The 45,837-nt window shown below is 74.6% G+C and carries 40 protein-coding genes; 19 read left to right on the top strand and 21 right to left on the bottom strand.

Features of this window, described 5'->3' with window-relative positions:
• Window positions 1-49: 49 nt before the first annotated feature.
• Both ACFRQN_RS13675 and ACFRQN_RS13670 read right to left on the bottom strand, forming a co-directional pair.
• A complete protein-coding gene (locus ACFRQN_RS13675; protein ID WP_380740381.1) occupies window positions 50-589 on the bottom strand; it encodes a hypothetical protein in 540 nt (179 codons plus the stop codon).
• A 160-nt stretch (window positions 590-749) separates the two neighbouring features.
• The gene (locus ACFRQN_RS13670) at window positions 750-1,112 is read right to left on the bottom strand and encodes a nuclear transport factor 2 family protein (protein WP_049657787.1); all 363 of its coding nucleotides are present in this window, start codon (window positions 1,110-1,112) and stop codon (window positions 750-752) included.
• Window positions 1,113-1,219: 107 nt separating this feature from the next.
• Between ACFRQN_RS13670 and ACFRQN_RS13665 the strand changes: the two genes are divergently transcribed.
• The gene (locus tag ACFRQN_RS13665) at window positions 1,220-2,095 is read left to right on the top strand and encodes a LysR family transcriptional regulator (protein ID WP_380740379.1); all 876 of its coding nucleotides are present in this window, start codon (window positions 1,220-1,222) and stop codon (window positions 2,093-2,095) included.
• Window positions 2,096-2,164: 69 nt separating this feature from the next.
• Here the strand turns inward: ACFRQN_RS13665 and ACFRQN_RS13660 are convergent, their stop codons facing one another.
• On the bottom strand, window positions 2,165-2,752 hold the full coding sequence (locus ACFRQN_RS13660) for a TIGR03086 family metal-binding protein (RefSeq protein WP_380740377.1): 588 nt from the start codon (window positions 2,750-2,752) through the stop codon (window positions 2,165-2,167).
• Window positions 2,753-2,817: 65 nt separating this feature from the next.
• Between ACFRQN_RS13660 and ACFRQN_RS13655 the strand changes: the two genes are divergently transcribed.
• A complete protein-coding gene (locus ACFRQN_RS13655) occupies window positions 2,818-3,693 on the top strand; it encodes a DUF6597 domain-containing transcriptional factor (protein WP_380740375.1) in 876 nt (291 codons plus the stop codon).
• On the opposite strand, the gene ACFRQN_RS13650 is transcribed toward ACFRQN_RS13655, so the two are convergent.
• The 4 genes from ACFRQN_RS13650 to ACFRQN_RS13635 all read right to left on the bottom strand — a co-directional run bounded on the left by ACFRQN_RS13650 (window position 3,654) and on the right by ACFRQN_RS13635 (window position 7,681).
• A complete protein-coding gene (locus ACFRQN_RS13650) occupies window positions 3,654-4,643 on the bottom strand; it encodes an ABC transporter substrate-binding protein (RefSeq protein WP_375876447.1) in 990 nt (329 codons plus the stop codon). The two genes, ACFRQN_RS13655 and ACFRQN_RS13650, sit on opposite strands and share 40 nt — an antisense overlap.
• An 85-nt stretch (window positions 4,644-4,728) precedes the next feature.
• Entirely contained in the window at window positions 4,729-5,547 is an 819-nt protein-coding gene (locus tag ACFRQN_RS13645) for an ABC transporter ATP-binding protein (RefSeq protein WP_074005463.1), read from the bottom strand.
• Entirely contained in the window at window positions 5,547-6,641 is a 1,095-nt protein-coding gene (locus ACFRQN_RS13640) for a FecCD family ABC transporter permease (RefSeq protein WP_380740372.1), read from the bottom strand. The genes ACFRQN_RS13645 and ACFRQN_RS13640 overlap by 1 nt, the downstream gene beginning before the upstream one ends.
• Window positions 6,638-7,681 (bottom strand): iron ABC transporter permease, encoded by a 1,044-nt coding sequence (locus tag ACFRQN_RS13635; RefSeq protein WP_049658474.1) that lies wholly within the window; start codon window positions 7,679-7,681, stop codon window positions 6,638-6,640. Before ACFRQN_RS13635 ends, ACFRQN_RS13640 begins: the two co-directional genes overlap by 4 nt.
• A gap of 99 nt (window positions 7,682-7,780) precedes the next feature.
• Between ACFRQN_RS13635 and ACFRQN_RS13630 the strand changes: the two genes are divergently transcribed.
• Window positions 7,781-8,410 carry an HAD family hydrolase gene (locus ACFRQN_RS13630; RefSeq protein ID WP_049658472.1) on the top strand — a complete coding sequence of 210 codons (630 nt, stop codon included), beginning with the start codon at window positions 7,781-7,783 and terminating at the stop codon, window positions 8,408-8,410.
• Between the two features lie 45 nt (window positions 8,411-8,455).
• Here the strand turns inward: ACFRQN_RS13630 and ACFRQN_RS13625 are convergent, their stop codons facing one another.
• Window positions 8,456-8,695: a hypothetical protein gene (locus ACFRQN_RS13625; protein WP_049658468.1), complete on the bottom strand. Its 240-nt coding sequence runs from the start codon at window positions 8,693-8,695 to the stop codon at window positions 8,456-8,458.
• A gap of 470 nt (window positions 8,696-9,165) precedes the next feature.
• Between ACFRQN_RS13625 and ACFRQN_RS13620 the strand changes: the two genes are divergently transcribed.
• A complete protein-coding gene (locus ACFRQN_RS13620; protein ID WP_049658465.1) occupies window positions 9,166-9,549 on the top strand; it encodes a cold-shock protein in 384 nt (127 codons plus the stop codon).
• 49 nt (window positions 9,550-9,598) lie between these two features.
• Here ACFRQN_RS13620 and ACFRQN_RS13615 read toward each other — a convergent pair whose 3' ends face one another.
• From ACFRQN_RS13615 to ACFRQN_RS13600, 4 genes are all read right to left on the bottom strand, one after another.
• Window positions 9,599-10,450 (bottom strand): 1,4-dihydroxy-6-naphthoate synthase, encoded by an 852-nt coding sequence (locus tag ACFRQN_RS13615; RefSeq protein ID WP_079272738.1) that lies wholly within the window; start codon window positions 10,448-10,450, stop codon window positions 9,599-9,601.
• An 11-nt stretch (window positions 10,451-10,461) separates the two neighbouring features.
• The gene (locus ACFRQN_RS13610; RefSeq protein ID WP_380740370.1) at window positions 10,462-11,211 is read right to left on the bottom strand and encodes a futalosine hydrolase; all 750 of its coding nucleotides are present in this window, start codon (window positions 11,209-11,211) and stop codon (window positions 10,462-10,464) included.
• Window positions 11,212-11,221: 10 nt separating this feature from the next.
• Window positions 11,222-11,752: a hypothetical protein gene (locus ACFRQN_RS13605; RefSeq protein WP_049659504.1), complete on the bottom strand. Its 531-nt coding sequence runs from the start codon at window positions 11,750-11,752 to the stop codon at window positions 11,222-11,224.
• A 73-nt stretch (window positions 11,753-11,825) separates the two neighbouring features.
• A complete protein-coding gene (locus tag ACFRQN_RS13600) occupies window positions 11,826-13,178 on the bottom strand; it encodes an MFS transporter (RefSeq protein WP_049659510.1) in 1,353 nt (450 codons plus the stop codon).
• A gap of 572 nt (window positions 13,179-13,750) precedes the next feature.
• Here ACFRQN_RS13600 and ACFRQN_RS13595 point away from each other — a divergent pair.
• A complete protein-coding gene (locus tag ACFRQN_RS13595; protein ID WP_049659506.1) occupies window positions 13,751-14,632 on the top strand; it encodes a DUF3027 domain-containing protein in 882 nt (293 codons plus the stop codon).
• Window positions 14,633-14,857: 225 nt separating this feature from the next.
• Window positions 14,858-18,154, top strand: coding sequence for a sacsin N-terminal ATP-binding-like domain-containing protein (locus tag ACFRQN_RS13590; RefSeq protein WP_380740368.1), 3,297 nt, complete (start codon window positions 14,858-14,860; stop codon window positions 18,152-18,154).
• Here the strand turns inward: ACFRQN_RS13590 and ACFRQN_RS13585 are convergent.
• The 3 genes from ACFRQN_RS13585 to ACFRQN_RS13575 form a co-directional block, all read right to left on the bottom strand.
• Complete coding sequence (locus ACFRQN_RS13585; RefSeq protein ID WP_049655012.1) at window positions 18,118-18,387, bottom strand: hypothetical protein; 270 nt, start codon at window positions 18,385-18,387, stop codon at window positions 18,118-18,120. The two genes, ACFRQN_RS13590 and ACFRQN_RS13585, sit on opposite strands and share 37 nt — an antisense overlap.
• A gap of 79 nt (window positions 18,388-18,466) precedes the next feature.
• Window positions 18,467-20,926: an HAD-IC family P-type ATPase gene (locus ACFRQN_RS13580; RefSeq protein WP_380740366.1), complete on the bottom strand. Its 2,460-nt coding sequence runs from the start codon at window positions 20,924-20,926 to the stop codon at window positions 18,467-18,469.
• A 52-nt stretch (window positions 20,927-20,978) separates the two neighbouring features.
• A complete protein-coding gene (locus ACFRQN_RS13575; RefSeq protein ID WP_074005466.1) occupies window positions 20,979-21,302 on the bottom strand; it encodes a DUF2530 domain-containing protein in 324 nt (107 codons plus the stop codon).
• Window positions 21,303-21,478: 176 nt separating this feature from the next.
• Here ACFRQN_RS13575 and ACFRQN_RS13570 point away from each other — a divergent pair, with 176 nt between their 5' ends.
• Window positions 21,479-22,939, top strand: a complete 1,461-nt coding sequence (locus tag ACFRQN_RS13570; RefSeq protein WP_049655021.1) for an NCS2 family permease — start codon at window positions 21,479-21,481, stop codon at window positions 22,937-22,939.
• Between the two features lie 195 nt (window positions 22,940-23,134).
• Window positions 23,135-23,593, top strand: coding sequence for a ricin-type beta-trefoil lectin domain protein (locus tag ACFRQN_RS13565; protein WP_375876451.1), 459 nt, complete (start codon window positions 23,135-23,137; stop codon window positions 23,591-23,593).
• A gap of 83 nt (window positions 23,594-23,676) precedes the next feature.
• Here the strand turns inward: ACFRQN_RS13565 and ACFRQN_RS13560 are convergent, their stop codons facing one another.
• Complete coding sequence (locus ACFRQN_RS13560) at window positions 23,677-24,126, bottom strand: VOC family protein (RefSeq protein ID WP_380740364.1); 450 nt, start codon at window positions 24,124-24,126, stop codon at window positions 23,677-23,679.
• Window positions 24,127-24,257: 131 nt separating this feature from the next.
• Here ACFRQN_RS13560 and ACFRQN_RS13555 point away from each other — a divergent pair, with 131 nt between their 5' ends.
• Together ACFRQN_RS13555 and ACFRQN_RS13550 are read left to right on the top strand one after the other, a co-directional pair.
• Window positions 24,258-25,181, top strand: coding sequence for a DUF4231 domain-containing protein (locus ACFRQN_RS13555; protein ID WP_049655027.1), 924 nt, complete (start codon window positions 24,258-24,260; stop codon window positions 25,179-25,181).
• Between the two features lie 203 nt (window positions 25,182-25,384).
• Entirely contained in the window at window positions 25,385-27,103 is a 1,719-nt protein-coding gene (locus tag ACFRQN_RS13550) for a hydrogenase maturation protein (protein ID WP_380740362.1), read from the top strand.
• Window positions 27,104-27,292: 189 nt separating this feature from the next.
• On the opposite strand, the gene ACFRQN_RS13545 is transcribed toward ACFRQN_RS13550, so the two are convergent.
• Window positions 27,293-28,141: an MHYT domain-containing protein gene (locus tag ACFRQN_RS13545; RefSeq protein ID WP_380740360.1), complete on the bottom strand. Its 849-nt coding sequence runs from the start codon at window positions 28,139-28,141 to the stop codon at window positions 27,293-27,295.
• Between the two features lie 283 nt (window positions 28,142-28,424).
• On the bottom strand, window positions 28,425-28,919 hold the full coding sequence (locus ACFRQN_RS13540; RefSeq protein ID WP_234348557.1) for a VOC family protein: 495 nt from the start codon (window positions 28,917-28,919) through the stop codon (window positions 28,425-28,427).
• 123 nt (window positions 28,920-29,042) lie between these two features.
• Here ACFRQN_RS13540 and ACFRQN_RS13535 point away from each other — a divergent pair, with 123 nt between their 5' ends.
• Together ACFRQN_RS13535 and ACFRQN_RS13530 are read left to right on the top strand one after the other, a co-directional pair.
• Window positions 29,043-29,477: a MarR family winged helix-turn-helix transcriptional regulator gene (locus ACFRQN_RS13535; RefSeq protein ID WP_030235202.1), complete on the top strand. Its 435-nt coding sequence runs from the start codon at window positions 29,043-29,045 to the stop codon at window positions 29,475-29,477.
• Between the two features lie 328 nt (window positions 29,478-29,805).
• Entirely contained in the window at window positions 29,806-31,323 is a 1,518-nt protein-coding gene (locus tag ACFRQN_RS13530) for an MFS transporter (protein WP_380740358.1), read from the top strand.
• A gap of 75 nt (window positions 31,324-31,398) precedes the next feature.
• Here ACFRQN_RS13530 and ACFRQN_RS13525 read toward each other — a convergent pair whose 3' ends face one another.
• Window positions 31,399-31,917: a GNAT family N-acetyltransferase gene (locus ACFRQN_RS13525; protein ID WP_082345996.1), complete on the bottom strand. Its 519-nt coding sequence runs from the start codon at window positions 31,915-31,917 to the stop codon at window positions 31,399-31,401.
• 46 nt (window positions 31,918-31,963) lie between these two features.
• Here ACFRQN_RS13525 and thpR point away from each other — a divergent pair, with 46 nt between their 5' ends.
• Complete coding sequence (thpR, locus tag ACFRQN_RS13520) at window positions 31,964-32,551, top strand: RNA 2',3'-cyclic phosphodiesterase (protein ID WP_380740355.1); 588 nt, start codon at window positions 31,964-31,966, stop codon at window positions 32,549-32,551.
• 340 nt (window positions 32,552-32,891) lie between these two features.
• Here the strand turns inward: thpR and serC are convergent, their stop codons facing one another.
• Complete coding sequence (gene serC, locus ACFRQN_RS13515) at window positions 32,892-34,019, bottom strand: phosphoserine transaminase (protein WP_049656082.1); 1,128 nt, start codon at window positions 34,017-34,019, stop codon at window positions 32,892-32,894.
• A 175-nt stretch (window positions 34,020-34,194) separates the two neighbouring features.
• Window positions 34,195-35,295: a citrate synthase 2 gene (locus tag ACFRQN_RS13510; protein WP_049656080.1), complete on the bottom strand. Its 1,101-nt coding sequence runs from the start codon at window positions 35,293-35,295 to the stop codon at window positions 34,195-34,197.
• 438 nt (window positions 35,296-35,733) lie between these two features.
• Between ACFRQN_RS13510 and pdxH the strand changes: the two genes are divergently transcribed.
• The 6 genes from pdxH (at window position 35,734) to ACFRQN_RS13480 (ending at window position 45,698) form a co-directional block, all read left to right on the top strand.
• Window positions 35,734-36,366: a pyridoxamine 5'-phosphate oxidase gene (pdxH, locus tag ACFRQN_RS13505; protein ID WP_049656088.1), complete on the top strand. Its 633-nt coding sequence runs from the start codon at window positions 35,734-35,736 to the stop codon at window positions 36,364-36,366.
• Window positions 36,367-36,494: 128 nt separating this feature from the next.
• Window positions 36,495-37,856, top strand: coding sequence for a TIR-like protein FxsC (locus ACFRQN_RS13500; RefSeq protein ID WP_380740353.1), 1,362 nt, complete (start codon window positions 36,495-36,497; stop codon window positions 37,854-37,856).
• A complete protein-coding gene (gene fxsT / locus ACFRQN_RS13495) occupies window positions 37,856-41,749 on the top strand; it encodes an FxSxx-COOH system tetratricopeptide repeat protein (protein ID WP_380740351.1) in 3,894 nt (1,297 codons plus the stop codon). The genes ACFRQN_RS13500 and fxsT overlap by 1 nt, the downstream gene beginning before the upstream one ends.
• Before the next feature lie 391 nt (window positions 41,750-42,140).
• Window positions 42,141-42,326: a hypothetical protein gene (locus ACFRQN_RS13490; protein WP_049660424.1), complete on the top strand. Its 186-nt coding sequence runs from the start codon at window positions 42,141-42,143 to the stop codon at window positions 42,324-42,326.
• 70 nt (window positions 42,327-42,396) lie between these two features.
• Entirely contained in the window at window positions 42,397-44,823 is a 2,427-nt protein-coding gene (locus ACFRQN_RS13485; protein ID WP_380740349.1) for an FxsB family cyclophane-forming radical SAM/SPASM peptide maturase, read from the top strand.
• A 161-nt stretch (window positions 44,824-44,984) separates the two neighbouring features.
• Window positions 44,985-45,698 carry an aminoglycoside N(3)-acetyltransferase gene (locus ACFRQN_RS13480; protein WP_241853148.1) on the top strand — a complete coding sequence of 238 codons (714 nt, stop codon included), beginning with the start codon at window positions 44,985-44,987 and terminating at the stop codon, window positions 45,696-45,698.
• Window positions 45,699-45,837 lie beyond the last annotated feature (139 nt).

The raw sequence follows: 45,837 nt of genomic DNA, 5'->3' as shown, positions 1-45,837 counted from the left end.
GTGAGGGTCGGTGACCCCCGGCGGCGGACGCCGTCCGTCGCGACCTCCGTCACAACTGGAGTTCCCGGCAGCACGAGGTGTTCGAGCCGAGGCAGCACCAGTTGTCGTCGAACTCCCGGAACCCCTCCACCGGGATGTCGGACCACCACGGTTCCGGCGGGGCGGCGCGCTCCGGTGGACGGACCGGATAGCCGAGGGCGGCGTGGGCGGCCCACAGGTCGCCGTGGTACTGCCGCAGGGTGTCGTTGAGCCGGTCCCGGGTGACCTCCCCGGGGGCGGGCGCGTGCCGTGACGGCGTGAGCAGGGTCAGGAAGGCCGCCGCGGCGCGGACGTCGTCGGTGGCGAAGGCGGCCAGGCTGATGCCGGCCACGCGCAGGGCCTCGGTGCCGTCGCCCGGGTCGGGGGCGACGGTGATGCGGACGGCGAGGCTCTGCCACGGGTCGCCGACCGTGCGCGGCGGATCGGGCACCAGGAGAGTGCGGGGGCCGAGGAGGATGCCGTGGGCGAGGGCCGGACCAGCCTTCCCGTCCGACTCGACGTGGTGCACGGTGGCACCGACGGTGGGCACGGGGATCGTCGATTCGCTCATGGTGGGGCTCCCGGAGGGGAGTGGGGGCTTTCACCCAGTGGTAGCGCGCCCCGTCCCGCGTCGCCTGCGGGGGATGACTGCTCGGGTGAGTGACCGAGCGGGGTCGGTCGCGGCCCCCCGCGGCCCCCCGCAGGCGTCCCGCGGGCGGCCGCGAGGCCCCTCAGCCGCCGAAGCCGGCCAGCAGCCCGCGCGGGTCGAAGGTCACCCGGATCCGGGTGATCCGCCCGTCCTCGACGTGCATCCAGTTCGCCGTCGGCGCCGGCGGGGCGATGCTGGTGCGCAGCTCGAACCAGGTGATCACCTCGTCGCCCTCGGCCACCCGGACCTTCACGTCGATCTTCTCCAGCACCTGCCCGAGCCCCTTCAGCCCGGCCAGCGCCTCCTCCACCCCGGAGGCCGTCCCCAGCGCGCCGACGAAGTCGACGTCGTCGGCCAGCAGGCCCCGGACGGTCTCGAAGTCGCCCGCCTCCCAGGCGGTGAAGTAGGTCTCGGCAAGCTCACGCGCGGTCTTCGTCGTCGTCATGCCACCATCCTCCCGAGCACCTCGCCCATCCGTCCAACAGATGGATCGGATGGATTCCATCTCTTCTGGTTATGCCGTAGGGGTCCGGTCGCCTATCGTCGTCGCCCATGGAGATGCACCAGCTGCGCTACTTCGCCGCCGTGGTCGACGAGGGCACCTTCACCGCCGCGGCCGCCCGGCTGCACGTGAGCCAGTCCGGCGTCAGCACCCAAGTGGCCAAGCTGGAGCGCGAACTGGGCCAGCAGCTGCTCGACCGGACCGGCCGGCAGGTGCGCCTCACCCCGGTCGGCGAGGCGGTCCTCCCGCTGGCGAGGAACGCCCTGGCCACCCTCGACGCCATCCAGCACACCGCCGCCGAGTTCGCCGACGCCGTCCGCGGCCGGGTCCGGCTCGGCATGATCATGGGCTGCTCGATCCCGCCCTTCCTGGACACCGTCGCCGACCTCGGCCGCAGCCACCCCGGCATCGAACTCAGCCTGCACGAGGGGCACTCCGAGGACCTCCAGGCACAGGTCCTGGCCGGCTCCCTCGACGTGGCCCTGATCGGCTACACCGGCGAGGCCGCCCCGGGGCTGGAGGACACCGTCGTCGTCGACGAGCCGATCGCCGCCGTCGTCCCCGCCGGGCACCCCCTCGACCGGGCGCGGCTCCGCCTCGCCGACCTGCGCGGCGAGAAGGTCCTCTGCCTCCCCCCGGGCACCGGCCTGCGCGCCGCCTACCAGGACTCCTGCCGCCGGCTCGGCCTCGATCCGCGGGTCGACATCGAGGCCAGCTCCCCGGCCGCCCTGCTCCGGCTCGCCGAGCGCGGCGCGGGCGTGGCCGTCCTCAGCGCCTCCTCCGCCACGGGCGCCGGGCTGCGGGCCGTCCCGCTGGCCGACGCCGCCACCTGCGCCCGGCTCGGGCTGGTCGTCCGCCGCGACCAGCAGTCCCCGGCGGTACGGCTGTTGCGCGCGAAGCTCGCCGCGGCGATGCGCCCGGCCTGAGCGCCGCCCGCCGCCCGCGCCGTCCCCCCGTACCGGCGCGGGCGGGCCGGCGGGCCCGTCGACCGGAGCTCAGGCCTTCCAGCGCGGATCGCGCCCCGAGGCGGCCAGCGCGCGGTCCCACGCGGAGGCGTCCTCCGGCAGCGCCACCGACTCGGCGAAGCCCGCGTACCGGCGGTACAGCTCGGCGTTCTCCGCCACGATCTCCCCGGCCAGCAGGGCGAGTTCCTCGTCGACCCCGATGCGCCCGCCGGTCGCCCGGGCCACGTCCCAGCCGTGCAGCAGCAGCTCCAGGACCAGCATCCGGGCGATCCCGACCGCCGGTACCGGGGCGCCGCCGAGGTCGACGTCCCCCTCCCAGGCGGCCGGGTCCGCCCAGGCCGCGACCGCGCGCTCCAGCTGGGCCGCGTAGCCGGAGCGCCAGTCGGCGTCGGCGGTGAAGTCCCGCGTGCCGAGCTCCTCGGGCAGTTCGACCCGCCGGGCCCGGTGCTCCAGGCCGTGCGAGGTGTAGAGCACCCAGTGGTTGATCAGCGCACGGGTGTCGAACTCCGTGCAGGGCGTCGGCGCGTCCAGGGGCTGGTCGGCCGGGACGGCGGTGGCGACAGCGGCGGCGGCGGAGGCGGCGCGGGCCAGGAGCGGGTGCATCGGGTGGGCGGTCATGGCGCCGATTCTGCGCGGGGCCGTACCGGCCGGTCTTGAAGAAACGCGACGGCTAGCCTGGCGGCATGGGCACGGACCCGCTGGACCCCCTGGACCCCCTGGACCCCTTGGAACCCCCGGACGCTCCCGGCCTCGGCCGCGGCGTGCTCCACCCCGCCCGGGCGGCGGAGCTGATCACCGTGGACCGGCTCGTCCCCGACCCGGCCGTGGCCCGGTTCGTCGAGTACTACTGGCTGGTCCGCTGGGACCTGCGCGGCCTGCCGCCGTACGAGCAGAAGGTGCTCGCCCACCCCAACGTCCACCTGGTCTTCGAGGCCCCGCGGGCGCGCGTGTACGGGGTGGACCGCTCGCTCTTCGTCCGCCGCCTGGAGGGCGCGGGGCACGTGCTGGGCGCGCGGTTCCGGGCCGGCGCCTTCCGCGCCCTCGCCGGGCACCCGGTGAGCGGGCTGGCCGACCGGTCAGTGCCCGCCGCCGAGTACTTCGGGCCCGGGGCCGACCGGTTCAACGCGGAGGTCCTCGGGGCGTCCGGTGACCCCGCGGCCCTCGCCGACGCCTTCCTCCGCCCCCGGCTGCCCGAGCCCGACCCGGTCGCCGCCGAGGTCGCCGCGATGGTGGACCGGATCACCGGCAGGCCGGACCTGTGCCGGGTGGACGCGCTGGCCGCCGAGCTGGGTCTGACGGTCCGCCGCCTCCAGCGCCTGTTCGCCGAGTACGTCGGCGCTTCCCCGAAGTGGGTGCTGCGCCGTGCCCGCCTCCACGAGGCCGCCGAACGCGCCGGGACGGACGGCGGGTTGGACCTGGCCGCGCTCGCCGCCGAGCTGGGGTACGCGGACCAGGCGCACCTCACCCGGGACTTCGCCGCCGCCGTCGGCGTGCCCCCGGCCCGCTACGCGGGGGCGGGTCAGGCTCCGAGGAAGCGCTGCAGCTCGTCCAGGACGTAGTTGGCCCCGGTGTACCCGATCCCCTGGAACCACAGCTGGTCGTCGACCGGGAACGCCCGGTGCCCCTTGACCGCCCCCAGCGCCTGCCAACCCGGGCTCGCCAGGGCGGCGTTGGCCCCGGACAGCTCCGGATCGCCGTACGTCGCGTAGAGCAGCAGGTCGCCGTCGGCCTTGGCGAGCTGGTCCGGCGGGATCTCGGTGTCGGACTGGTCGACGTTCTGCGCGTCCGGTCGGCCGACCTGGGCGTCGGCGAGCACCGTGCCGGGGAAGCTCTGCCGGCCGAACAGCCGGATGCCGCCGCCCTCCACGAACCGCACCAGGCTCACCTTGCGCCCGGACAGTTTCGCCGCCGCCAGCGCCTGGGCCACCTGCCCGGCGTGCTTCTGGTACGCGCCTGCGAAGGCCGCCGCGGCCGCCTCCCGGTTGAGCGCCTGGGCGTGCAGCTGGAAGTCGGCCTTCCACGGCGCCCCGGCGGTCTGGGTGAGCACGGTCGGGGCGATCTCGCGGAGCTGCTCGTAGCGGTCGCCGTCGCGGGTCTGGTTGGAGAGGATCAGGTCCGGCCGCAGCGCCCGTACGGTCGGCAGGTCGGGTGAGCCGGCCGGGCCGACCAGCCGGATCCCGGCCGTCCGGGAGGTCGGCCAGTACTCGGGGTAGCGGGTGTCGCGGGCCGGGAGCGCGGCGCCGACCGGGGTGATGCCGAGGGTCAGCGCGGAGTCGAGCACGTCGGTGTCCAGCACGACCACCCGCATCGGCGCGCCCGGCACCACGACGGGGCCGGTGGCGGCGTTCACCGTCACCGGCGGCACCGGGGTCGGGGACGGCGAGGCGCCGCCGGCGGGGCCGTCCGCGGTCGCCGGGGCCGGCCGCCGGGCGGCGGTGCAGCCGGTGGCCGCCGCGAGCGCGCCCGCGCCGAGGCCGGTGAGGAGGGTGCGGCGGGAGATCCGGGGCATCGGCGGTCCTCTGGCGGCGCGGTGGGGTCGGGGCGCCGTCGATTATGTCCGAAATGGCACCTAAAGTGCCGTTAAGCGCGGGCCGTCAGGCGCGAGTGGCGTCCGGGGCGAGCGCCGCCCACGGGGCGCCCGGCACGACCAGCGGCGTGCCGGTCACCGGGTCCGGCACCACCACCGAGTCCAGGCCGAACACCTCCCGCACCAGCTCGGCCGTCACCACGTCCCCGGGCGCGCCCTGCGCCACCACCCGGCCGTCCCGCATCGCCACCAGGTGGTCGGCGTACCGGGCGGCCTGGTTGAGGTCGTGCAGCACCGCGACGACGGTCCGGCCGCGCTCGACGTTCAGCCGGCGGACCAGGTCCAGCACCTCCACCTGGTGCGCGATGTCCAGGTAGGTGGTCGGCTCGTCCAGCAGCAGGATGTCGGTGCCCTGGGCGAGCGCCATCGCGATCCAGGCGCGCTGGCGCTGGCCGCCGGACAGCTCGTCCATGCTCCGCTCGGCCAGCTCGGCGGTGGAGGTGCGCTCCAGCGCCTCCGCGACCGCCGCCTCGTCCTCCGGCGACCACTGCTGCCACCAGCTCTGGTGCGGCTGGCGGCCGCGCGCGACCAGGTCCGCCACCGAGATGCCCTCGGGGGCGGACGGCGACTGCGGCAGCAGGCCGAGCCGCTGGGCGATCCGCTTGGTCGGGATCCGCGCCAGCTCCTCGCCGTCCAGCAGCACCGCGCCCCGGACCGGCTTCAGCAGCCGGCCGAGGGCCCGCAGCAGGGTCGACTTGCCGCACGCGTTCGGGCCGACGATCACCGTCACCCGCCCGTCCGGGACGGCCACGTCCAGGTCCTCGACGACCGTGCGCGCCTCGTAGGCCAGGGTGAGGCCCCGGGCCTCCAGGCGGTGTTCGGACATCAGGAACCTCCACGGCGGGATCGGATCAGCAGCCACATCAGGTACGGCGCGCCGACCAGGCCGGTCACCACGCCCACCGGCAGCTCCGTCGGAGCCAGCAGCCGTCGGGCGACCAGGTCGGCGAGGACCACCACCAGCGCGCCGGTCAGCGCCGAGCAGAACAGCGGGACCTGCGCCGAGCGGGCCAGCCGCAGCGCGATCTGCGGGGCCATCAGCGCGACGAAGTCCACCGGCCCGGCGGCCCCGGCCGCGCACGAGGCCAGCACGATGCCGAGCAGCGCCATGCCGAGGCGGATCCGGTCCAGGCGCAGGCCGAGGCCGACGGCGGTGGCGTCGTCGAAGGAGATCGACCGCTGGGCGCGGGCGGCCCACAGCGCGACCGGCACGGCGGCGAGCAGCACCCAGGCGAGCCAGTCGGCCTGGTCGTAGCCGGCGCCGTTCAGGCTGCCGGTCATCCAGACCTTGGCGGCCTGGGCCTGGAAGCCGTCGCCCTTGGTGAGGAAGACGGAGGTGAGCGAGGACAGCGCGACGCTGATGCCGATGCCGATCAGCACGAAGCGCTGCGCGTGCAGGCCGCGCCGCCAGGCCAGCGCGTACACCAGCAGCCCGGCCACCAGGCCGCCGGCCACCGCCGCGTACGGGGCCTGGCCGGTCGAGCCGACCACGCCGTACGCCATCAGACCGACCACGGTCGCGGTCGCGCCCCAGGTCACGCCCACCACGTCGGGGCTGGCCAGCGGATTGCGGGCGACGGTCTGGATCAGCGCCCCGGCCAGCCCGAGCGCCAGGCCGACCAGCAGCCCGACCACCACCCGGGGCAGCCGGAACTCGCCGACCACCAGCTCGTGCGGGCTCGGCCGGCCGAGCACCACCTTGACCACCTCGGACGGCGCGACGGTGGACTCGCCCAGGCAGAGCGAGGCCACCACGGTCGCCGCCAGCGCCACCAGCAGCCCGACGGTGACGGCCAGCGAGCGCCGGTGCACCAGGAACGACGCCCGCCCGGCCCGGACGACGGTGTAGCCGCGCAGCGAGACCTTGCGGGAGACGGATGCCGTGCCGGGGGCGGAGCTCGTACCGGGGACGGGAGTCATGCCGCCACCACCTTGCGGCGGCGGACCAGGGCCACCAGCACCGGGACGCCGACCAGCGCCGTCATCACGCCCGCCGGGACCTCGGACGGCGGGAACAGGACCCGGCCGAGGGTGTCGGCGAGCAGCAGCAGCGCCGGGCCGAGGACGGCGGAGAAGGCGAGGATCCAGCGGTGGTCGGCGCCGGCCAGCGCGCGGGCCGCGTGCGGGACGGCGAGGCCGACGAAGGCGATCGGGCCGGCCGCCGCGACCGCCGAGCCGGTCAGGACGGTCGCGCCGAGCGCGCCGACCGCCCGGACCAGGCCGGTCTTGGCGCCCAGCCCCTTCGCGGTGTCGTCGCCGAGCGCCAGCGCGTCCAGTCCGCGCGCCACCGCGACCACCAGCACCGTGCCGACGGCCAGGAACGGCAGCAGCTGCCAGGCCACGTCCGAGGTCCGTCCGGAGAGCGAGCCGACGTGCCAGAAGCGGAACTGGTCCATGGTGGCCGCGTCGGTGGTCAGCACCAGGGTGTTGAGCGAGGCGATGAAGGCGGACGTCGCCGAGCCGGCCAGCGCCAGCTTGATCGGCGTGGCCCCGCCCCGGCCGCGCCCGGCGAGCCCGTACACCAGCACGGTGGCGATCACCGCGCCGGCGAAGCCGAACCAGACGTACCCGGTGAGGGTGGAGACGCCGAAGCCGGAGATGGCGACCACCACGCCGGCCGCCGCGCCCTGGGAGACGCCGAGGATGCCGGGGTCGGCGATCGGGTTGCGGGTCAGGCCCTGCATGACGGCCCCGGCCAGGCCGAGCGCCGCGCCGACGGCCAGCCCGACGACGGTGCGCGGCACCCGCAGCTCGCGGACCACCACGGCGTTCGCGGTGTCGCCGCCGTGCAGCAGGGCGTCCAGCGTGTCGCCGAACGGGATGGTCCGGCTGCCGACCGCCAGGCTCAGCAGCACCGCGGCGGCCAGCACGACGAGTGCGGCGGCCAGCCACAGTATTCGGCGCCGCGGCGCGCGGTACGGCGCGCGGGGCGCACCGGGCGGTGCGCTGGTGTCGGTCATGGGCCCTCTCCGCTGACAACTCAGGCAAACCTAAGTTCCGCCGTGAAGCCCGGGCAAATCGCCTCGTGGCCCGGGGCACCCGTTGGGTAGCCTGGCGGCATGCCCGCGACCTCACCCGCCCCGCTCACCGTCGGCTTCGACCTCGACATGACGCTGCTGGACACCCGGCCGGGTATCCGCGCCACCTACCTGGCGCTCTCCGCCGAGACCGGCACCCCCATCGACGCCGACCTGGTGGTCACCCGGCTCGGCCCGCCGCTGCTGGACGAGATCCGCAACTGGTTCCCGGAGCACGAGGTGGAGCGGGCCGTCACCCGCTACCGCGAGCTCTACCGCGACCACGCCTTCGCCCCGACCGTGGCCCTGCCCGGCGCCCACGCCGCCGTCGAGGCGGTCCGCGCCCACGGCGGCCGGGTCGCGGTGATCACCGGCAAGTACGAGCCGAACGCCCGCCTCCACCTGGAGCACGCCGGGCTGGCCGCGGACACCGTGATCGGCGACCTGTGGGCGGAGACCAAGGGCGACGCGCTGCGCGAGCACGGCGCGAGCGTCTACGTCGGCGACCACCTCGGCGACATCCGCGGGGCCCGGCACGCCGACGCCCTCGCGGTCTGCGTGCCCACCGGCCCGTACAGCGCGCGGGAGCTCCACGAGGCGGGCGCGGACGTGGTGCTGGACGACCTCACCGGCTTCCCGGACTGGCTCGCCGGGCACCTGGCCGACCGCTAGGGCGGGCCCCGGAGCAGGCCCGCGGGCCTCAGGAGTCGGAGGGCCTCAGGACTCGACCGGCTCGATCCGGCGGCGCTGGGCCCGCGCGTTCAGCAGCAGTCCGGTCAGCGCGGCCAGGAAGCCGGCCGGCATCAGCATGCTCAGCCAGTACGCGGCCGTCGGCAGCGGCGTCAGGTGCAGGAACAGCGGGACGAAGGTGACCAGGGTGGCGAGCGCGCCGAGACCGAAGACGATCACCCCGGCCTTGACGTACACGTCGCCGGGGTCGGCGCTCTGGCTGCTCACGTCTGCTCACTCCTACGGGCCGGTCGGAACTGCCCCCAGTCTGGCAGAGCGGCCGCCGGGGAGGCCCACCGGAGCGGGCCGGTCACGTTGCGCAGTTTCCCGGCAGCTGAACGTTTTGATCCCTGTTGAGCGGGGGTATGCACGGGGTGCCGAGGGGCGCTACAGGTGCGCCCCGCGTCCTCAGACCCGGGGGTGTGAGCCGATGGACCGCGCGGAGCCGCGCCCCGGCCGTGCCAGTGCCGGGTCGCCCGTGACCGCGAGATCCCGTTCCCGCCGCCCCCACCGGGCCTCGGAACGCGGGTCCCTCGCGGAACGCGGATGAGGCAGTGACGGACGGTTAGTCTGCTCCTGACCGCGTGCCGGCCACGAGCGCCCACGGGCGCCGAGCCGAGGTCGGCCGCCTTTCCCCACCACCCAGTGATCCCCGGCCAGGGCCGGGATCCCTCACACCCATTCGAGGACTGTTCGAGATGCCCACCGGCCAGGTCAAGTGGTTCAACGAGACGAAGGGCTTCGGCTTCCTGTCGCGCGACGACGGCGGGGACGTCTTCGTCCACACCAAGGCGCTGCCCGACGGTGTCACGTCGCTGAAGCCGGGTCAGCGGGTCGAGTTCGGCGTGGTCGCCGGCCACCGCGGGGACCAGGCGATGGCCGTGCAGCTGCTGGACGCACTGCCCTCGGTGGCCGCCGCCCAGCGGCGGAGCGCCGACGACATGGCGCCGATCGTCCAGGACCTGATCACCACGCTGGACGCGGTGCTGCCCGGCCTCCAGCGCGGGCGCTACCCCGCCAAGCCGACCGGCCAGAAGCTGGCCGGCCTGCTGCGCGCGGTGGCCGACAACTTCGACGTCTGACAGGGAGCCGGACAGCCCTGGAGCCGGAACGCGCTGAAGTCGGAACGCTCTAGAACGCCAGCGCACCCGGGTCGAGCGGGGGCACCAGCCCCTCCGCGGCGGCCCGGGTGAGCAGCGCGCGGACGGCCGCGTAGCCCTCCTCGCCGAGGTCCTCGGTGAACTCGGTGACGTACAGACCGATGTGCTGCTCGGCGACGTCCAGGTCCATCTCCTGGGCGTGCGCCAGCACGTACCCGCGGCTCGCGGCCGGGTCCGCCCAGGCCTGCCGGACGGAGGAGCGGATCGCGTCGGCGATCTCCCGCAGCCGCTCGGCGCCGAGCGAGCGCCGGGCGACGATCGCGCCCAGCGGGATCGGCAGGCCGGTCTCCCGCTCCCAGGCCTCGCCCATGTCGGCCAGGCTGTGCAGGCCGTACTGCTGGTACGTGAAGCGGGCCTCGTGGATGACCAGGCCGGCGTCCACCCGGCCGTCCCGGACGGCGGGCATGATCTCGTGGAACGGCAGGACGACGATCTCGCCGAAGCCGCCCGGCACCGCCTTCGCCGCCCAGAGCCGGAACAGCAGGTAGGCGGTGGAGCGCTCGGAGGGCACCGCGACGGTCTTCCCGGCCAGGTCGGCGGGGGAGTCCACGCCCGGCAGGGTGAGCACCAGCGGGCCGCAGCCGCGGCCCAGCGCGCCGCCGCAGGGCAGCAGGGCGTACTGCTCCAGGACCCAGGGCAGCGCGCCGTAGCTGATCTTCAGCACGTCCAGCTCGCCGCGCTCGGCCTGCCCGTTGGTGATGTCGATGTCGGCGAAGGTCACCTCGGGGGCGTCCGCCCCGGGCACCAGACCGTGCGCCCAGGCGTGGAAGACGAAGGTGTCGTTCGGGCAGGGCGAGTACGCGATGCTCAGCCGTTCAGCCACGGCCGGCCTCCTCAATCGGTTCGTGGAGCGGATGCCAGCTCGTGGACGGGCAGGGCGGCGAAGGCCCGTTCCAGGGCGGCCAGGGCCTCGCCGATCCGCCAGGCGGCCCGGTCGCGCGGGCCCACCGGGTTGGACACGGTGCGCAGTTCGAGGGCCGGCACGCCGTACCGGGCGGCGGCCTCGGCCACGCCGAAGCCCTCCATCGCCTCGGCGACGGCGCCCGGGTGGCGGGCGGCCAGCGCGGCGGCGCGCTCGGCGCTGCCGGTGACGGTGGAGACGGTCAGCACCGGGCCGGTCACGGCGTCCAGCGCCCGCGCGGCCAGCGCGACGGCGGCCGGCGGCGGGGTGTGCCGGACGGTGCCGAAGCCCAGCTCGGTGACGTCGGCGAAGCCCTCGGGGGTCTCGGCGCCGAGGTCCGCGGCCACGATCGCGTCGGCCAGCACGGTGGCGCCGACCGGGGCGAGCGGGGCGAAGCCGCCGGCGATCCCGGCCGAGACGGCCAGGGTGTACGGGTGGGCCGCCAGCGCGGTGGCGGCGGCGGCCGCGGCGGCGGCCGGGCCGACCCCGGCGGCCAGCACGTCCACCGGCACCGCCAGGGCCCGGTGCAGCGTGCCGCCGGGCAGCGGCAGCGCGGCGGACCCGCCGGGCAGGCCGCGCAGCACCGCCTCGGCCTCGGCGGCGACCGCGACGACGACGAGCAGCCGGGCCCCCGCGGGGTCCGACCGCTCGCCTCGGCCGTCGGCGACGGCATGCGCGGTCATCGCGGGACCGTCAGCTGTCCTGGGTGTTCAGCTGGAAGTACCAGACGGCGATCGGGGCCTCCTGGTTCGGGTCGCCCTCGACCACGGTCACCACGGTCTTGCCGCTGGAGTTCAGCAGCTTGCCCGCGGCCTGGGCGCCGGACCAGGTCTGGCCCTTGGCGGCCGAGAACAGGCTGTAGCGCCCGCCCTGGTTGGCCGAGCCGCCGTTGGTGAAGGCCCACCAGCCCGTGTCGGCCACGTTCGGCGAGACGCCGACGCCGACCCGGTCGCTGCCCACGACGTCCGAGGAGGGCAGCGAGCCGTCCTTCAGCGCCTTGGTCGCGTCCTCCTGGCACTGCTGCTGCTGGTCCTCGGTGAGCGGGCTGCCGCCGTTCCAGCACAGCGGCTGCGCGACGACCGAGGAGTTGCCCACCGTGAGCGTGGCCTGGTGGGAGATGTGCTCGGTCTGGCCGGCGGCGATGGCGACGGAGGTGCCCACCGTGGCGGCGCCGACCACGACGACGGCGCCGAGGGCGGCGATGGCACGGGAATTGAGGCTCATGCGTCAGAATCTACCGGGCCGGGCCGATCACGCGACGCGGGGGTAGGCACCGCGTGTTGCCGCACCGCCCCGTTCAGGCCACCCGGGGGGTCGCCGGGTGCCGCCGCAGGCCCACCCGGAAGAGCGAGCGGAGCGTCCACAGCAGCGCCAGGCCGACCACCCCGGCGGCGATCGACAGGCCCAGCTCCCCGTTCAGCGGCAGCAGGATGCCGACCGCGCCGCCGGCCACCCAGGACACCTGCATCAGGGTCTCCGACCGGGCGAACGCCGAGGTCCGCACCGCCTCCGGGACGTCCCGCTGGATCAGCGCGTCCAGCGCCAGCTTGCCCAGCGAGGCCGCCATCCCGGCCACCCCGGCGACCAGAACCACCGTCACCACGCCGTACCAGAGCGCGGCCGCCGCCGTCACGCAGGTCGCCAGCAGCAGCATCGCGGCGACCGTCGCCTCCGGGCCCCGGGTGCGCAGCCAGGAGCCGAGCACCGAGCCCAGCGCGTTGCCCGTCCCGGCCGCCAGCGCCACCAGGCCCAGCGCCACCGTCGGCCGCAGCCCGCCGATCGGCTCCTCCCGCAGCAGGAAGGCCAGGAACATCACCAGGAAGCCGACCAGCCACTTCATCGCCGACATCGCCCGCAGCGCCAGGATCACCGAGGGGCCGACCGTGCGCAGCGAGGCCTTGACCGGCGGCGGCCGGTGGTGGATCAGGTGCGAGCCCTCGCCGTGCACCTCGGCGTGCAGGACGGCCCGCTGCTCGCCCTTGGCGGAGTCCACCGTGGGCGGCAGGTGGAAGGCCATCAGGGTGCCGACGACGAACACCAGGAAGGCGCCGCGCAGCGGCCAGCCGGGCCCGATCAGGTGCAGCAGCCCGCCCACCGCGGCGGCCACGCCGGTGGCCAGCAGCCCGGCCAGGGTGACCCGGGAGTTCGCCTTCACCAGGGACAGCCGGCTCGGCAGCAGCCGGGGCACCACCACGCTGCGCACCACCCCGTACGCCTTGGACGCGACCAGCACGCCGAGCGCCTCCGGGTAGAGCGCGATGCCGCCGCCGGCGATCACCCCGGCCATCGTCCAGGCCAGCACGGCGCGGGCCAGCATGGCCATCGCCATGGCCGCCCGGCGGCCGTGCGGGAGGCGGTCCAGCAGCGGGCCGACCACCGGGGCCAGGAGGGCGAACGGGGCCATCGTGATCAGCAGGTAGAGCGCGACCCGGCCGCGGGCCTCGCCGGTGGGCACCGAGAAGAAGATGGTGGACGCCAGCGCGATGGTGATCAGCATGTCGCCGAAGGAGTTGAGCGCGTGCAGCTCGATCAGCTTGGCGAGGCCGGACTCGCCCGCGCCCTCGGCGGCGGTGGCCCGGCGGATCCGCCGGCCGGTGCCGTGCACCACCTTGCCGGTGCGGGAGCCGGCGGCGGAGGCGGTGCGGACCAGGAAGTGCCGGCGGGGCTCGGGGACCTCGTCCCCGAACTCGTCCTCGTCCCCGTGCCCGTCCGGCTGCCGCGCGGTCCGGTCGGGGGCTCCCGGCGTCTCCGGGGCCTCGTTCCCGGGCCGGTCCGGGGGGCCGGCGGGCGCCTCGGGGCCGTCCGCCGGCTGCGGTTCGTCCGCGCCGGGGACCGGGGGCTGCTGTCGCGGCACGGCGTCCGCCTGGTCGGGGCTGCCGGCCTGCGGGGCGCGCAGTGCGTGCTGCGACGGGTCGTGGTCCGCCACAAGCCCATCCTGCCCCAGAAACGCCGAGCCGACGCGGGACCGGACTCCGCTCGGCGCGGCCCCGGAGCGGCCGTGTCCGCCCCGGACTGTGCCGGGGCACCGGCCGACGGGTAGCCTGCCCAAGGTCGACCCGCCGGAGCGCCGGGGCGCCGGCAGGCCGGTCGAGCGGCGCGGCCGGTACCCGAGGGGGCTCCCGGTCGCGCAGAATGGACGAGGGACACCGAGCCGCGACGGAACAGGCAACACGCCGTGGGCGACAGAAGAACTGGGAGAGAATCGACGCCGTGAGTGCTGCGATGCGAAGCCGTACCCCCGACCGGCTCTGTGCCGAGGCCGTCGAACTCGCCCGCCAGGCCGCCGAGGAGGCCGTCGGTGCGGAGGCCGTCGGGCCGCACCTGGGCGTCCAGGCCGACGCCGACCGCGTCGTCACCCACACCTTCGAGTGCCTGGACGCGGCCTACCGCGGCTGGCACTGGGCGGTCACGGTCGCCCGCGCCCCGCGCGCCAAGAACGTGACCCTGGACGAGGTCGTGCTGCTGCCGGGCGCCGACGCGGTGCTCGCCCCCGAGTGGGTGCCGTGGAGCGACCGGCTGCGCCCCGGCGACATGGGCCCGGGCGACCTGCTGCCCACCGGCGCCGACGACCTGCGGCTGGAGCCCGGCTGGACCGGCGAGGACGAGCCGGCGCCGAACTCCGCGGTCGCCCTGGTGGACGACGAGGACCTGGTCGTCACCGACCCGCACGTCCAGCCCGCTCCGGCCCGCGCCCGGATCAACGCCGTCGCCGAGGAGCTGGGCCTCGGCCGCAGCCGGGTGCTCTCCCGGCTCGGCCTGCACCTGGCCGCCGAGCGCTGGGAGAAGTCCCACGGCCCGCAGACCCCGATGGCGCAGGCCGCCCCGGCCTCGTGCGCGAGCTGCGGCTTCCTGGTGCCGATCGGCGGCTCGCTCGGGCAGGCCTTCGGCGTGTGCGGCAACGAGTTCGGTCCGGCCGACGGCCAGATCGTCTCCTTCGCGTACGGCTGCGGCGGGCACTCCGAGGCGGCCGTCATCCCGGCTCCGCCGGCGCCGTCCGAGCTGATCCTGGACGAGCTGGTGGTCGAGCCGCTGCCGCTGCACCCGGACCGTGCCTCCGGTTCCGTCGAGCCCGACGGCCCGGCCGAGGAGCTCGGCCACTCCTGAGCCCCGGGCCTTCCCTCGGGTCTGTCTTCCGCGGCCCGCACTGGTCACCGACCGGTGCGGGCCGCGGTGCTGTCCGGACGGTTCCGCGCGGCTCCGGGCGGGAGGCGGAAGGCGCCGTCGGCGCCGTCCCGGGGCCGACGCCGGCGGGGTCCGTGGTCGGGAGCAGTCGGTGGGGCAGGGAAGAATGCCCTACGACGAACAGGGCAGCGGAAGGTGGCAGGTCCAGTGGAACCTCGGATCATCGGCAGCGGCACGGACGAGCACCTCGCGGACCCCTTCGGGAGCGCCGCGCTGCGCCGGCGGGTGCTGGACGCCTGGGCCGCCTCGCCGTCCCGGTTCCGGGAGGACGCCAACGCCGAGGAGGAGCTGGCGCTCGGCGGCTACCGGGACCGCCTGGTGGTCGAGTTGGCGCAGAACGCGGCCGACGCCGCGGTCCGGGCCGGCCACGGCCCCGGCCGGCTGCGGCTGACCCTCGCCGACGGCGTGCTCGCCGCCGCCAACACCGGCGCCCCGCTGGACGCGGCCGCCGTCGAGTCGCTGTCCACCCTGCGCGCCTCCTCCAAGCGCGGCGAGGCGCCCGCCGTGGGCCGGTTCGGGGTCGGCTTCGCCGCCGTCCTCGCGGTCACCGACGAGCCCGCCGTGCTGGGCGCCGGCGGCGGGGTGCGCTGGTCGCTCGGCGAGGCCCGGTCGCTGGCCGGGGCCCAGCCCGAGCTGGCCGAGGAGCTGCGCCGCCGGGACGGCCACGTGCCGCTGCTGCGGCTGCCGTTCGCGGCCGAGGGCACCGCCCCGGAGGGCTACGACACGGTGGTCGTGCTGCCGCTGCGGGACGCCGCCGCCGAGGACCTGACCCGCCGTCTGCTGGCCGGGATCGACGACGCGCTGCTGCTCACCCTGCCCGGCCTGCGCGAGGTCGTGGTGGAGACCCCGGACGGCGTCCGGACGCTCACCCGGGACGCCGCCGAGACCCGCCCGGACGGGGTCACCGAGGTCACCGTCACCGACGACGCGGACGGCCGGCCGCGGCGGACGGTCTGGCAGACCGCCGGCGCCTCCGGCACGCTCGCCGCCGAGCTGCTGGCCGACCGGCCCACCGAGGAGCGCGCCCGCCCGTACTGGACGGTGACCTGGGCCGTCCCGGTCGGCGAGGACGGCGCCCCGCAGCGGCCCCGGATCGCCTCCGTGCTGCACGCGCCCACCCCCAGCGACGAGCCGGTCGGCCTGCCCGCGCTGCTGATCGCCTCCTACCCGCTGGACTCCACCCGCCGGCACGTCGCCCCCGGCCCGCTGGCCGACTTCCTCACCGAGCGGGCCGCCGACAGCTACGCCGAGCTGTTGCGCGCCCGCGGCGCCGACCTCGGCTCGCTCGGCCTCGTCCCGGCCCCGCTCGGCCAGGGCGCGCTGGACAACGCGCTGCGCGCCGGGGTGCTCTCCCGGCTGCCCGACACGCCGTTCCTGCCGCACCCGGCGCCGGTCGAGGAGGGCACGCCCGCGCTGCGGCCCCGGGACGCGACGCTGCTGGAGGGCGCGGACGGCTCGGTGGTCGAGGCGCTCTCGCCGATCTTCCCCGGGCTGCTGCCGGCCGGCCTGGAGCGCCGTACCGAGCTGCGGGTGCTGAACGTGCGCCGGGTGCCGCTGGCCGAGGTGGTGGACCAGCTCGGCGGCCTGGACCGCGAGCCCGCCTGGTGGCGCAACCTGTACGCGGCGCTCGGCGCGGCCGACCCGGAGGCGCTCGGCGCGCTGCCCGTCCCGCTCGCCGACGGGCGGACGGTCACCGGGCCGCGGCGCGTCCTGCTGCCCTCCGAGGACGCCGACTGGGCGGCCTTCCCCGGCTACCCCGGGTCGCTCGCGGGCGCGCTCGCGGCGCTCGACCTGCGGCTGGCCCACCCCGAGGCCGCCCACCCGCTGCTGGCCAGGCTCGGCGCCGGCACCGCCACCCCGGCCGGGGTGCTGGACACCCCCGAGGCGCGGGCCGCCGTCGCCCGCTCCTACGAGCTGGCCGAGGACGACCTCGACGCGGCGCTCGAACTCGCCGACGCCGTCCTGGCGTTGGTGAAGGCCGCCGCCCCGGAGCCGGGCGCCCACCCCTGGCTGGCCCGGCTGGCGCTGCTCGACGACGAGGGCGAGCCCGCCCGGGCCGGCGAACTCGTGCTGCCCGGGAGCCCGTTCGCCGCGCTCGCCCGCGAGGAGGACGCCGGCTGGGTGGACGACGAGCTGCTGGAGCGCTGGGGGTCCGAGGTGCTCGCCGCGGTCGGCGTGCTGGCCGACTTCGTGCTGGTGCGCGCCGAGGACGTGGTGCTCGACCCGGACGACCTGGAGCGGCTCGACCCGACCGTCCCGGCCGACCGCGCGGCCGGCGGCCACCCCACCGGCCTGCTGGACGAGGCGCCGGACGGGCTCGCCGAGTGGGCCGAGGACGCGCTGGAGGCGCTGCAGGCCGACGAGGCGGTCGGCGTCCCGCCGGTCGCCGCCGAGCTGCTGGCCGTGCGCGACCTCGACCTGGTGGACGACGACGCCTGGCCGGAGGCGCTCGCCGCGCTGGCCCGCCCGCCGTACCGGGAGGCCGTGGTCGGCCCGGTGCGCACCCTGCTGCCGGACGGCTCGTACGCCGACCTGCCGCCGTACACCGCCTGGTGGCTGCGCGACCACCCGGTGCTGGCGGGCCGTGAGCCGGCCGGCCTGCGCGCCGCCGGGGCCGACCCGCTGCTGCGCGGCCTGTACGACGAGGCCCGCACCACCCTGGACGAGCAGTTCCTGCACGCGCTCGGGGTGCGCACCACGCTGGCCGCGCTGCTCGCCGAGCCGCACGGGCCGGACGAGGTGCTGGACCGGATGACCGACCCGGACGCCGAGGTCGGCCACCGCCAGCTGCACGGCATCCACACCGCGCTGGCCCGGGTGGACCGCGAGCGGATCGAGCCGCTGGACGTGGTGCGGGCGCTGCCGCCGATGGACCCGGACACCGGGCGCCGGCCGGCCCACACCGTGGTGGTGGACGCCACCGAGGCGGTCGTCGCCGACGCCCCCGACCTGGTCCAGCTGCTGCACCCGTACCCGCTGCTGCCGGTCGCCCCGGCGCTGGCCGCCGACCTCGCCGAGCGGCTGCACGTGTCGCTGGCCAGCGAGGTGGCGGGCGGCCGGGTGCTCTCCGAGGGCGTGCTGCACCGGGTCCCGGCGGTGGTGCGGGAGCTGCTGCCCGGCTGCCCGGTCGCCTACGAGGAGCACGAGGAGCTGCTGGTCGTCGGGCCGGACGGCGGCGAGGCGGCGGTGGACTGGCGCTGGGACACCGGGGCGGACACCCCGGAGCCGCCGTACGACCCGGAGCTGGCCGAGGCCGGCGACGAGGACGACGAGTTCGAGGTCCCGCCGGTGCCCGGCCTGCTGCACGCGGCGACCCCGGAGGGCCTCGCCGCAGGGCTGGCCTGGTCGGTCGGGCAGTGGCACCGCCGCTTCGAGGTGCTGGCCGCGCTCAGCGAGCCCGACCGCGCCTACGAGCTCTCGGCCGCCCGGGACTTCGAGGGCTGAGCCCCGCGGCGCGCACCGGTCGGCCGGTCGGTGCGCGCCCGCAGCCGCCGGTAGACGGCGGTGGTGGCGGTCAGCCAGACCGCGCCGAGCGTCACCAGCGCGGCGGTCCGCAGTGCCGGTGTGGGCCGGACGGTCAGCCCGACGCCCGCCATCGCCAGGGCGGCCAGTCCGGCCGCCGCCAAGCCGCCCAGGAAGGCGATGAACGCCTCCAGGTCCCCGCCCCTGCGTGCCATTCGGCACCCCCTTCCGGGGCCATCATCGGGTGTGCGCGGGGGGCTTGTCACGCGGTGGCGCGGCTAGCCGGCGGCTCCGTCACTCCATGCCGCGGCGCTTCATCACGCGCCAGGCGATCTCCAGGGCGATGCCGCAGACCACCGCGACGGCGACGCCCGTCAGCGGGTCGCGGTAGCCGACCAGCGAGAGGTCGAAGAACGACTTCAGCGGGGGCACCAGCAGGACCAGGGCGAAGGCGCCGCCCATGGCGCCGATCAGCAGCAGCCGCCACCAGTTGTACGGGCGGGCGACGATGGCGAGGACCCAGATGGCGATCAGGAAGAGTGTCAGGGTGGCCACGCTGGTGTCGGCCTTGAGGTCGGTCGCGTGGTCGGTGCGGGCGAGCGTGTAGGCGACGAAGGTGCCGGTGCCGGCGATGGCGCCGCCGGGGACCGCCAGCCGCAGCACGCGCTTCACGAAGCCGGTGCGGGCCCGCTCGTTGTTGGGGGCGAGGGCGAGGAAGAAGGCCGGGATGCCGATGGTCAGCGAGGACAGCACGGTGGAGTGCCGGGGCAGGAACGGGTACGGCGAGTGGGTGAAGATCACCAGGAGCGCCAGCAGGACCGAGTAGACGGTCTTCACCAGGAAGAGTGAGGCGACCCGCTCGATGTTGCCGATCACCCGGCGGCCCTCGGCCACCACCGACGGCAGCGAGGCGAAGGAGTCGTTCAGCAGCACGATCTGGGCGACCGCCTTGGTGGCGTCGGAGCCGGTGCCCATCGCCACGCCGATGTCGGCGTCCTTGAGCGCGAGCACGTCGTTGACGCCGTCTCCGGTCATCGCCACGGTGTGGCCGCGGGACTGCAGCGCCCCGACCAGCTGGCGCTTCTGCTGGGGGGTGACCCGGCCGAAGACGCTGGTCCGGTCGGCGGTCTCGGCGAGCTGCTCCGGGTCGGTGGGCAGGGAGCGGGCGTCCAGCGGGTGGTCGGCGCCGGGCAGGCCCAGGTGGCCGGCCACCGCGCCGACCGAGACCGCCGAGTCGCCGGAGATGACCTTGGCCCGGACCCGCTGGCCCTCGAAGTAGCGCAGGGTCTCGGCGGCGTCCGAGCGCAGCCGCTGCTGGAGCACCACCAGGGCGAGCGGGGTGAGGCCGGCCGCCGGGTCGGGGGAGTCCAGCGGGACGGGGGTGCGGCCCAGCAGCAGCACCCGCAGGCCCTGGGCGCCCAGTTCGTCCACCTCGGCCAGGGCCGGGTGCCCGGCGGGCAGCAGCACGTCGGGCGCGCCGAGCAGCCAGCTGGCCTCGCCGCCCTGCGGCTCCAGCAGCTGCACGCCGCTCCACTTGCGGGCGGAGGAGAAGGGCATCGCCTCGATCACCCGCCAGCCGTTGCGGCCGGAGGCGGCGCCGTCGTCGCCGCGCCCGTACGCGTCGATGACCGCCTGCATGGACGGGTTGGGGCGGGCGTCGGCGCCGGCCATCACGGCCAGCGCGTGCCGGACGGTGTCCTTGTCGACGGCGGCGGGCTCACCGTCGGAGAGCACCCGCAGGTCGACCACGTCCATGCCGCCCTCGGTGAGGGTGCCGGTCTTGTCCAGGCAGACGGTGTCCACCCGGGCCAGGCCCTCGATCGCCGGGAGCTCCTGGACCAGGCACTGCTTGCGGCCGAGCCGGACCACGCCGATCGCGAAGGCGACCGAGGTCAGCAGCACCAGACCCTCGGGGACCATCGGCACGATGCCGGCCACCATGCGCCGGACGGCCTCGCGCCAGTCCCGGCCCTCGACGGCCAGCTGGCTGATGATCAGGCCGAGGGCGGTGGGGACCAAGAGGTAGGTGATGATCCGCAGGATGCTGTCGATGCCGGTGCGCAGCTCCGACTTCACCAGGGTGAACTTGCTGGCCTCCTCGGCGAGCTGGGCCGCGTAGGCCTCGCGGCCGACCTTGGTGGCGGTGAACGCGCCGGCGCCGGCCACCACGAAGCTGCCGGACATCACCTGGTCGCCGGGTTGCTTGAGGACCGGGTCGGGTTCGCCGGTGAGCAGCGACTCGTCGATCTCCAGGCCGTCCGCCTCGGTGACCTCGCCGTCCACGATCACCTTGTCGCCGATGCCGAGCAGCACGGTGTCGTCGAGGACGATCTCGGAGACGCCGACCTGCCGGGCGGCGCCGTCCCGGCGGACCTGCGGGCGGGCCTCGCCGATCAGGGCCAGGCTGTCCAGGGTCTTCTTGGCGCGCAGTTCCTGGATGATGCCGATCGCCGTGTTGGCCACGATGACCAGGCCGAACAGGCCGTCCTGGATCGGACCGACGATCAGGATGATCCCGAACATCACGCCGATGATCGCGTTGAAGCGGGTGAAGACGTTGGCGCGGACGATCTCCCGGGTGGACCGGCTGGACCGTACGGGGACGTCGTTGACCTGGCCCCGGGCGACCCGTTCGGCGACCTCGGCGGTGGTCAGGCCGCCGCGTCGGCCGGGCAGCAGGCCGAGGGGGTGGGCTCCGTCCGGGCGGTCTCCGTCGGCCGGCTGCTCTTCCGCCGGCTGGGCAGGCTGCGTCATGGCACCGACTCTACGGGCGCCTTATGTCCGGTGCGTGCTACTAAAGGACTATTCAGTCCGACCGGGTGGCCGGGTCCTGGCCGTCGTCGCCGGTCGTCCGTTCGGCCGTGTGCGCGGCCGCCTCGGCGGCTTCGGCGGCGCGGCCGCGGGCGATCGCGTCCCGCCGGGCGCGGCAGTACCAGAGGCCGATCAGGCCGAGCAGGCCGCCGGAGAGGCAGATCCACGGCCAGGTGCCGTGGCCGTGCGCCGAGAGGCTGCCCTGGAAGGGGAGCAGGGCGAGGAAGGCGATGAACCACAGCACCGTGCCGCCGCCGACGATGGCGACGTCGTTGGCCTCCAGCGGAGGGGGCGAGGGGTGCAGTGGCGTCTTGGGCATGGGGCCTAGCGTACGGTGCGGTGGGGCGGCTGTGCGGGTGCCGTGACCCCGCGCGGGCTCTACGCGCGAAGATAGCGCGTGTGCGATCGGGAAACGATACTTGAGGCCCTGCGCCCGGCCACCGTCGCCCCGGGCGTTCCCACCCCCTCCTCAGCTCCCCCACAGAGGACGCACGCATGCCTGTGGTCCAGCCGACCACCGAGTCGCCCGAACCCGCCGACGCCGCGCCGCAGCCCCCCACGAGCGCCGTCGACCGCTTCTTCCGGATCAGCGAGCGGGGCTCCACCCTGCCGCGCGAGATCCGCGGCGGTGTCGCCACCTTCTTCACCATGGCGTACATCCTGGTGCTGAACCCGATCATCCTGGCCAGCGGCACGGACGTCACCGGGGCTCACCTGAACAGCGCCCAGCTGGTCACCGCCACCGCCCTCACCGCGGGTCTCACCACCCTGCTGATGGGCGTCATCGGCAACGTCCCGATCGGCCTGGCCGCCGGACTCGGCGTCAACACGATCGTGGCGCTCCAGCTCGCCCCCAAGATGACCTGGCCGGACGCCATGGGCATGGTCGTGCTGGCCGGTTTCGCGATCATGCTGCTGGTCGCCACCGGGCTGCGCGAGCGGGTCATGAACGCCGTCCCGCTCGGCCTGCGCAAGGCCATCGCGATCGGTATCGGCCTGTTCATCAGCCTGGTCGGCCTGGTCGACTCCGGCTTCGTCAGCCGCATCCCGGACGCCGCCCACACCACCGTCCCGCTCCAGCTCGGCGGCAACGGGCACCTGCTCGGCTTCCCGGTGCTGATCTTCGTGATCGGCCTGGTGCTCACCCTGGTCCTGCTGATCCGCAAGGTGCCCGGCGCCATCCTGATCAGCATCGCGGTCTCCACCGCGCTCGCCGCGGTCATCGACAAGGTGGCCGACGTCCCGGCGCTCAAGTGGGGCCTCACCGTCCCGACCTGGCCGGGCAACCCGGTCTCCGCGCCGGACTTCGGCCTGGTCGGCAAGGTCAGCCTGTTCGGCGGCTTCGAGAAGGTCGGCGTGCTGACCGGCCTGCTGTTCGTCTTCACCGTGCTGATGTCCTGCTTCTTCGACGCGATGGGCACCATCCTCGGCGTGGCCGACGAGGCCCACCTGCTGGACGAGAAGGGCGACCTGCCCGGCATCAACAAGGTCCTGATGGTCGACGGCATCGCCACCGCGGCCGGCGGCGCCACCTCGGCCTCCGCCAACACCTGCTTCGTCGAGTCCACCGCCGGCGTCGGCGAGGGCGCCCGGACCGGCTTCGCCTCGATCGTCACCGGCCTGCTCTTCGTGGTGGCGCTCTTCCTCACCCCGCTCGCCACCATGGTCCCGGCCCAGGCCGCCACCCCGGCCCTGATCACCGTCGGCTTCCTGATCCTGGCCAACTCGATCAAGGAGATCGACTGGGCCGACTACACGATCGCGATCCCGGCCTTCCTGACCATCGTGATGATGCCGTTCACCTACAGCATCACCAACGGCATCGGCATGGGCTTCATCGCCTTCTGCGTGCTGCGCCTGGCCGCCGGCCGCGGCCGCGAGGTCCCCGTCCCCATGTACGCGGTGGCGTCGGTCTTCGCCTTCTACTACCTGATGCCGGCCTTCGGCCTGCTCTGACGGCCCCGGCCGGTTCTCCGACGGCCCCGTCCTCCCGCTCGGGAGGGCGGGGCCGTCGGCGTTCGCCGCAGCGGGGCTTCACACCTTCGGGTTGTTCTGCGGACGGGACGGTCGTGGCGCCTTGCCGGCGAGGGAGGTTCCCGGGTAGGGGCGCGGACCCATGACCGCGTACCCATGACCTGAAAGGAACCAGTCGTGAGCCGTACAACGGCTGCCGCGGTGATCGGCGGCGCAGTCCTCGCTCTGACCATGACGACGGCCCCGGCCGCCTCGGCGCAGCCCGAGGGCCGGGTCGGGCAGATCCAGAACCTCCACTTCGGGCGGTGTCTCGCGGTGAACCCCGACCAGACCGTCGGGCTGGGCCCGTGCGTCCCCGTGCCGCCGTTCCTCTGGGACGTCCCGCGCGAAGGGACGGGGCAGATCCGCAGCCTCGCGGCGAACGCGTGCCTGACGGACGTGGACACCAGCAACCCGTGGGGCCACGCCGTACTCCTCCCGTGCACCGGCGACCTGCGCCAGGTGTGGGAGACCTTCGACTACGACGGTCCGTTCATCAAGAACGTCCTCACCGGCCGGTACCTGAAGGCCAACGACTCCGAGGGCGTCTACGTCGGCAGTCGGACCGGGTCCCACCCGGAGTGGGCCGTCCTCTGACGGACGGCGCCGGGCCGTGCCCGTGGGGCCGGCGGTGGTCGGGCAGTCGACCGCCGCCGGCCCCTTCGCGCGCCGGGGGCGGGTCAGTGGACGCAGAACTCGTTGCCCTCGGGATCCTGCATGACCGTCCAGGCGCCGCCGGGCTCGTCGACGTGGCGGAGGGTGGTGGCGCCGAGGGCGGTGAGGCGGGCGACGGTGGCCTCGCGCTCGCCCGGGCCGGGGTGGACGTCGAGGTGCAGGCGGTTCTTGCCCTGCCGGGGCTCGGGGACGGCCTGGAACAGGACGCGGCGGCCGAGGCCGGTGTCCGAGGCGGGGTCGAACGGGTCCTCGGGGTGGCGGACGGCGGCCAGGGAGCGCCAGGCCGGGTGGCCGTCCACCTCGGTGAGGGACTCCGGGCCGACCGCGCCGGCGGCGAGCAGTCGGGTGATCAGCGCGCCGTGGTCCTCCGGCGTGTACTCCAGGGCGGCGGCCCAGAAGGCGGCCTGGCGGTGCGGGTCGGCGCAGTCGATGACGAGCTTCCAGTGCAGCGGCATGTAACCGTTTCTACCGGTTACCCGGGGGTCGGGCAATGGCCGGCCGTCAGAAGTTGTCAAAAAGGCGCCCGTGTAGGCCAGTTGGCGGTGGGAATACTGGCTGGACGGAGAAGGGGGAGGGGACTCGACCGATGGTGCAACAGGATCCGCCGGGGGGCGTCGAGGCGCAGCTGCTGCCGGAGCTGTTCTGGACGACGGACAAGGCCTCGCTGGACGGCCAGCGGGAGACGCTGCGCTGGTACCGCGGCCTGATCGCGATGCTGGTGGTCGCCGCCGTGATCGGGTCGTTCCCCGACCCGGACGACAAGAACGCCCTCGACATCTGGCCGCTGTTCTCGGTCGCCGCCTTCCTGGTGGCCGGCTACTTCTGGTCCCGGCTGCGCCGCGGCAACCCGCAGGGCCGCTGGTACCAGGCCCGGGCGGCGGCCGAGTCGGTCAAGACGCTGGCCTGGAAGTACACCGTCCGGGCCCGGCCGTTCGACGGTGCGGCCGAGTCCGAGGACACCGACCGCGGCTACCTGCTCCAGGTCGAGGACGTGCTGCGGGCCTTCGAGGACCCGGAGATCGTGCCGCCCGGCAGCGTCGCCGAGATCACCCCGGAGATGCGCCGGCAGCGCGCCGAGAGCCTGACCGCCCGGCGCACGCTCTACCTGCGCACCCGGGTCGAGGGCCAGCGCACCTGGTACCGCTCCCGGGCCGAGGCCTGCGACTCGCAGGCGGTCTCCTGGGGGCTCGGCGTCGCGGTGCTGATCATCGTCGGTGCGGCGGCGGCCATCGCCCAGGCCACCGGCGCGCTGCCGGTGCACGTCTTCGGCGCCACCTCGGCCGCGGCCGCGGCGATCATCGCCTGGACGCAGCTCAAGCAGCTCGGCCCGCTGGCCGCCGCCTACCAACTGGCCGCGCGGGAGCTGGAGAACGTCGGCAACCAGCTGTCCGACCTCGACCTCAAGGCGCCGGACGCCGAGGCCCGTTGGGCCCGGCTGGCCGCCGAGGCGGAGGACGCGGTCTCCCGGGAGCACACCACCTGGCGGGCCCGCCGGGCGTTCCCGCGCTGAGCCGGGCTCGCGGGACGGGCGGGGGCGGGAGCGGCGCAGACTACTCGACCGGAGCGGGGACTTGGGGAGATCCGGCGAAACGCGGGGTGCGGGTGTGCGGGGTGCGTGAGAGTAGGGCGTCCAGGTGCGGACCGTAATCGTTACGTGTCCATGCCCTGGTTTCATCGCCTGCGCGCGACCCCAGTTCCCGCCGGAGGCCCTCCTTGCGCATTCTCCTGATCGCCAGCGCGTTCAACAGCCTGACCCAGCGCGTCCACACCGGGCTGCGTGAGCGCGGCCACCAGGTCGCCGTCCAACTCGCCCTCGGTGACGAGCAGATGAGGGCGGCGGTGGTCCGCACCGACCCCGAGCTGATCATCTGTCCGATGCTCACCAAGGCCGTCCCGCAGGACATCTGGTCGACCCGGACCGTCCTGATCGTCCACCCGGGGCCCAAGGGCGACCGCGGCCCCTCCTCGCTCGACTGGGCGATCACCGAGGGGGCCGAGCGCTGGGGCGTCACCGTGCTGCAGGCCGTCGAGGAGATGGACGCCGGCGACATCTGGGCGTCCGTCGAGTTCCCCGTCCCGGCCTGCGGCAAGAGCGAGTTGTACCGGGGCGAGCTCGCCGACGCCGCCGTCGAGGCCGTCCTGCTGGCCGTCCAGCGGTACGAGGGCGGGCTGTTCACCCCCGAACCGCTGGACTACGCCCGGCCGGACGTGCACGGCGAACCGCGGCCCCCGCTGCGCCAGGAGGCCCGCCGGATCGACTGGGAGCGGGACGACACCGCCACCGTGCTGCGCAGGCTGCGCGCCGCCGACTCCCAGCCCGGCGTGCTGGACGAGCTGTACGGACGGGAGTTCTTCCTGCACGGCGGCCACCCCGAGGACGAGCTGCGCGGCCCGGTGCCGGGCGCCGTGCTGGCCACCCGGGACGGCGCCATCTGCCGGGCCACCGTGGACGGCGCGGTGTGGATACCGCAGCTGCGCCCGCGCCGCACCCCCGGCGGGCCGGCCACCTTCAAGCTGCCGGCCGCCACGGTGCTCGCCGACGAGCTGTACCGGGTCCGCGAGGTGCCGGTGAGCCCGGAGCGGGCGAGCGGCCGGGACACCTGGTCGGAGCTGCGCTACCACGAGGAGGGCGAGGTCGGGTTCCTCGAATTCGCCTACGCGGGCGGGGCGATGAGCACCGACCAGTGCCGCCGGCTGCTCGCCGCCTACCGGGAGGCGGCCGAGCGGCCGACCTCGGTGCTGGTGCTCGGCGCGCCCCGGGACTTCTTCTCCAACGGGATCCACCTCAACGTCATCCAGGGCGCGGCCTTCCCGGCGCTGGAGTCCTGGGAGAACATCAACGCGATGGACGACGTCGTCGAGGCGGTGCTGACCACGACGGACAAGGTGACGGTGGTGGCCCTGGCCGGGAACGCGGCGGCCGGCGGGCTGATGGCGGCGCTCGCCGCCGACGAGGTGTGGTGCCGGGACTCGGCGGTGCTCAACCCGCACTACCGGCTGATGGGCCTGTACGGCTCCGAGTACTGGACGTACACCCTGCCCCGCCGGGTCGGCGCCGAGCAGGCCGGGCGGCTCACCGCCGAGGCGCTGCCGGTCGGCGCGGACCACGCCCGCCGGATCGGCCTGGTGGACCGTACGGTCGGCGGGGACGCGGCCGGGTTCCGCCGCTGGGTGGCCCGGGAGGCGGCCCGGATCGCCGCCTCGCCGGAGCTCACCGGGCGGCTGGTGGACAAGAAGCGCCGCCGCGCGGCCGACGAGGAGGCCAAGCCGCTGGCCGAGTACCGGGCGGAGGAACTGCGCCGGATGCACGCCGACTTCTACCGGGCGGGCGAGCCGTACCACGCGCTGCGGCGGGACTTCGTGCACAAGGTCTGCCCGGTGGCCACGCCGGAGCACGTGGCGGGGCTGCTCGGGCGGCCGGCTCAGTCGTAGGCGGACCGCGTAGCGGTACGCGGCCCGCGCGGTCGTAACGGCCCGCGCGGGCACAGGGGTTCGCGCGGGCCGGCCGAGCTGCGGCAGGTCGCGCGTCGTACGGGGAGGGCAGGAGCGGGACGGGCGGCGCCCGGCCGGGGTGGGGGGCCCGGCCGGACGCCCGCTCGGGCCCCGCTCCCGTACCCGGCGTCAGTGCCGGGCCGCCCCGTCCAGCGGCTGTCGCCGCTGCGGGACGAACTGGCCGTCCGGGTCGCCCGGGGTGCGCGCGGCCCGCGGGGGCAGCGGGGCGGCCGGACCGGCCAGCAGGGGTTGGGAGTCGGGTCGGCTCGGGGAGACGGCGAAGGCCAGCGAGCCGAAGAACACGTAGCAGCCGAGCCCGACCCCGAGCGGGAAGATGAACTGGAGCGCCATCACGCCGCCTTCGGTGGAGCGCGAGAAGTCCAGCTGGACGGAGAGCGCCGCCATGCCGGTGTAGTGCATCGCGCAGACCGCCACGCCCATCACCGGCGCCGCCGCCAGGACGGCGAGCGTGCCCCGGATGTTCAGCGCGGCCCAGAGCGCGGCGGTGGCGGCGACCACGGCGATGGCCACCGAGGCCGCCACGACGGTCCGGTCGTAGCCGAGCCGGCCGGGCAGGACCATCGCGGCCATGCCCAGGTAGTGCATCGCGGCGACCCCGAGGCCGGTGGTCAGCCCGCCGACCAGCAGGGCCGGGGCGCGGCGGCGCCAGTACCCGACGGTGAAGAGTCCGATGCCGACCACGGCGACGGCGACCAGCAGGCTGAGCACGGTGAGCAGGGGCCGGTAGCTGATCTCGGCACCGGTCACGGAGAAGCCGAGCATCGCGATGAAGTGCATCGACCAGATCCCGGCGCCGAGCGAGGTGGAGGCGAACAGCAGCCAGACGACCCGGGTGCGGCCCTGGGAGACGAGCGCCCAGCGGGCGCTGCGCAGCGCGACGAAGGCGCCGAGGCAGGCGACGAAGTACGAGACCGCCGGGGTCACCCAGCCGTGGTCGGCATGGTGGATCGCACCCAAGAGAGCTCCCTGGACGAGGGTTGAGGGCACCGGGGCGCGGGAGGGCGCGGCTGGTCGGGGAAGGCGCGCGGCGAACGGGCACCGGAGCGGGAACGCCGTCCCGCGGGGAGGAGCCTGGCGTGTGGTGCCCCTGACAAGGGGGAGATTAGCCATCGACCGGCAGTCGCACAATGTTCGCGTTTTTCGTGAAGTCCCAGGTCAGGATGGGCCTTTACGCGGCCTGCATGATCCCGGCACCAACCCCTGACACCGCCTGCGCACCGTCCCCGGCCGCCTTTGGTGCTTACTCCAAGGGGGCTAGCCCGAACGGGTGGCCGGCCGGGTCGATCAGCACCCGCAGCGTGCGGCCGTGCTGGTAGGCGGGCTCGGTGGCGCCGAGCGCGAGGGCCTTGGCGGTGGCCTCGTCCAGGTCGTCGACGTAGAAGTCGAGGTGGAAGTGCTTGCTGCCGTCCGGCTCCGTCCACGGCTCCGGCCGGTAGCCGGTCACCCGTCCGAAGCCCAGCGGGCTGCCGCCCTCGGGATTGTCCAGGATGGCGAAGTGGTCGTCCGCGTGCCTGGTCTCCCACCCCAGCAGTTCGCCGTAGAACGAGGCCAGTGCGACCGGGTCGGCGCAGTCGATGGTGACCATGGCGAGCCGGCCGAAGCCGGTGTCGGCGGGCCCGGTCGGCCCGGTCGGCTGGGGCTGCTCGGACGACCGGGGCCGGTCGGACCGTTCGGACGACTGCGGCCGTCCGGACGGCTCGGACCGCTCGGACCGCTCGGTGGCGAGGTCGGACATGGCAGGTCGGCCCTTCTGGGAGTCGAGAGCTGGGGCCCATCACCAATATGGCACCGGGGTGACCCTCCGGCACGGCGGCGGATCTCATTTTCCTTAGCGAGAGTAATGACGTAAGCTAAAGAGATGCCCGAGATGTCCGAGCAGGACCTCGCAGCGATCAGTCAGCTGCGATCGTCCACGATGCGCCTCTCCCGACGACTCAAACACCAGAGGGTGGAGGAGTCGCTGAGTCCCACCGAGATGGGAGTGCTGGGCACCCTCGCCCGGTGCGGGAAGGCGACGCCGGGTGAGCTCGCCCGGAAGGAGCACGTGCAGCCTCCTTCGATGACCAGGATCGTCGCGATGCTGGAGGAGAAGGGGCTGGTGCGGCGCGAACCGCACCCCGAGGACCGCCGACAGGTGGTCGTCAGCAGCACCGAGCAGGCCGAGACGATCCTCGCGGAGAGTCGTCGGCGCCGGAACGTCTGGCTCGCCGAGCTCGCCCAGGGGCTCGACGAGGAGGAGTGGGCCGTCCTCAGGGAGGCCGCGCCCGTGCTCTACAAGCTCGCACACCTGTAGCCGTACACCCGCGGTCCGTACGGCCGCAGCTCGTACACCTCTGAGGCACACCGACCCCGGCCGGCCGCCGGGAGAACAAGGAGCCCGCATCACCGCAGGACCGACCACCGACACCAGGAGCGCGGCGGCCCCCCCCCAGGCCCGCGCCCCCCCCGGGGGGGCCAAACGGACACCCCCCGCCCCCCCCCCCCCCCCCCCCCCCCCCCCCCACCCCCCCCCCCCCCCCCCCCCCCGCGGCCCCCCCCCCCCCCCCCCCCCCCCCCGCCCCCCCCCCCCCCGCCCCCCCCCCCCCCCCCCCCGGCCCCCCCCGCCGCGAGGGGAGACCAACGTGACACCGACGGCCGCAGCCAGCGCCGCCATCCGCACCGACGAGCCCACCACCGACCCCGCCGCGGCCAGTGCCGCGGCCGCCGAAGCCCAGGCACCCGCCCCCACGGGACTGCCCGGCAACGGCGACGACGACCCCGACGAACGCACCGCGGCGGACCCCGCCGCTCCCGGCCGATCCCGATCGGCCACATCTCCCACAGGCGCCCGCTTCACGAGGCCCGGGGGGATGTTCTCCTCCCTTCGCGTTCGCAACTACCGCTACTACTTCGCCGGCCAGGTGGTGTCCAACACCGGCACCTGGATGCAGCGCATCGCCCAGGACTGGCTGGTGCTGAGCCTCACCGGCAGCCCGCTCGCGGTCGGCATCACCACCGCCATGCAGTTCCTGCCGATGCTGCTGCTCGGACTGTTCGGCGGCGTGCTCGCCGACCGGATGCCCAAGCGCCGGCTGCTGATCTACACCCAGGGCGCGATGGGCCTGCTGGCCGCCGGCCTCGCGGTGCTGACCGTCGGCGGCGTGGTGACGCCGTACTACGTGTACGCCTTCGCGCTGCTGCTCGGCCTGGTCACCGTGGTGGACAACCCGACCCGGCAGGCCTTCGTCTCCGAGATGGTCGGCCCGAAGGACCTGGCCAACGCCGTCAGCCTGAACGCCGCCAACTTCCAGACCGCCCGGCTGGTCGGCCCCGCCGTCGCGGGCCTGCTGATCGCCGCGGTCGGCAGCGGCTGGGCGTTCGCCGTCAACGCGCTGTCCTTCGCCGCCGTGATCGGCGGGCTGCTCGCGATGCGGGAGTCCGAACTGCGCCCGACCGCGCCGATCGCCCGCGAGAAGGGGCAGTTGCGCGAGGGCCTGCGGTACGTCAGGGAGCGGCCCGAGCTGCTCTGGCCGATGGTGCTGGCCGGGTTCATCGGCACCTTCGGCTTCAACTTCCCGACGCTGCTCTCCGGTTTCGCGTACGACACCTTCAAGGTGGGCGCCGGCCAGTACGGCCTGCTGAACACCGCGATGGCGATCGGCTCGCTGGCGGGTGCGCTGCTCGCCGCCCGCCGGGGCGTGCCGCGGCTGCGCCGGCTGGTCGGCGCGGCGCTGGCCTTCGGAGCGCTGGAGGTGGTCGCCGCGTTCGCGCCCGACTACTGGACCTTCGCGCTGCTGCTGATGCTCATCGGGGTGTTCGGGCTGAGCTTCAACACCTCCGTCAACTCCATGCTGCAGTTGTCCACCGACCCCGAGATGCGCGGCCGGGTGATGGGCCTGCTGGTGCTGGTCTTCACCGGCGGCACGCCGATCGGCGCCCCGGTCGTCGGCTGGGTGACCGCCTCGTACGGGCCCCGGCTCGGCCTGCTGGCCTGCGGACTGGTCTCCGCGGCGGCGGCCGGCGCGGTCGGCCTGGTGCTGGCCCGCAGCGCGGACCTGCGGGTGCGGTTCGACCTGCACCCGGGCCGCGGCGGCCGGGTGGTGGCCTTCGTGCCGCGGACCGGTGCGGCGAGCAAGTCGGAGCTGGCGGCGGCCTGCTGATGCCGTGTCAGGCCCCCGGGGGCGCCCCGGGGGCCCGGATGGTTCAGGAGCCCGGACGGTTCAGGGGCGGACGGGTCAGAGCCGGATCTCCAGCACCTGGCCGGGCCAGAGGCCGTGCGGCTGCTCGACCTCGAACGTCACGGTCTCGGTGAAGCCGAGCGCCCGGTAGAGCCCGACCAGCTTGCGGTCGGCGCCGCCGTAGCAGTCCACCCGGAGCAGGCCGATGCCGCGCCGGCGGGCCTCCTCGATCGCGTCGGCGATCAGCGCGGCGCCGATGCCGGAGCCCTTGCGGGTGCGGTCGGTGACCAGGTTGCGGACGTACAGCTCGCGCTCGTCCACGGCGGGGATCCACCGGCCGCGGTCCTCGGAGACCACGCAGCAGCCGACCGTACGGCCGTCCTCGTCCACGGCGAGGCGGATCAGGAACGGCTCCTCGGCGTACGAGGAGACCTGGTCGATCCGGGCCTGGTTGGTGCTGAACGGCTGGTCGCCCCACTGGCCGGTACGGCCCTGGGCGGTCAGCCAGGAGACGGCGCCGTCGAGCAGGGACAGGATGTCGGGGACGTCCGCGGACCCCCCGTTGCGGATCTTCATGGAAGACCGTTCTACCCCAGACGGCCGGTCGCGGGAAGATTGATCCATGAGGTTGTTCGTGGCGGTGCTGCCGACGACCGAGGCGCTGCAGGGGCTCGCGGACGCGGTCGCGCCGCTGCGGGAGCTGCCGGGGGCGGAGCGGCTGCGCTGGACCGGCGCCGAGGGCCGGCACCTGACCCTGGCCTTCCTGGGCGAGGTGGCCGCCGAGCGGCTGCCGGAGCTGGCGGCGGGCCTGGCCGCCGTCGCCGAGGTCAACCCGGTGCACCGGCTGCGGATCGCGGGCGCGGGGCGGTTCGGCGACCGGGTGCTCTGGGCCGGGGTCGAGGGCCAGGCCTGGGCGCTGCGCCGGCTGGCCGAGGCCGTCACGGGGGCCACCGCCGAGGTCACCGGGGCGACCGACGACTTCGCCTTCCACCCGCACCTCACCCTCGCCCGGGCGGGCTCCTCGCGCGGGCACCGGCGGGCCGTGCAGCGGGTCGCGGCGGCCGAGCTGGACGGCCTGGTGGCGGCGCTGGCCGACTACCGGGGGCCGGAGTGGGAGGCCGCCGAGCTGCACCTGGTGCGCAGCGACCAGGGCGGCGGCTCCGCGCGCTACGTGTCGCTGCGCACCTGGGCGCTGGCCGACTGGGGCTGAGGGCTGAGGGCTGAGGGCTGAGCGCTGAGCGCCGCGGGGCGGGCCGTGGGGGGCGGTGGGGCAGGGGCCCGGCGGAGTCCGGGGTGAGCCGGAGGTACGCTCGTTGACCGTGGATCCCAAGACTCGTATGCGCATCGTCTCCGGCACCCTGGTGCTGATGCTGGTCGTCGTGCTGATCAGCTCGCTGGTCGGCCGCTGAGGCCTGCCTGAGGCCCGTCCGGGGCCTGCCTGAGCCTGCCTGAGGCCCGCCCGGGCACAGACACGCCCCAGGACCCCGGGAACGGCGAGAGGGCCACCGCCCGTCGGCGGTGGCCCTCGGCCGTGTCCTCGGGGGACCGGGTCAGACCTGTGCGAGCTGCTCGACCACGTAGTCGACGCAGTGGGTGAGCGCCTCGACGTCCGCCGGGTCGATCGCCGGGAACATCGCGATGCGCAGCTGGTTGCGGCCCAGCTTGCGGTACGGCTCGGTGTCCACGATGCCGTTGGCACGCAGTGCCTTGGCGACCGCGGCGGCGTCCACCGACTCGTCGAAGTCGATGGTGCCGACCACCTGGGAGCGCTCGGCCGGGTTCGCCACGAAGGGGGTCGCGAACGGGGACTTCTCGGCCCAGGAGTACAGCCGGGACGAGGAGTCGGCGGTGCGGGCGACCGCCCAGTCCAGCCCGCCGTTGCCGTTCAGCCACTCCAGCTGGTCGGCCAGCAGGAAGAGGGTGGAGAGCGACGGGGTGTTGTACGTCTGGTCCTTCGACGAGTTGTCGATGGCCGTCGGCAGCGAGAAGAACGGCGGGATGTAGCGGCCGGAGGCGGCGATCTCGGCGGCGCGCTCCAGGGCGGCCGGGGAGAAGGTGGCCAGCCACAGGCCGCCCTCGGAGGCGAAGGACTTCTGCGGGGCGAAGTAGTAGACGTCCGTCTCGGTGATGTCCACCGGCAGGCCGCCGGCGCCCGAGGTGGCGTCCACCAGGACCAGCGAGCCCTCGTCGGCGCCGGCCGGGCGCGCGATCGGCATCGCGACGCCGGTCGAGGTCTCGTTGTGGGTGAGCCCGTAGACGTCCACGCCGGCCTCGGCGACCGGCAGCGGGTGGGTGCCCGGGGCGGTCTTGATCACGGTCGGCTCGCCGAGCCACGGCGCGGCCTTGACCGAGGAGGCGAACTTCGAGGAGAACTCGCCGAAGTCCAGGTGCTGGGACTTCTCCCGCACCAGGCCGAAGGCGGCGATGTCCCAGAAGGCGGTGGAGCCGCCGTTGCCGAGGACGACCTGGTAGCCGTCCGGCAGCGAGAACAGGCTGCTCACGCCCTCGCGCACGCGCTTGACCACGTTCTTGACCGGGGCCTGGCGGTGCGAGGTGCCGAGCAGGGAGGTCTGGGTGGCGGCGAGGGCACTCAGGGCCTCGGGGCGCACCTTGGACGGTCCGCAGCCGAAACGGCCGTCTGCGGGCTTGATGTCAGCGGGGATCTGGATCTGAGCCACGCGCGCAGCCTACCGGCCGGGGGCCCGGCGGGGTACGGCCGTCCGCCCGCTGAGACCGCGGTCACGGCTGCTCGGGGAGCCGCTCGGAAACGTGCGGCAGCGGGCCCGGCCGGAGCCGGACCCGCTGCTCAGGGGCACTGACCGGACGCTCGTCCGGTATTCGCCGACCGGGGGGTCAGCGGGCGATGGCGTCCCAGCCCTCGATCTCCTCGGGGCGGCGCGGGCCGGGGCCGATGTAGCGCGCGGAGGGGCGCACGAGCCGGCCCGTGCGCTTCTGCTCCAGGATGTGCGCCGACCAGCCGGCCGTCCGGGCGCAGGTGAACATCGAGGTGAACATGTGCGCCGGGACCTCGGCGAAGTCCAGCATGATGGCGGCCCAGAACTCGACGTTGGTGGCCAGCACGCGGTCGGGGCGGCGGTTGTGCAGCTCCTCCAGCGCGGCCTTCTCCAGCGCCTCGGCGACCTCGAAGCGCGGCGCGCCGAGCTCCTTGGCGGTGCGGCGCAGCACCCGGGCGCGCGGGTCCTCGGCGCGGTAGACGCGGTGGCCGAAGCCCATCAGGCGCTCGCCCTTGTCCAGGGCGTTCTTGACCCAGGCGGTGGCGTCGCCGGTGCGCTCGATCTCCTCGATCATGCCGAGCACGCGGGACGGCGCGCCGCCGTGCAGCGGGCCGGACATCGCGCCGACCGCGCCGGAGAGCGCGGCCGCGACGTCGGCGCCGGTGGAGGCGATGACCCGGGCGGTGAAGGTGGAGGCGTTCATGCCGTGCTCGGCGGCGGAGGTCCAGTAGGCGTCGACGGCCTTGACGTGCTTCGGGTCGGGCTCGCCGCGCCAGCGGATCATGAACCGCTCGACGACCGTCTCGGCCTTGTCGATCTCGCTCTGCGGGACCATCGGCAGGCCCTGGCCGCGGGCCGACTGGGCGACGTAGGAGAGTGCCATCACGGCGGCCCGGGCGAGGTCGTCGCGGGCCTGCTCGGCGTCGATGTCCAGCAGCGGCTTGAGGCCCCAGACCGGGGCGAGCATGGCGAGCGCCGACTGCACGTCGACCCGGATGTCGCCGGAGTGCACCGGGATCGGGAACGGCTCCGCGGCCGGCAGGCCGGGGTTGAACTTGCCGTCCACCAGCAGGCCCCAGACGTGGCCGAAGGAGACGCTGCCCACCAGGTCGTCGATGTCGACACCGCGGTACCGCAGGGCGCCGCCCTCACGGTCGGGTTCGGCGATCTCGCTCTCGAACGCGACGACTCCCTCAAGCCCGGGTACGAAATCGGACATGCGACGGCTCCCTCAGTTCTGTGATCGGCGCTCCGCCGTGGTGGGGCGGCGCGCCAGTGACCGAATGGTGTTTGGCACTCGGTGCCAGGGTGACAGGCACGGGGTGCATTGCGCCATACACCACCATGGTGATGTTTCCCGTCGACCCGTTTGACTTTCCCCGTCGGAGGGGCCGGCCGGGCCCGTGGCGCTCCCGGAACCCCTGGAATCGCCAGAACCAAACGTCCGGTTCCGGACAATTCCCCGCAGGGCGGGCGGCCGAGCGGTGGAGGGTCACCTGATCTCCCACCGGGGTTTGTCCGGAGGTAGCGGTGCCCGCTGCTTGTCGTACGGGATGATGTTGGCGTGCAGACCCCGGATCGCGCCCAGTCGACGCCCCCGAGCCCCGCCAACCGGACCCTGGCCGACGAGGCCCGCCCCGGCCCGGACCTCACCGTGATGCGCAAGCACTACAGCCACGAGGGCCTGGTCGAGGAGCAGCTCGCGCCCGAGCCGATCGGCCAGTTCACCCGCTGGTTCCACGACGCCGACGACGCCGGGGTGGTGGAACCCAACGCGATGGTGCTCTCCACCGCCGACGCCGAGGGGCGGCCCAGCTCGCGCACCGTCCTGCTCAAGGGCTACGACCTGCGCGGCTTCGTGTTCTTCACCAACTACGGCTCCCGCAAGGGCTCCGAGCTGGCCGCCAACCCGCATGCCGGGCTGCTGTTCCCGTGGATCGCGCTGGCCCGCCAGGTGATCGTCCAGGGCCGGGTGGAGAAGGTCGGCCGGGACGAGACCGCCGCCTACTTCCGCACCCGCCCGCACGGCTCCCAGCTGGGCGCCTGGGCCAGCGAGCAGTCCAGCCCGGTCGGCGGCCGGGAGGTCCTCGAACAGCGGTACGCCGAGCTGGAGCGCCGCTACCCGGAGGGCGAGGGCGTGCCTGTTCCGCCGTTCTGGGGCGGGTACCGGGTGGTCCCGCGGAGCGTCGAGTTCTGGCAGGGCCGGGAGAACCGGCTGCACGACCGGCTCCGCTACGTCGCCGACCCGTCCAGCCCGACGGGGTGGCGGGTGGAGCGGCTCTGCCCGTGATCCGTTCGGCCCACAGGCTCCGCGCGGCGCCCGCGCGGAGCTGATGGGGGCCGAACGGCCCCGCATCCCCCCAACTCGCCGGTACCGTGGGCGGGTCGGCAGGCCAGGGTGATGTGGTCGGGGGCGCGATGGAACCGTTGTTCTTCTTCAGCTACGCCCGCCGGGACCAGCTGGCCGGCAGTACGTTCGTGGACCAGTTCTTCAGCGACCTCAAGGACGAGCTGGCCCGACTCGAACCCGCCGTCGGCCCGGCCGGGCTCGGCTACCGGGACACCGAGCGGCTGCGGGTGGGCGACGACTGGGAACGGCAACTGTCCGACAACGTCGCCTCGTGCCGGACCCTGGTGGCGCTGTACTCCCCGGCGTACTTCGCGAGTCCGTACTGCGGCAAGGAGTGGACGGCCTTCGACGAAAGGATGTGCCGCCACCAGGAGTTGACCGGTCGCTCGGTGCCGGCGCTGATCCCGGTGCTCTGGGAGCCGCTGCCGGAGGGCCTGCCGTCCCGTGTGCTGCGGATCCAGTACGTCCAGCGCGACATGGGCGAGGCCTACGCGGCCGGTGGACTGCGGTCCCTGCTGCGGGCAGACCCGTACGGGCCGGAGTACCTGCGGATCGTCAGGAAGATCGCCGAGCGCGTGCGGGAGGCCGCTGGGCAGTTCCTCGGCGAGCTGCCGAAGCTCGAACTCGGCGCGGTCCAGGGCTGTTTCCCGCTCTCCGGTGAGCAGCCGTCCCCCGTCCGGCCGGGGATGGTCCGTTTGTTCGTGGCGGCCGGACGGGCGCGGGAAAGCGGCGGATCGTCACCGGACGGGACGGAGTCGGCGGCCCGGGTGCCCGGGGGCGGGTGGTACGGATCGCAGCCCTGGGACTGGGCGCCGTACCACCCGCCGAGTGTCCCCTCGCTGGTGGTCGGGGCCCAACGGGCGATCACCCGGGCCGGTCATATCACCACACTGGACGAGATCGGCCCGGGCCTCGCGGTCGACCTGGACCGGGCCCGGGAGAACAATCAGGTCAGTGTGTTGCTCGTGGATCCGTGGGCGGCCAGGCAGGAGCCGTACCGGGAGGCGCTGCGCGAGTTCGACGACCAGAACCATCCGGTCACCGGGGTCCTGGTGCCGACCGGCACCGGCGATCCGCCGGACGGGCCGGCCCGCGACCAGCTCTGGGGCGGGGTGCGCGCGGTGTTCCCGCGCAACTGGCTGCACCGCTCGGGGCCGGAACCACTCTTCCGGGTGAGAGTTACCCGGGAGCGTTTCGAGAGCGAGTTATTGCGCACCGTGACCGTTGCGCAGAACCGGTTGTTGGACGAGGTGGACGAGGGCGAGGACGGTGATCCGGAGGCCATCCGGGCCTCGTTCGGACTCGGCCCGGTGGCGCGGGCGCTCCCCAGGCTGGCGATCCCGGCCCGGCCGGCACCACGGGCGCATCCGGGCCCCGTTACCGCCACGCCGCCTGACGACGAGGCGCCGAGCCGAGGGGACTCAGCGTGATGCCGGCCGACCGGACCCCGCCGACAGCCGACGATGCCGCCGCTCCGTCGGCGACCGGCTCGATCGTGACCTTCTACTCCTTCAAGGGCGGCACCGGCCGGACCATGGCCTTGGCCAACCTGGGCTGGATCATGGCGAGTCAGGGACTGCGGGTCCTGGTGGTGGACTGGGACCTCGAAGCCCCGGGCCTGCATCGCTACTACCACCCGTTGCTGATTGATCCCGAGCTCTCCGGCACACCCGGCCTGATCGACCTGTTGCGCGGCTACGTCGATCAGGCCCTGCCCCGCGCGGGTGAAGCGCCGGGGCTCGGACCGCGGGAGTGGCTCGCCGAGCCCGGACACCTGGACAGGTACCTCTGCGGCCTCGCCCTCGATCTGCCTGCCGGAGGCCGCCTCGACCTGATGCCTGCCGGACGGCAGGACAGCGCCTACTCGGCGGCCGTCACCAGCTTCAACTGGCGCAGCTTCTACACCCGGAACGACATCCGAGGGGCGGAGTTCCTGACGGCCCTGCGTGAGCAGTGGACGAGCTCGTACGACTACGTACTGATCGACAGTCGGACCGGGGTCAGCGACACCTCCGGCATCTGCACCGTGCTGATGCCCGACACCGTGATCGACTGCTTCACCATGAGCGCCCAGAGCATCCGCGGCGGCGTCGACGCGGCCCACTCCATCGCCGACTCGGACGTGCGGGACATTCGGGTGTTCCCGGTGCCGATGCGGGTGGAGGAGGCCGAGCGGTCGGGCCTCGCCGCCGGACGGGACTTCGTCCGGGAGGCGTTCGCCCCCTACCTGGAACGCTGGCTCTCCGGCGAGCGGGCGGAGACGTACTGGCGCGATGTGGAGGTGCCCTACAAGCCCTTCTACGCCTACGAGGAGGTGCCGGCGACCGTCGCCGACCGGCCCCGCCAACATCGCAGCCTGCTCAGCGCGTACGAGAGGCTGGCCGCCTGGCTCACCGACGGGCGGGTGCGCGAGCTGAGACCCGTCCCGGACCGGGTCCGGCGCCGGCTCTACGCGGCCTACCTGCGGCCCGGGCGGACCAGGTCCCGTCAGGTGTACGTGAGTTACGCACCGGGGGACCGTATGTGGGCCGAGTGGGCCGTTGCGGCGCTGACCGGGTTCGGCTACGTGGCCACGCTGCACAGCGCTGCGACCCCGACGGAGCCGTCCGGCGCCCTGCCGGAGGTCGACGGGCCCTTGGACGGGGACGGGCGGATGCTGGCACTGCTGTCGCCGGAGTACTTGGCACTGCCACGGGCGGGAGAGCTGTGGCGCCGCTCCGGAGAGGGGGAGGAGGGCGCGCTGGCGGCCGTGTCCGTGGCAGCCGTACCGCTCCCGGATCCCTTCGACAGCCGGGCGGTGGTCGAACTGGCCTCCTGCCAGGCCGAATCGGCGGAGTCCCGGTTGTTCGAACTGCTCGGGCCGCCGCCCGGCGCAGGCCGTTGGGTCGAGGCCGAGGAGTCGGCCGCGCCGTCGGTCCGTTTCCCTGGCAGTCGGCCGGTGGTGTGCTCGCTTCCTCAGCGTGACCCCGCTTTCACCGGTCGCGCCGTGTTGCTTGACCGGTTGCGTGACGGATTCACCGGGAGGCCCGCCGGCACACCCGTCCAGGTGCTGTACGGGATGGGCGGGGTCGGCAAGTCGCAGACCGCGGTCGAGTACGCGCATCGCTTCGCTGCGGGGTACGACGTCGTCTGGTGGGTCCGGGCCGAGCAGCCCGCCGACATCCCGCAGCAGCTCGCCGACCTCGCCGAGGTGCTCGGACTGCCTGTGGACGGGGACGTTCAGCAGGCGGCCCGGGGCCTGCTGGACCACCTCGCCCACGCGCGTCCGCACGCGCGGTGGCTGCTGGTCTACGACAACGCCGAGGATCCGGACCAGCTGACGTCCTGGCTGCCCGCCGGTACGACGGACGGACACGTGCTGGTGACCTCCCGGAACCGGCGCTGGGCCCGGCATCCGGGCCGTGTCGAGGTCGAGGTGTTCGACCGGGTGGAGAGCGTGCGACTGGTGGGGCGCTTCAACCCCGCGATCGACCCCCTGGACGCCGGCCGGATCGCCGAGCGGCTCGGCGACCTGCCGCTCGCTGTCGGCCAGGCGGCGCGGTGGCTCCAGGAGACGCCGATGCCGGTCGCCTCCTACCTGCAACTGCTGGACGAGGAACTCACCGAGGTACTGGACCGACCGATCCCCGGTGGCGGCCAGGCCGCTGTCGCCGCCACGGCACGGATCGTCGGTACCGATCTGCGCCGGGTCAGTCCTCCGGCTGTGCGGCTGCTGGAACTCTGCGGCTTCCTCGGGCCGGACGCGATTCCGATCGAGCTGTTCTACAGCGGGCCGGCCATCAAGGCGATCGGCCCCCCGCAGGGGGAGGACGAGCGTCTGGCGATCGGGGACATCCTGCGGATCGTCGACCAGTACGGGATGGTCCGCTACGACGCGAGGGGCGGCGGGACACTCGGGGTGCACCGGATCGTCCAGGCCGTGCTGCGCGACCAGGTGGACCCGGCGGACCGGCCGTCCGTCCGTGCCGCCGTGCACCGTGCGTTGGCACTGGTCGGGGCCGGCGACCCGGACCAGGCCGCGGACTGGCTGCGGTTCGCCATGCTGCTGCCGCACCTGGGCCCGTCCGGAGCGGTGGAGAGCGCCGACCCGGACGTGCGGCAATGGATCCGCGGGTCCGTTCGCTACCTGTGGCAGCGAGGGCTGCTGGAGGCCGCGCGGGACCTCGCGACGCGGGCGCTGGAACACTGGGACGAGGCGGGCCTGCCGACGTTGTTCCTGCGGGTCGAGCTGGCCAATGTGCGGCGGCTCCAGGGCGCCGCACAGGACGCGTACCGGATCGACCGGGCAGTGTGGGAGCAACTGACGGCCCTGCTCGGCCCGGAACACCTGAAGACCATCGCGGCCGCCGGCGGTCTGGGTGGTGACCTTCGCCAACTCGGCCGCTACCGCGAGGCGCAGGAGCTCGACCGCCGGACGCTCGCGGCTGCCGAGCGATCCCTCGGGCCGGCGCACCCGCGCACCACGATGATGATCAACAATCTGGCGCTCTCCGACTTCCTGGCCGGGGACCTCCACGGTGCGTTGGCTCGGCACGCCGAGGCGTTGCGCCGCCAGCGTGCGGTGCTCGGCGGGGACAGCCTGTACACCCTTTCCTCCGTCGTCAACCATGCCCGCGACCTGCGGGAACTCGGTCGGTACGAAGAGGCGCTGACCCTGCTCACGGATGCGGTCGAGCGCTACCGGGCCCGCTACGGCGAGGATCACGACGGCACGCTCAAGGCCCTCCGCCACCTTGGTGCGGTCCTGCTGCGGCTCGGACGGTACGAAGAGGCGCGGGCCGCTGACGAGGAGGCGCACCGGCGGCTACTGGTCCGCCACGGGGCGGACCATCCGGAGACCGCGGCTGCCGCCGGACACCTGGCCGCCGACCTCGCGGCATCGGGCGAGACGGACCGGGCCATCGCGTTGGCGCGGGAGGTGTCCGGCTATCACCGTGCACGCCTCGGGGATGAGCACCCCACGACGCTGCTCGCCGCCGGAAACCTGGCGGTGCTGTTGCGGCGGAGCGGTCGTGCGGAGGAGGCCGCGGAACTCTCCGGACGGGCGCTTGAGGGGCTTCGGGCGCAGTTGGGCGGTCGGCACCGGTACGTCGGGGTGACGATGCTGAACCACGCCAACTCGCTGGTGGATGCGGGCGATCCGGCCACGGCGCGAGAGTTGGGCGAACGGGCTGCAGCAGTGCTGGCGGAGTCGCTGGGGTCGGACCACCCCTACAGTCGGGCGGCAGTCAGGAATCTGACACTAAATCAGGAGATCGGTGGTGTCGGTGCTCCAGGTGCGGCCGAACGAGTGGACATCTTCGTCGAAACGCCGCCGGTGTGACCCGGTCGCCCAGGGTTGAGCAGCTGGTGCGGGCCGTCCGGGCGCTCGGCGGGCCGGGGGAATGAATCCGGCTTGCCGGATGCTTGGCCCGGCGGGGCGATTGTTCCGGTGCTTCCCGGGGCACTCCCGGGGTGTGACCAGGGGCTGGTCCGTGTGGTTGTTCGGGTACGGGCCACGGCGACGCGCTTCGGCGCGCGCCACGGCGAAGTGCGCGACCGCTGAACGGGTGAATTCTGGGGGCCCAAAGCGCTGTCGTACGACGTCGGCAGCCCGGGGAGCCCAACGTGAGTCCGCAAGGTGCCGCGCGGAGTCTTCGCGGGCACTACATTGGTCGCAACCGGGTGGGCTTACCCACCCTCGGCAGGTCCTAACCGCGCCTAAGGAAACGAATATGACTCCGGTAACCAGCACCAGGCCGGCCGGCAAGCTCACTGACCCTCAGGAGACGCCGGAACGCCCCTCGCTCGCCGACCTCGCCGCACTCGGGGCGGAAGAGCTCGCCTCCCGGCTCCAGCGCGCGCTCCCCGGCGCGGACTCCGGCCTCGTGCCGGTCGCAGCCTTCAACTCCTCGATCTGACCCGGCCCGGAACTCCCGGCGGAGCCCAGGCCGAGCAGACCGAGCCGATCGAAGCGAACCGGACAGTTCCATGACGACGTCGATTCCGCTGCCGTTGACACAGTTCGTGGTCAAGATGCACAGCAGGTGCGATCTGGCCTGCGACCACTGCTACGTCTACGAACACGCCGACAGCAGCTGGCGGTCCCGGCCGAAGGTCATCGCGGACGGGATCCTGGCCAAGGCCGCCGAGCGCATCGGCGAGCACGCGGCCGCCCACCGGCTGCCCGCCGTCCGGGTCGTCCTGCACGGGGGAGAACCCCTGCTCGCCGGCCCGGACTGCTTGCGCCGCGCTGCCGAGGCGCTCCGGGCGGCACTCCCGCCCGGCTGCGCCCTCGACCTGCGCATCCACACCAACGGCGTGCTGCTGAACCGGGACTTCTGCGCGCTGTTCGCGGAGCAGGAGATCAAGGTCGGCATCTCGCTGGACGGCGACAAGGCCGCCAACGACCGCCACCGGCGGTTCGCCGACGGACGCAGCAGCCACCCGCAGGTGCTGCGGGCCGTCGCGCTGCTGAACGAACCCGGATACCGGCATCTGTTCGCCGGGCTGCTGTGCACGATGGACGTCCGGAACGACCCGGTGGCCGTGTACCGGGCGCTGGCCGAACTCCGGCCGCCCGCCGTGGACTTCCTGCTCCCGCACGCCACCTGGGACGAGCCGCCCGGGCGCCCCGCCGAGCTGGGTGCCACCCCGTACGCCGACTGGCTGCTGACCGTCCACAAGCTGTGGGACGCGGACGGGCGGCCGTTCGCCGTACGGACCTTCGAGTCCGTGCACCGGACCCTGCGGGGGTTCTCCAGCCTCACCGAGTCGCTCGGACTGGAGCCCTCCGACCTGGCCGTCCTGGAGACGGACGGGACCTTCGAGCAGGCCGACAGCCTGAAGACCGCGTACGACGGCGCGCCCGCCACCGGGATGAACGTTTTCGCGCACAGCCTCGACGACCTCGCCCGCCACCCCGGCATCGCCGCCCGGCAGTCCGGCCTGGCCGGACTGAGCGAGGCCTGCCGCGCCTGCTCCGTGGTCCGCTCCTGCGGTGGCGGGCTGTACGCCCACCGCTATCGGAGCGACGATGGGGGAGGCAGCTTCGACCATCCCTCCGTCTACTGCGGTGATCTCATGACGTTCATCAAGGGCATTGCGGGGAGCGGGAGTTCCGGCGACGGTGTGCCCGCGCAGCCGGCCGGGGTGCCCGGTGCGCCCGGTGCGCCGTCGCCGGAGGCCGAACCGCTGCTGCCCGGTGCGCTCGCCCCGTCGCAACTCGACGAACTCGCGCACGGATACGGGAGCGCGGAGACCGTCGCCGCGCTCGGCCGCTCCCAACTCGCCCTCACCCGGGCGATGCTGGCCGCCGCCTGGGACGCCTCCGGACAGGGGCGGGCCGAAGCGTGGACCCTGCTGGCCGAGCTCGACACGGCGGCCCCCGCCGCCGTGGACGCCGTCCTCGGCCACCCGTACGCCCGCACCTGGGCGGCCCGCCGCCTCGCCGGGGACCTCCAGGCCGGACTCGGCCCGCTGGCCGCGCTCGCCGCGGCGGCCGCCGTGCGGGCCGGCCGGGGCGACGCGGTGGCCGTGCCCGTACGCGGCGGGTGGCTGCACCTGCCGACGCTCGGCCGGATCGCCGTACCCGACGGCGAGGCCGTGGTCACCGGGCGGGCGGGCGGCCTCGCGGTCCGGGCGTCCGACGGCACGGTACGCACCGAACTGGACGAACCGCTGCGGCGGGTCCGGCTGGCCGGCGGCTGGACGGTCGCCCTGGAGGACGCCGACCCGCTGCGCGACTGCCACGACCACCCCGTCGCGGACCACCTCTCCGAGAGCGAACTGCTCGACTGGACGGGCGCGTTGCGCGAAGCCTGGGAGCTGCTCGGGCGCGACCTGCCCGGGTGCGCGGAAGGCATCCGGGCCGGCCTGACGACGGTCACCCCGTTGCGGCCGGGCCCGACCGGCCGGGACGTCAGCTCGGCGGCCCGGCAGGCGTACGGCGCCGTCGGCATCGCCCGGCCCGCCACCGCGCCGACCCTCGCCCTGCTGCTCGCGCACGAGTTCCAGCACGTCAAACTCGGCGCGGTGCTGGACCTGACCGACCTGTACGACCGCGCCGACCCCACCCTGTACTTCGCCCCCTGGCGGCCCGACCCCCGGCCGCTCGAAGGGCTGCTCCAGGGCACGTACGCCCACCTGGCCGTCACCGAGTACTGGGGCACCCGCACCCTCGCATACGACGGACTGCCGGGCACGGCCGCCGACCGGGCGCGGGAGCAGTTCGCGCTCTGGCGGCGGTACACCGCCGAGGCCGTGGAGCGGCTGGCGACCTCCGGAGCCCTGACCGGGACCGGCTTGCGCTTCGCCGACGGCATGCGTGCCACCGTGGCACCCTGGCTCGACCTGTCGCTGCCCGCCGCCGCCGAGCAGGCGGCCGACCGGGTACGGCGGGAACGGGCCGGGGTCTGACCTCCCACCCGCGCCGCCCCGGGACCTCCCCCGCCCGGGGCCCTCACCCCCCGGGAGACGCCATCCTCACCGAACCCCGCGCCGGCGGCGGCGTCGCCGTCGCCTCCCCCGTCCACCCCCTCGTCCGCGACCTCGCCGACCTCGGGGTCCGTCCCGGCACGGTGCTGCACGTCCAGGCATCGCTGCGCTCCCTCGGACCGGTGCCCGGCGGGGCGGCCGGGGTGGTCGAGGCCCTGCTCGACGCCCTGGGCCCCGACGGCACCCTCGTCGCCTACACCGCCACGCCCGAGAACTCCGCCACCTCCCGCATCCACCAGTCCGCCACCGCCGGTCTCTCCCCGGCGGAGGTGGCCGACTACCAGGCCCGGATGCCCCGCTTCGACCCGGCCACCACCCCGGCCTCGCCCTCCATGGGGGCGCTGTCGGAAGCCGTCCGCTCCTGGCCGGGCGCCCTGCGCAGCCGGCACCCGCAGACCTCCTGGGCCGCCGTGGGCCGGCTCGCCCACGAGGTCACCGCCCACCACCCGCTCACCTCCCACCTCGGCCCGGAGTCGCCGCTCGGACGGCTCTACGACCTGGACGCCCGGGTGCTGATGCTCGGCGTCCCGATGGACCGCTTCACCGCCTTCCACCTCGCCGACCTGCGCATGCCCGACGTGACCGTCCGCGAGTACCGCTGCGTCGGCGTGGACGGCTGGACCACCTTCCGGGCCCCCGACCTGGACGACCTCCACTTCGGCCGCCTCGGCGCCGAGGTCCTGCGCACCGCCCGCGGCGTCACCACGGCCCGCATCGGCACCGCCGACTGCCGGCTGGTGCCGGTGCGGGAGGCCGTCGACCTGGCCGAGGCCGTCCTGCGGCGCGGCCGCGCCTGAACCCCGCTCCTCGTTCCTACCGCTGACAAGAGACCCCGCTGTTTCCCACCCCCCGCCCCCACACCCACCCCTCCGCCCCACCCCGCCCCCGCGTGTGCGTGAGAAGTCGGCCCGGCCGACTTCTGTCGCACACAATGAC

Source organism: Kitasatospora sp. NPDC056800, from assembly GCF_042789775.1.
Lineage (GTDB): Bacteria > Actinomycetota > Actinomycetes > Streptomycetales > Streptomycetaceae > Kitasatospora.
Note: the sequence above shows the minus strand (reverse complement) of the source record. Positions and strands in the feature narration are given on the sequence as shown.

Excerpts from the sequence above, each read along its gene's own strand:
- ACFRQN_RS13675 (WP_380740381.1), bottom strand. The coding sequence starts at position 589 with ATGAGCGAATCGACGATCCCCGTGCCCACCGTCGGTGCCACCGTGCAC.
- ACFRQN_RS13670 (WP_049657787.1), bottom strand. The coding sequence starts at position 1,112 with ATGACGACGACGAAGACCGCGCGTGAGCTTGCCGAGACCTACTTCACC.
- ACFRQN_RS13665 (WP_380740379.1), top strand. The coding sequence starts at position 1,220 with ATGGAGATGCACCAGCTGCGCTACTTCGCCGCCGTGGTCGACGAGGGC.
- ACFRQN_RS13660 (WP_380740377.1), bottom strand. The coding sequence starts at position 2,752 with ATGACCGCCCACCCGATGCACCCGCTCCTGGCCCGCGCCGCCTCCGCC.
- ACFRQN_RS13655 (WP_380740375.1), top strand. The coding sequence starts at position 2,818 with ATGGGCACGGACCCGCTGGACCCCCTGGACCCCCTGGACCCCTTGGAA.
- ACFRQN_RS13650 (WP_375876447.1), bottom strand. The coding sequence starts at position 4,643 with ATGCCCCGGATCTCCCGCCGCACCCTCCTCACCGGCCTCGGCGCGGGC.
- ACFRQN_RS13645 (WP_074005463.1), bottom strand. The coding sequence starts at position 5,547 with ATGTCCGAACACCGCCTGGAGGCCCGGGGCCTCACCCTGGCCTACGAG.
- ACFRQN_RS13640 (WP_380740372.1), bottom strand. The coding sequence starts at position 6,641 with ATGACTCCCGTCCCCGGTACGAGCTCCGCCCCCGGCACGGCATCCGTC.
- ACFRQN_RS13635 (WP_049658474.1), bottom strand. The coding sequence starts at position 7,681 with ATGACCGACACCAGCGCACCGCCCGGTGCGCCCCGCGCGCCGTACCGC.
- ACFRQN_RS13630 (WP_049658472.1), top strand. The coding sequence starts at position 7,781 with ATGCCCGCGACCTCACCCGCCCCGCTCACCGTCGGCTTCGACCTCGAC.
- ACFRQN_RS13620 (WP_049658465.1), top strand. The coding sequence starts at position 9,166 with ATGCCCACCGGCCAGGTCAAGTGGTTCAACGAGACGAAGGGCTTCGGC.
- ACFRQN_RS13610 (WP_380740370.1), bottom strand. The coding sequence starts at position 11,211 with ATGACCGCGCATGCCGTCGCCGACGGCCGAGGCGAGCGGTCGGACCCC.
- ACFRQN_RS13605 (WP_049659504.1), bottom strand. The coding sequence starts at position 11,752 with ATGAGCCTCAATTCCCGTGCCATCGCCGCCCTCGGCGCCGTCGTCGTG.
- ACFRQN_RS13595 (WP_049659506.1), top strand. The coding sequence starts at position 13,751 with ATGCGAAGCCGTACCCCCGACCGGCTCTGTGCCGAGGCCGTCGAACTC.
- ACFRQN_RS13585 (WP_049655012.1), bottom strand. The coding sequence starts at position 18,387 with ATGGCACGCAGGGGCGGGGACCTGGAGGCGTTCATCGCCTTCCTGGGC.
- ACFRQN_RS13580 (WP_380740366.1), bottom strand. The coding sequence starts at position 20,926 with ATGACGCAGCCTGCCCAGCCGGCGGAAGAGCAGCCGGCCGACGGAGAC.
- ACFRQN_RS13575 (WP_074005466.1), bottom strand. The coding sequence starts at position 21,302 with ATGCCCAAGACGCCACTGCACCCCTCGCCCCCTCCGCTGGAGGCCAAC.
- ACFRQN_RS13570 (WP_049655021.1), top strand. The coding sequence starts at position 21,479 with ATGCCTGTGGTCCAGCCGACCACCGAGTCGCCCGAACCCGCCGACGCC.
- ACFRQN_RS13560 (WP_380740364.1), bottom strand. The coding sequence starts at position 24,126 with ATGCCGCTGCACTGGAAGCTCGTCATCGACTGCGCCGACCCGCACCGC.
- ACFRQN_RS13555 (WP_049655027.1), top strand. The coding sequence starts at position 24,258 with ATGGTGCAACAGGATCCGCCGGGGGGCGTCGAGGCGCAGCTGCTGCCG.
- ACFRQN_RS13540 (WP_234348557.1), bottom strand. The coding sequence starts at position 28,919 with ATGTCCGACCTCGCCACCGAGCGGTCCGAGCGGTCCGAGCCGTCCGGA.
- ACFRQN_RS13535 (WP_030235202.1), top strand. The coding sequence starts at position 29,043 with ATGCCCGAGATGTCCGAGCAGGACCTCGCAGCGATCAGTCAGCTGCGA.
- ACFRQN_RS13525 (WP_082345996.1), bottom strand. The coding sequence starts at position 31,917 with ATGAAGATCCGCAACGGGGGGTCCGCGGACGTCCCCGACATCCTGTCC.
- thpR (WP_380740355.1), top strand. The coding sequence starts at position 31,964 with ATGAGGTTGTTCGTGGCGGTGCTGCCGACGACCGAGGCGCTGCAGGGG.
- ACFRQN_RS13510 (WP_049656080.1), bottom strand. The coding sequence starts at position 35,295 with ATGTCCGATTTCGTACCCGGGCTTGAGGGAGTCGTCGCGTTCGAGAGC.
- pdxH (WP_049656088.1), top strand. The coding sequence starts at position 35,734 with ATGCGCAAGCACTACAGCCACGAGGGCCTGGTCGAGGAGCAGCTCGCG.
- ACFRQN_RS13500 (WP_380740353.1), top strand. The coding sequence starts at position 36,495 with ATGGAACCGTTGTTCTTCTTCAGCTACGCCCGCCGGGACCAGCTGGCC.
- fxsT (WP_380740351.1), top strand. The coding sequence starts at position 37,856 with ATGCCGGCCGACCGGACCCCGCCGACAGCCGACGATGCCGCCGCTCCG.
- ACFRQN_RS13490 (WP_049660424.1), top strand. The coding sequence starts at position 42,141 with ATGACTCCGGTAACCAGCACCAGGCCGGCCGGCAAGCTCACTGACCCT.
- ACFRQN_RS13485 (WP_380740349.1), top strand. The coding sequence starts at position 42,397 with ATGACGACGTCGATTCCGCTGCCGTTGACACAGTTCGTGGTCAAGATG.